General features: G+C 71.4%; 52 protein-coding genes and 2 pseudogenes (2 of these 54 running past the window's edge). 28 read left to right on the top strand and 26 right to left on the bottom strand.

Features of this window, described 5'->3' with window-relative positions; translation table 11 throughout:
- From panB to GFH48_RS28285, 3 genes are all read left to right on the top strand, one after another.
- On the top strand, positions 1-596 hold the 3' portion of the coding sequence (gene panB / locus GFH48_RS28295) for a 3-methyl-2-oxobutanoate hydroxymethyltransferase (protein WP_153290933.1). The gene continues 292 nt to the left of window position 1, outside the view; the window shows 596 of its 888 coding nt (coding positions 293-888); the start codon falls outside the window, past its left edge; its stop codon occupies positions 594-596.
- A gap of 195 nt (positions 597-791) precedes the next feature.
- Positions 792-1820 (top strand): ATP-binding cassette domain-containing protein, encoded by a 1029-nt coding sequence (locus GFH48_RS28290; protein WP_153290932.1) that lies wholly within the window; start codon positions 792-794, stop codon positions 1818-1820.
- Complete coding sequence (locus GFH48_RS28285; protein WP_153290931.1) at positions 1817-2641, top strand: ABC transporter permease; 825 nt, start codon at positions 1817-1819, stop codon at positions 2639-2641. Before GFH48_RS28290 ends, GFH48_RS28285 begins: the two co-directional genes overlap by 4 nt.
- A 36-nt stretch (positions 2642-2677) precedes the next feature.
- Here the strand turns inward: GFH48_RS28285 and GFH48_RS28280 are convergent, their stop codons facing one another.
- Positions 2678-6100 carry an AfsR/SARP family transcriptional regulator gene (locus tag GFH48_RS28280; RefSeq protein WP_153290930.1) on the bottom strand — a complete coding sequence of 1141 codons (3423 nt, stop codon included), beginning with the start codon at positions 6098-6100 and terminating at the stop codon, positions 2678-2680.
- Between the two features lie 371 nt (positions 6101-6471).
- Between GFH48_RS28280 and GFH48_RS28275 the strand changes: the two genes are divergently transcribed.
- Positions 6472-7272 carry a site-2 protease family protein gene (locus GFH48_RS28275; protein ID WP_153290929.1) on the top strand — a complete coding sequence of 267 codons (801 nt, stop codon included), beginning with the start codon at positions 6472-6474 and terminating at the stop codon, positions 7270-7272.
- On the opposite strand, the gene GFH48_RS28270 is transcribed toward GFH48_RS28275, so the two are convergent.
- The 3 genes from GFH48_RS28270 to GFH48_RS28260 all read right to left on the bottom strand — a co-directional run bounded on the left by GFH48_RS28270 (position 7262) and on the right by GFH48_RS28260 (position 9449).
- A complete protein-coding gene (locus GFH48_RS28270) occupies positions 7262-7477 on the bottom strand; it encodes a hypothetical protein (RefSeq protein ID WP_153290928.1) in 216 nt (71 codons plus the stop codon). The genes GFH48_RS28275 and GFH48_RS28270 overlap by 11 nt on opposite strands.
- A 135-nt stretch (positions 7478-7612) precedes the next feature.
- Positions 7613-8317 carry an NADPH-dependent F420 reductase gene (npdG, locus tag GFH48_RS28265; RefSeq protein WP_153290927.1) on the bottom strand — a complete coding sequence of 235 codons (705 nt, stop codon included), beginning with the start codon at positions 8315-8317 and terminating at the stop codon, positions 7613-7615.
- Between the two features lie 46 nt (positions 8318-8363).
- A complete protein-coding gene (locus GFH48_RS28260) occupies positions 8364-9449 on the bottom strand; it encodes a sialidase family protein (RefSeq protein WP_153290926.1) in 1086 nt (361 codons plus the stop codon).
- 79 nt (positions 9450-9528) lie between these two features.
- Here GFH48_RS28260 and GFH48_RS28255 point away from each other — a divergent pair, with 79 nt between their 5' ends.
- The gene (locus GFH48_RS28255; protein WP_153290925.1) at positions 9529-10131 is read left to right on the top strand and encodes a hypothetical protein; all 603 of its coding nucleotides are present in this window, start codon (positions 9529-9531) and stop codon (positions 10129-10131) included.
- 409 nt (positions 10132-10540) lie between these two features.
- Entirely contained in the window at positions 10541-11812 is a 1272-nt protein-coding gene (locus GFH48_RS28250; RefSeq protein ID WP_153293155.1) for an MFS transporter, read from the top strand.
- A gap of 213 nt (positions 11813-12025) precedes the next feature.
- Here GFH48_RS28250 and GFH48_RS28245 read toward each other — a convergent pair whose 3' ends face one another.
- Positions 12026-12256 (bottom strand): hypothetical protein, encoded by a 231-nt coding sequence (locus GFH48_RS28245; protein WP_153290924.1) that lies wholly within the window; start codon positions 12254-12256, stop codon positions 12026-12028.
- Between the two features lie 59 nt (positions 12257-12315).
- On the opposite strand from GFH48_RS28245, the gene map reads away from it, so the two are divergent.
- Together map and GFH48_RS28235 are read left to right on the top strand one after the other, a co-directional pair.
- Positions 12316-13173: a type I methionyl aminopeptidase gene (gene map, locus GFH48_RS28240; protein ID WP_153290923.1), complete on the top strand. Its 858-nt coding sequence runs from the start codon at positions 12316-12318 to the stop codon at positions 13171-13173.
- Between the two features lie 239 nt (positions 13174-13412).
- The gene (locus GFH48_RS28235; protein WP_153290922.1) at positions 13413-14060 is read left to right on the top strand and encodes a biliverdin-producing heme oxygenase; all 648 of its coding nucleotides are present in this window, start codon (positions 13413-13415) and stop codon (positions 14058-14060) included.
- A 108-nt stretch (positions 14061-14168) separates the two neighbouring features.
- On the opposite strand, the gene GFH48_RS28230 is transcribed toward GFH48_RS28235, so the two are convergent.
- On the bottom strand, positions 14169-14813 hold the full coding sequence (locus GFH48_RS28230; RefSeq protein WP_153290921.1) for a PhzF family phenazine biosynthesis protein: 645 nt from the start codon (positions 14811-14813) through the stop codon (positions 14169-14171).
- Positions 14806-15648, bottom strand: a complete 843-nt coding sequence (locus GFH48_RS28225; RefSeq protein ID WP_153290920.1) for an HtaA domain-containing protein — start codon at positions 15646-15648, stop codon at positions 14806-14808. Before GFH48_RS28225 ends, GFH48_RS28230 begins: the two co-directional genes overlap by 8 nt.
- 289 nt (positions 15649-15937) lie before the next feature.
- On the opposite strand from GFH48_RS28225, the gene efeO reads away from it, so the two are divergent.
- Genes efeO through GFH48_RS28205 form a run of 4 tightly spaced genes read left to right on the top strand, consistent with a single transcriptional unit; the run spans position 15938 to position 20251 of the window.
- A complete protein-coding gene (gene efeO, locus GFH48_RS28220; RefSeq protein ID WP_153290919.1) occupies positions 15938-17086 on the top strand; it encodes an iron uptake system protein EfeO in 1149 nt (382 codons plus the stop codon).
- Positions 17087-17097: 11 nt separating this feature from the next.
- On the top strand, positions 17098-18363 hold the full coding sequence (gene efeB / locus GFH48_RS28215) for an iron uptake transporter deferrochelatase/peroxidase subunit (RefSeq protein WP_228121005.1): 1266 nt from the start codon (positions 17098-17100) through the stop codon (positions 18361-18363).
- Between the two features lie 3 nt (positions 18364-18366).
- On the top strand, positions 18367-19242 hold the full coding sequence (gene efeU / locus GFH48_RS28210) for an iron uptake transporter permease EfeU (RefSeq protein ID WP_153290918.1): 876 nt from the start codon (positions 18367-18369) through the stop codon (positions 19240-19242).
- On the top strand, positions 19199-20251 hold the full coding sequence (locus GFH48_RS28205; protein WP_194280701.1) for a hypothetical protein: 1053 nt from the start codon (positions 19199-19201) through the stop codon (positions 20249-20251). The genes efeU and GFH48_RS28205 overlap by 44 nt, the downstream gene beginning before the upstream one ends.
- A 133-nt stretch (positions 20252-20384) precedes the next feature.
- On the opposite strand, the gene GFH48_RS28200 is transcribed toward GFH48_RS28205, so the two are convergent.
- Together GFH48_RS28200 and GFH48_RS28195 are read right to left on the bottom strand one after the other, a co-directional pair.
- Positions 20385-21113: a bifunctional DNA primase/polymerase gene (locus tag GFH48_RS28200; protein WP_153290917.1), complete on the bottom strand. Its 729-nt coding sequence runs from the start codon at positions 21111-21113 to the stop codon at positions 20385-20387.
- A gap of 198 nt (positions 21114-21311) precedes the next feature.
- Positions 21312-22013 (bottom strand): TetR/AcrR family transcriptional regulator, encoded by a 702-nt coding sequence (locus GFH48_RS28195; protein WP_153290916.1) that lies wholly within the window; start codon positions 22011-22013, stop codon positions 21312-21314.
- Between the two features lie 322 nt (positions 22014-22335).
- On the opposite strand from GFH48_RS28195, the gene ddaH reads away from it, so the two are divergent.
- Positions 22336-23196 (top strand): dimethylargininase, encoded by an 861-nt coding sequence (gene ddaH / locus GFH48_RS28190; RefSeq protein WP_407698671.1) that lies wholly within the window; start codon positions 22336-22338, stop codon positions 23194-23196.
- 214 nt (positions 23197-23410) lie between these two features.
- On the opposite strand, the gene GFH48_RS28185 is transcribed toward ddaH, so the two are convergent.
- From GFH48_RS28185 to GFH48_RS28175, 3 genes are all read right to left on the bottom strand, one after another.
- Positions 23411-24406, bottom strand: a complete 996-nt coding sequence (locus GFH48_RS28185; RefSeq protein WP_153290915.1) for a small ribosomal subunit Rsm22 family protein — start codon at positions 24404-24406, stop codon at positions 23411-23413.
- A 322-nt stretch (positions 24407-24728) separates the two neighbouring features.
- Complete coding sequence (locus tag GFH48_RS28180) at positions 24729-25901, bottom strand: serine hydrolase domain-containing protein (protein WP_153293151.1); 1173 nt, start codon at positions 25899-25901, stop codon at positions 24729-24731.
- Complete coding sequence (locus GFH48_RS28175) at positions 25856-27280, bottom strand: multidrug effflux MFS transporter (RefSeq protein ID WP_228121004.1); 1425 nt, start codon at positions 27278-27280, stop codon at positions 25856-25858. Before GFH48_RS28175 ends, GFH48_RS28180 begins: the two co-directional genes overlap by 46 nt.
- A gap of 99 nt (positions 27281-27379) precedes the next feature.
- Between GFH48_RS28175 and GFH48_RS28170 the strand changes: the two genes are divergently transcribed.
- Together GFH48_RS28170 and GFH48_RS28165 are read left to right on the top strand one after the other, a co-directional pair.
- Complete coding sequence (locus tag GFH48_RS28170; protein WP_153290914.1) at positions 27380-28387, top strand: Gfo/Idh/MocA family protein; 1008 nt, start codon at positions 27380-27382, stop codon at positions 28385-28387.
- A gap of 146 nt (positions 28388-28533) precedes the next feature.
- Positions 28534-29292: an SDR family oxidoreductase gene (locus GFH48_RS28165; protein WP_153290913.1), complete on the top strand. Its 759-nt coding sequence runs from the start codon at positions 28534-28536 to the stop codon at positions 29290-29292.
- Positions 29293-29567: 275 nt separating this feature from the next.
- On the opposite strand, the gene GFH48_RS28160 is transcribed toward GFH48_RS28165, so the two are convergent.
- Entirely contained in the window at positions 29568-30872 is a 1305-nt protein-coding gene (locus tag GFH48_RS28160) for a D-alanyl-D-alanine carboxypeptidase family protein (protein ID WP_153290912.1), read from the bottom strand.
- Positions 30873-31212: 340 nt separating this feature from the next.
- Between GFH48_RS28160 and GFH48_RS28155 the strand changes: the two genes are divergently transcribed.
- Both GFH48_RS28155 and GFH48_RS28150 read left to right on the top strand, forming a co-directional pair.
- On the top strand, positions 31213-32673 hold the full coding sequence (locus GFH48_RS28155; RefSeq protein ID WP_153290911.1) for an ABC transporter permease: 1461 nt from the start codon (positions 31213-31215) through the stop codon (positions 32671-32673).
- 101 nt (positions 32674-32774) lie between these two features.
- On the top strand, positions 32775-33494 hold the full coding sequence (locus GFH48_RS28150; RefSeq protein WP_153290910.1) for an ABC transporter ATP-binding protein: 720 nt from the start codon (positions 32775-32777) through the stop codon (positions 33492-33494).
- A 16-nt stretch (positions 33495-33510) separates the two neighbouring features.
- On the opposite strand, the gene GFH48_RS28145 is transcribed toward GFH48_RS28150, so the two are convergent.
- Entirely contained in the window at positions 33511-33834 is a 324-nt protein-coding gene (locus GFH48_RS28145) for a nuclear transport factor 2 family protein (protein ID WP_153290909.1), read from the bottom strand.
- Between the two features lie 214 nt (positions 33835-34048).
- Between GFH48_RS28145 and GFH48_RS28140 the strand changes: the two genes are divergently transcribed.
- From GFH48_RS28140 to GFH48_RS28130, 3 genes are all read left to right on the top strand, one after another.
- On the top strand, positions 34049-34594 hold the full coding sequence (locus tag GFH48_RS28140; RefSeq protein ID WP_153290908.1) for a DoxX family protein: 546 nt from the start codon (positions 34049-34051) through the stop codon (positions 34592-34594).
- A gap of 245 nt (positions 34595-34839) precedes the next feature.
- Positions 34840-35184 carry a MazG-like family protein gene (locus tag GFH48_RS28135; RefSeq protein ID WP_153290907.1) on the top strand — a complete coding sequence of 115 codons (345 nt, stop codon included), beginning with the start codon at positions 34840-34842 and terminating at the stop codon, positions 35182-35184.
- A 77-nt stretch (positions 35185-35261) separates the two neighbouring features.
- A complete protein-coding gene (locus GFH48_RS28130; RefSeq protein WP_153290906.1) occupies positions 35262-35948 on the top strand; it encodes a histidine phosphatase family protein in 687 nt (228 codons plus the stop codon).
- Between the two features lie 269 nt (positions 35949-36217).
- On the opposite strand, the gene GFH48_RS28125 is transcribed toward GFH48_RS28130, so the two are convergent.
- Positions 36218-37240: a LacI family DNA-binding transcriptional regulator gene (locus GFH48_RS28125; protein WP_153290905.1), complete on the bottom strand. Its 1023-nt coding sequence runs from the start codon at positions 37238-37240 to the stop codon at positions 36218-36220.
- Between the two features lie 109 nt (positions 37241-37349).
- Here GFH48_RS28125 and GFH48_RS28120 point away from each other — a divergent pair, with 109 nt between their 5' ends.
- The 3 genes from GFH48_RS28120 to GFH48_RS28110 all read left to right on the top strand — a co-directional run bounded on the left by GFH48_RS28120 (position 37350) and on the right by GFH48_RS28110 (position 40402).
- Entirely contained in the window at positions 37350-38519 is a 1170-nt protein-coding gene (locus tag GFH48_RS28120; protein ID WP_153290904.1) for a phytanoyl-CoA dioxygenase family protein, read from the top strand.
- A 42-nt stretch (positions 38520-38561) separates the two neighbouring features.
- Complete coding sequence (locus GFH48_RS28115; RefSeq protein WP_153290903.1) at positions 38562-39326, top strand: SDR family oxidoreductase; 765 nt, start codon at positions 38562-38564, stop codon at positions 39324-39326.
- 71 nt (positions 39327-39397) lie between these two features.
- Positions 39398-40402, top strand: coding sequence for a Gfo/Idh/MocA family protein (locus tag GFH48_RS28110; protein WP_153290902.1), 1005 nt, complete (start codon positions 39398-39400; stop codon positions 40400-40402).
- A gap of 224 nt (positions 40403-40626) precedes the next feature.
- Here the strand turns inward: GFH48_RS28110 and GFH48_RS38675 are convergent, their stop codons facing one another.
- The 7 genes and pseudogenes from GFH48_RS38675 to GFH48_RS28075 form a co-directional block, all read right to left on the bottom strand.
- Positions 40627-41250, bottom strand: a complete 624-nt coding sequence (locus tag GFH48_RS38675) for a hypothetical protein (RefSeq protein WP_194280700.1) — start codon at positions 41248-41250, stop codon at positions 40627-40629.
- A gap of 190 nt (positions 41251-41440) precedes the next feature.
- A complete protein-coding gene (locus GFH48_RS28100) occupies positions 41441-42793 on the bottom strand; it encodes a hypothetical protein (RefSeq protein ID WP_153290901.1) in 1353 nt (450 codons plus the stop codon).
- The gene (locus GFH48_RS28095; RefSeq protein ID WP_153290900.1) at positions 42793-43212 is read right to left on the bottom strand and encodes a hypothetical protein; all 420 of its coding nucleotides are present in this window, start codon (positions 43210-43212) and stop codon (positions 42793-42795) included. The genes GFH48_RS28100 and GFH48_RS28095 overlap by 1 nt, the downstream gene beginning before the upstream one ends.
- Before the next feature lie 382 nt (positions 43213-43594).
- Positions 43595-45127, bottom strand: a complete 1533-nt coding sequence (locus tag GFH48_RS28090) for a hypothetical protein (RefSeq protein WP_153290899.1) — start codon at positions 45125-45127, stop codon at positions 43595-43597.
- 234 nt (positions 45128-45361) lie between these two features.
- Positions 45362-46408, bottom strand: coding sequence for a beta family protein (locus GFH48_RS28085; RefSeq protein WP_153290898.1), 1047 nt, complete (start codon positions 46406-46408; stop codon positions 45362-45364).
- A gap of 640 nt (positions 46409-47048) precedes the next feature.
- Positions 47049-48035: pseudogene (locus GFH48_RS28080) on the bottom strand (DEAD/DEAH box helicase); the annotation flags it as partial.
- Positions 48031-48825, bottom strand: a pseudogene (locus GFH48_RS28075) (DUF6079 family protein); the annotation flags it as partial. The pseudogenes GFH48_RS28080 and GFH48_RS28075, both read right to left, overlap by 5 nt.
- Before the next feature lie 346 nt (positions 48826-49171).
- Here GFH48_RS28075 and GFH48_RS28070 point away from each other — a divergent pair.
- A complete protein-coding gene (locus tag GFH48_RS28070) occupies positions 49172-49444 on the top strand; it encodes a type II toxin-antitoxin system Phd/YefM family antitoxin (RefSeq protein WP_153290897.1) in 273 nt (90 codons plus the stop codon).
- A complete protein-coding gene (locus GFH48_RS28065; protein WP_055511941.1) occupies positions 49441-49698 on the top strand; it encodes a Txe/YoeB family addiction module toxin in 258 nt (85 codons plus the stop codon). Before GFH48_RS28070 ends, GFH48_RS28065 begins: the two co-directional genes overlap by 4 nt.
- Positions 49699-49737: 39 nt before the next feature.
- Here the strand turns inward: GFH48_RS28065 and GFH48_RS28060 are convergent, their stop codons facing one another.
- Positions 49738-51864 (bottom strand): tetratricopeptide repeat protein, encoded by a 2127-nt coding sequence (locus GFH48_RS28060; protein WP_153290896.1) that lies wholly within the window; start codon positions 51862-51864, stop codon positions 49738-49740.
- Complete coding sequence (locus GFH48_RS28055; RefSeq protein WP_153290895.1) at positions 51861-52271, bottom strand: hypothetical protein; 411 nt, start codon at positions 52269-52271, stop codon at positions 51861-51863. Before GFH48_RS28055 ends, GFH48_RS28060 begins: the two co-directional genes overlap by 4 nt.
- Positions 52272-52499: 228 nt before the next feature.
- Between GFH48_RS28055 and GFH48_RS28050 the strand changes: the two genes are divergently transcribed.
- Complete coding sequence (locus GFH48_RS28050) at positions 52500-52769, top strand: hypothetical protein (RefSeq protein WP_153290894.1); 270 nt, start codon at positions 52500-52502, stop codon at positions 52767-52769.
- On the top strand, positions 52762-53400 hold the full coding sequence (locus GFH48_RS28045; protein WP_153290893.1) for a DUF6879 family protein: 639 nt from the start codon (positions 52762-52764) through the stop codon (positions 53398-53400). Before GFH48_RS28050 ends, GFH48_RS28045 begins: the two co-directional genes overlap by 8 nt.
- Positions 53401-53447: 47 nt before the next feature.
- Here GFH48_RS28045 and GFH48_RS28040 read toward each other — a convergent pair whose 3' ends face one another.
- Both GFH48_RS28040 and GFH48_RS28035 read right to left on the bottom strand, forming a co-directional pair.
- Complete coding sequence (locus GFH48_RS28040) at positions 53448-54323, bottom strand: hypothetical protein (protein WP_153290892.1); 876 nt, start codon at positions 54321-54323, stop codon at positions 53448-53450.
- Positions 54324-54628: 305 nt separating this feature from the next.
- Positions 54629-54832, bottom strand: a complete 204-nt coding sequence (locus GFH48_RS28035; protein WP_153290891.1) for a DUF397 domain-containing protein — start codon at positions 54830-54832, stop codon at positions 54629-54631.
- Positions 54833-54878: 46 nt separating this feature from the next.
- Between GFH48_RS28035 and GFH48_RS39410 the strand changes: the two genes are divergently transcribed.
- Positions 54879-55182 carry the start of an HNH endonuclease gene (locus GFH48_RS39410; RefSeq protein ID WP_228121003.1) on the top strand. It continues 1502 nt past the right edge of the window, so only the first 304 of its 1806 coding nucleotides appear in the window; it begins with the start codon at positions 54879-54881; its stop codon lies beyond the right edge, outside the window.

Here is a 55182-nt window from a genome sequence, read left to right as displayed (position 1 = left end):
TGTCCGCCGCGGTCGTCCGTGGCACCAGCCGCGCCCTGATCGTCGGCGACCTGCCCTTCGGCTCGTACCAGGAAGGTCCGGTCCAGGCCCTGCGCTCGGCCACCCGGCTGGTCAAGGAGGCCGGGGTCGGCGCCGTGAAGCTGGAGGGCGGCGAGCGCTCGCACCGCCAGATCGAGCTGCTCGTGGAGTCCGGCATCCCCGTCATGGCGCACATCGGCCTGACCCCGCAGTCCGTGAACGCCATGGGCTACCGCGTCCAGGGCCGCGGCGAGGAAGCCGCCCAGCAGCTGCTGCGTGACGCCAAGGCGGTCCAGGACGCGGGCGCGTTCGCCGTCGTCCTGGAGCTGGTCCCGGCGGAACTCGCCGCCGAGGTGACCCGCACCCTGCACATCCCGACCGTCGGCATCGGCGCGGGCCCGGAGACCGACGCGCAGGTCCTGGTGTGGACCGACATGCTCGGCCTCACCGGGGGCAAGGTGCCGAAGTTCGTGAAGCAGTACGCCGATCTGCGCGCGGTCATGGGCGACGCCGCCCGCGCGTTCGCCGACGACGTCGTCGGCGGGACGTTCCCCCTCGACGAGCACTCCGTCCACTAGCGTCACGCGCTCCCACCGAGCCATCGCGGCACGAAGACAGCCCGCCGAACTTCCCCCGTCGGCGGGCTGTCGCCGTTCCCGGACCGCGGTGCGCGCGGGCCCGCCGGCACCCGCTGTCGGCGGCCTGTCGGTGACCGCGGAACGCTGTAGGCACCCTGTAGGCGGTTTGTCGGTGGGCACTGACATCTTGTGGCCATGACGCGAATCGACAAGAACCCCGGCAGCGGCGCCCGCAGCGCCGTCACCGTGCGGGGACTGGTCAAGCACTACGGCGAGACCAAGGCACTGGACGGCGTGGACCTGGACGTCCACGAAGGCACCGTCCTCGGCGTGCTCGGTCCCAACGGCGCCGGCAAGACCACCCTCGTCCGCATCCTGTCCACCCTGGTCACCCCGGACGCCGGCCGGGCGACCGTGGCCGGCTACGACGTACTCAGCCAGCCCCGCCAGCTCCGCCGCGTGATAGGACTCACCGGCCAGTACGCCTCGGTCGACGAGAAGCTCCCCGGCTGGGAGAACCTCTACATGATCGGGCGGCTGCTCGACCTGCCCCGCAAGGAGGCCCGCCGGCGCGCCGACGAGCTCCTGGAGCGCTTCTCCCTCACCGACGCCGCCAAGCGCCCCGCGTCGACGTACTCCGGCGGTATGCGCCGCCGTCTCGACCTCGCCGCCTCCATGATCGGCGCCCCGTCCGTCCTCTATCTGGACGAGCCGACCACCGGGCTCGACCCGCGCACCCGCAACGAGGTGTGGAAGGAGGTCAAGCGGATGGTGGCGGACGGCGCCACCGTGCTGCTCACCACCCAGTACATGGAGGAGGCCGAGCAACTGGCCTCCGAACTCACGGTCATCGACCGCGGCAAGGTCATCGCGAACGGCCGGATCGACGAGCTCAAGGCGCGGGTCGGCGGCCGTACGCTGCGCATCCGCCCGCTGGACCCGCTGGAGCTGCGTCCGCTGGCCGCCCTCTTCGACGAGCTGGGCCTCACCGGGCTCGCCTCCTCGGCCGTGGACATCGAGACCGGCACCGTGGTGGTGCCCATCCTCAGCGACGAACAGCTCACCGCCGTGGTCGGCGCGGTCAGCGCCCGCGGCATCACGATCGCCTCCATCTCCACCGAACTGCCCAGTCTGGACGAGGTCTTCCTGTCCCTCACCGGCCACAAGGCCAGCGCACCGCAGGACCCGGCCCCCACCCGCGCCTACGAGGAGGTCTCCGCATGACCACCGCCGTCGCCGAAGCCCCCCTCGCCACCGAGGGCGACCCGCGCATCTCACCCCGGGCGCACGCGCGCCACATCGGCGCGCTCGTCCGCCGCAACCTGCTGTGGATCCGCCAGGACCCGGAGTCGATGTTCGACGCCGTCCTGATGCCGATCGTCTTCACCCTGCTGTTCGTGTACGTCTTCGGCGGCTCCATCGGGCAGTCGCTGGGCGGCGGCCAGGACGCGTACGTGCAGTACGTGGTGCCCGGCCTGATGGCGATGACGGCCATGAACATCGCGACGGCCGTCGGCACCGGCTTCAACCAGGACTTCCAGACCGGTGTGATGGACCGCTTCCGCACCCTGCCGATCGGCCAGGGTTCCGTGCTCTTCGCCAAGATCGTGGTGGAGCTGATGCGGATGCTCGTCGCCACCACGATCCTGCTGGTCGTCGGCGTACTGGTCGGCTTCGACATCACCAACTGGTCGGGACTGTTCGCCTCCGTGGGACTGTCCGTGCTCTTCGGCTCGTCCCTGATGTGGATCTTCCTGGTCCTCGGTGTGACGATGAAGAACGCGCAGTCCGTGCAGGCGATGGGCTTCCTGGTCCTGATGCCCCTGCAGTTCGGTTCGTCGATCTTCTCGCCGACCGGGACCATGCCGGGCTGGCTGCGCGCCTTCACCGACTACAACCCGCTGTCCGCGCTCGCGGACACCGCGCGCGGCCTCATGGTGGGCGGCCCGGTGACGCACGACCTGTGGGTCACCCTCGCCTGGACGGCGGGACTCACCGTGACCATGGCACCGATCGCGATCCACAAGTTCCGTACCAAGACCTGACGTCCGCCCGGTCCAGGACCGGGACCCCGGCTCGCGTCACACGAGGGCGGCGGCCTCCTCCAGGGAGAGCGCGCCGCCCTCGGCGTACGCGGTCTCGTACGCCGCGTGGTCCAGCAGCGCCCGTACACCGGCCTCGGCCCGGAGCCGCACCTCGTCCTCCATCGGGCCGACGAAATGCCCCGGCGGCAGCAGCCGGTCCGCCACGCCGAGCAGCACGGCCGCGTCACGCACCCTGCGTCCGCCGTCCAGGCCGGTGAGGGCGACGGCGGCGGTGGTCAGATGCGCGGAGGTCATGTGCGGCGCGATGACCTGCGACAGCGGATCGCCCGCCCGTTCCAGCGCTCTGCGCACCTTCACCAGAGCGGCCTCGTGCATCCCCTCCAGCGCGTCCAGCCAGGCCTCGATGCCCAGCACGAAGCCGTCGAAGACCACGAAGGTGACGGCCTCGAAGTCCGCGCGCAGCAGCCGCATCTGCTCCCGCGCCTCAGGGACCCGGTCGCTGCGGGCCAGCCACATCGACAGGAAGAGCCGCGAGGCGGGCATGGCCTCGTTCAGCGTGCCCTCGCCCCGGGCCAGCACGTCCCTCAGCATCCGTTCGCCGCGCTCGCTCTCGCCCGACTCGATGAGGACGCCGCCGAGCCGGGTGCTGAGCACCGCCGTCTGCGCGTGCGCGCCGAGTCCTTCGGCGTACGTCATCGCCTCGGCGTAGTCGTCGGCCGCGAGCCGGTAAGCGCCCCGGCGTTCGTGGGCCTCGCCGCGCGCCGAGAGCGCCTCGGCGGCCCCCCAGGCGTCTCCGATCCCGGTGAAGATCTCCAGCGCCTCCTCCGCGTCACGCACCGCGTCGCCCGCCCAGGTGGCCCGGTTGGCGAGGACGTTGGCACGCATCTGGAGCGCGACGCCGAGCTCCCACGCGTCGCCGAGCTCGCGGCAGGTGCGGACGGTCTCGTCGATGACGGAGCGCATCCGGTCCATGTCACCCGTCATGATCACGGCGTAGAACCAGAGGTTGCCCGGGCTGCGGCAGGTCTGCGGCAGCCCCGGACTGTAGGCCCGGCTGATGGAGCGCAGCTTCTCCTGGGCCTCCGGGGTCTCCCAGGCCCCCATGTCCATGTCCATACAGGCGAGGTGGACGAGATGCAGGCCGCGACGGGCCTCGTCGAGGATCTCGGGGCGCATCGGCGGCGGGGCGTCCGTGCAGCTCTCGGTCAGCGGGGGGACCGGCCGCAGGGGCTCGGCGAAGGGGTCCGGGCCGAGCGCCATGACCTCACTCGACCAGTGCCGGGCCATCAGCCGCAGGTCGCGCATCTGCCAGTACCAGGCCAGCGAGAGGACGAGGCACAGCGCCTCCTGCTCGTCGCCGACGGCGACGGCACGCTGCAGGGCCGCCCTGAGGTTCTCCGACTCCCGTTCCATCCGCTCGATCGCGGCGCGCTGGCCGGCGCCGCGCAACTGCGGGTCGGTGGTGCGGGCGAGCTCCCGGTAGTACGTGAGGTGGTCGCGCTCGGCGGCGGCGCGCCGCCCGGACTCGTCGAGCCGTTCACCGGCGTACTCGGCGACGGTCTCCAGGAGCCGGTAGCGCATCGCGCCGTCGCCGGCGGGCGCCGCGACGACCAGGGACTTGTCGACGAGCGAGCCGAGCGCCTCCAGGGCCACCGGGCCGCAGACGGCCTCGGCGGCGGCCAGGTCGCAGCCGCCCGCGAACACCGACAGCCGCCGCAGGACGTCCCGCTCGTCCCCGTCGAGCAGGTCCCAGGACCAGTCGACGACGGCGCGCAGGGTCTGCTGGCGCGGCAGCACCGTACGGCTGCCGGAGGTCAGCAGCCGGAACCGGTCGTCGAGCCGGTCGGCGATCTGCCGGGGGGTGAGCATCCGCAGCCGGGCCGCGGCGAGTTCGATGGCGAGCGGCAGGCCGTCCAGCCGGCGGCAGATCTCCGCCGCGGCCTCGGCGGTCCCGGCGTCGGCGTCGATCCGGAAGCCCGGCCGGGCGGAGGCCCCGCGGTCCGCGAACAGCCTGAGCGCGAACGGCTCCGGCAGCGGCTCCACGGGCCGCAGCAACTCCCCCGGTACGCCGAGGGGTTCACGGCTGGTGGCCAGTACGGTCAGCCCCGGGCACCGCTCCAGAAGCTCCTCGGCCAGCTGCGCCGCGGCGTCCACGACGTGCTCGCAGTTGTCGAGGATGAGCAGCATGCTGCGCTTGGAGCAGTACTCGGCGAGCCGGTGCAGGGGGTCGTCGTGCCGCTCGGAGGCGGCCCGCATCTCCTCGGCGCCGGCGCCTCGCAGCACCGTCTCGCGGGCCCCGACGGCGGTGAGAACGGCGTCGGGCACGGCCTGCGGGTCGTCGACCGGCGCGAGCTCGGCCAGCCACACCCCGTCGCGGGCCCCGGACGCGACGGCCTCCGCCGCCTCCTGCGACAGCCGGGTCTTCCCGGCGCCGCCGGGGCCGAGCAGTGTCACCAGCCGTGCCGAGGCGAGATCGCCCCGGATGGTGTCGATGTCGGCCTCCCGCCCGACGAACGAGGTGAGCCGGGCGCGGAGGTTGCCGAGGGGCGCGGACGCGGCGGGGACACCGGGGCCGCCCCGGGCCCCGTGGCCGTGCGACGCGGACGCGGACGCGGGAGTGTGCCCGGCCGCCGGGGTGTGGTGTGCGGACGCCGGGGTGTGGTGTGCGGGCGCGGTACGGATCTCGGTGCCGCCCTCGTGCGCCGGGCGCTGTACGGACGGTGCCGGGCCGGCCGGTCGGAGCAGCTCGCCGTGCAGCGCGCGGAGTTCCGGGCCGGGATCGGAGCCCAGCCGGTCGGCCAGCAGCGCGCGTACCGACTCGTAGGCGGCCAGGGCCTCGGCGGGGCGGCCCGCGTCGCGCAGGGCGCGCAGCCGCAGGGCGTGCAGGGGTTCGTCGAGGGGGTGGAGGTCGCACAGGGCGGTGAGCTCGGGCAGGGACTGTTCGGCGTGGCCGAGGGCCAGGGCCGCGCCGAGACGGGCGCGGCGCACGTCGAGGTGCCGGGTCTCCCAGCGGGCCGACTCGGCGGCGCGGTCCGGGAGGTCGGCCAGGGCCGGCCCGTGCCACAGCGCGAGGGCGTCGTCGAGGATCACGGCCGCCTTCGCCGGGTCGCCGTCGGCGAGCGCGCGTGCGCCCTCCCCCGCGAGCCGCCCGAAACGGTGCAGGTCGATGTCGTCGACGCCCGCGACGAGCCGGTAGCCCCCGTCCGCCGAGTCCACCGCGCCCGCGCCGAGTGCCCGGCGCAGCCTTCCGACCAGCGCCTGCAGTGCCGCGGGCGCGTCGGCGGGCGGGTCGTCGCCCCACACCTCGTCGACCAGGACGGCGGCGGGCACGGTCCGGGCCGGCCGCAGCGCGAGCACGGTCAGCAGGGCACGCAGGCGCGCCCCGCCGACCGGGACGGGCGTGCCGTCGGTACGAAGTGCCTGAGTGGTTCCGAGGATGCGGTAGCGCACGGGGTCCATTGTCTCCGGTGACATCGGGTACGGACGCCGGGTGGGGCAAGCCGGCCCGGACTCGGGATCCTGGGTCCGGCCCGAGGGGGGACCTGGGTCCGGTCCCGGCGGGACCCGGGCAGGCCCGAGGGAGGACCTGCGTCCGTCCCGACAGGGCCTGGGCGCGGAAACCGGGGCCGGACACCGGTCCCGGCCGGGCAGGGTCACGGGCCGGGTCCCGTCTCCGGCCCGGTCGGGGGTCAGGGCGACGCCCTCCCCGTACCGACATGGCCCTACCCTCTCCGGAACCGACACCGGTCGCGAGACGTTTTCCGTCCGAGCCCGGTACGGTCGGGCAGGCCCAGCACACGCGTACCAGTCCAGCCAGTCCAGGGAGTCCCATGACCACCGCCGCGTTCCGCCGCAGCGACCGGAGGATCAGCCCCGTCTTCGTCGGGATCGTGGCCGTGATGGCGGTGACCGGGTGGGCGACCTGGACCGGGTTCGCCGAGCAGCCCGGTCTGGCCGTGTTCCTGTTCGTGACGGCCGCCTGGATCGTCTCGCTCTGCCTGCACGAGTACGCGCACGCGCGCACCGCCCTGCACAGCGGCGACATCTCGATCGGCGCGAAGGGCTATCTGACGCTCAACCCGCTGAAGTACACGCACGCGCTGCTGAGCATCGTGCTGCCGGTGATCTTCGTGATCATGGGCGGGATCGGTCTGCCGGGCGGCGCGGTCTTCATCGAGCGGGGCCGCATCCAGGGCCGCTGGAAGCACAGCCTGATCTCGGCGGCGGGACCGCTGACGAACGTGCTGTTCGCGGTGGTGTGCACGGCGCCGTTCTGGCTGCACGCGCTGGACGGCGTGCCGCTCGCCTTCCAGTACGCGCTGGCGTTCCTCGCGCTGCTCCAGGTCACGGCCGCGATCCTCAACTTCCTGCCGGTCCCGGGCCTGGACGGCTACGGCGTGATCGAGCCCTGGCTGTCGTACGGCGTCCGCCGCCAGGTGGAGCCCTTCGCGCCCTTCGGCCTGCTCGCCGTGTTCGCGGTGCTGTGGATCCCGTCGGTGAACACCGTGTTCTTCGACCTGATCGACTCCGTCCTCGGCGGACTGGGCATCGACGATTTGCAGCGCTACTGCGGTCAGAACCTCTACCGCTTCTGGCAGAGCACCGACCAGTTCTGCACCGTCAGCCGGTGACGGACCCGGCGCGGTCGCGTACCCGGCCGCGCCGCGCGTAGTACCAGGTCATGTTGGACGACAGACCGGCCAGCAGCACCCAGACGACCCCCAGCCAGCTGCCCTGGACGAAGGAGACCACGGCAGCGGCGACGGACAGGACGCAGACCGCGAGGGCGTAGAGGGCGAGGCGCCGGGTCGGGCCGGACGAGGGCGAGGCGGACATGAGGGACGGCTCCTGACAGACGGACGGATCGCTGGTGCTGCGGCGTCCAGTGTCCCTCATGTCCGTGTCCCCCAGGTCCGCTCCCCTGTGCCCGTGCCCGTGCCCCTGCCCACCCGCGTCAGGCCCGTACGACCGCTATACGTCCGTGACCCGCAGGCCCGCGTGGGCCTTGTAGCGCCGGTTCACCGAGATCAGGTTGGCCACCAGCGACTCGACCTGGTGGGCGTTGCGCAGCCGGCCCGCGAAGACCCCGCGCATGCCGGGGATGCGCCCGGCGAGCGCCTGCACGAGTTCGACGTCCGCGCGCTCCTCGCCGAGGACCATCACGTCGGTGTCGATCTCCTCGATCTCCGGGTCCTGGAGGAGCACCGCGGAGAGGTGGTGGAAGGCGGCCGTGACCCGCGAGTCGGGCAGCAGGGCCGCGGCCTGCTCGGCGGCGCTGCCCTCCTCCGGCTTCAGGGCGTACGCGCCCTTCTTGTCGAAGCCGAGCGGGTTGACGCAGTCGACGACGAGCTTGCCCGTCAGTTCCTCGCGCAGGGCTTCCAGGGTCTTGCCGTGCCCGTCCCACGGCACGGCGACGATCACGAGGTCGCTGCGCCGGGCGCACTCGGCGTTGTCGGCACCCTCGACACCGTGCCCCAGCTCCCCGGCGGCGGCCTCGGCCCGCTCCGCGGCACGCGAACCGATGATCACCTTCTGGCCGGCCCTGGCGAGCCGGTAGGCCAGGCCCTTGCCCTGCGGACCGGTGCCGCCGAGCACGCCCACGACGAGCCCGGACACGTCGGGCAGGTCCCAGGGGTCCTTGGCGGGGGCCTTCTGTGCACTGTCAGTAGAGGTCATGGGCCGACCTTACGTGCGCGGATCCCGCCCCGGGCGCTTCGGGGGTTCAGGTGAGGGCGGTCACCGGGACGCGCCGGAAGGTGATCGTCTCGTACGGGCCGAAGTCGCCGGTCTCGTACAGGATTCCCACGGTCTCGGGGTCGACGCGGACCAGATCGCAGTAGGCGGCGGGCAGTCCGTCGACCGTGTGCACGGGCCGCCAGGTGGTGCCGTCGTCGGCGGAGGCGCGGACCGTCATCAGGGCGCGGGCGGCGGGGTCGGCGGGGCCCGCGTACAGGAGCAGGTCGGGATCGCGGAGTTGGAGGACGCTGCCCTGGACCACGGGGGTGACGAGCCCCGCCTGCGGGCGGAAGGGCTTCAGGAGGGTGCGCCCGCCGTCCGCCGAGTGGGCGTCGGCCCGGCAGCCCGGTGACGGGGAGTCGTTGCGGGTGTTGAAGTAGACGCGCCCGTCGGGGAGTTCGGCGGCCGTCGTCTCGTTCGCGTTGACGTATCCGTCGGTGTTCTCGTCGAGGTAGCCGAGGTACCAGGTCGCGCCGCGGTCGTCGCTGAGGAGGCAGTGACCGCTGTTGTACCTGGCCTCCGTGCCGTTGTCGGTGCCGACGGGCGGCAGGGTGTGGTTGCCGGGCACGACCACGCGGCCGGTGGTCAGCTGGATCGCGTGCCCCGGCGTGGTCGCGTACCACCGCCACTCCGTCCTCTTCACCTGCGGGGTGATCTCGCGCGGCGCGGACCAGGTGAGGCCGTCGTCGTCGCTGTGCTGCACCCACACACGACGGCCGTCGGCGGCGCTCACCCCGCCCCGCAGGATGGCGTCCTCGGTGGCGGTGGCCGCGGCGCGGACGTGCACGAGCAGGACGCGGCCGGTGTCGAGGACGACGGGGGCGGGATTGCCCGCGAGGTCGTGCCCGTTCTCGGCCACGGCCTGCAGCGCGCCCCAGGTGCGGCCGCCGTCCGTCGAGCGTTTCAGGACGATGGCGATGCGGCCGTGGTCCTGGGCGGAGTCGGCCCTGCCCTCGCAGAAGGCGAGCAGGGTGCCCGCGCGGGTGACGACGAGGGCGGGGATCCGGAAACTCGCCCGGCCCTCACCCCCCGCGCGGAAGGGGACGCTGGTCGCTGCGTTCGGTCCGGTCATGGGCGGGCTCTGCCCCACTTGGGCGAATTCATGGTGAACTCCGCCTGACGAGTCGTCGGTTGCGGCAGGATGCGTGCGCATGGATGCCGTACGGGTCGCGTTGCTGCGCGAGGTCCTGGCCGGGACGGAGTGGCCGGGAGCCACCCGGCGGTTCGCGGGGACCCTGCGCGGGTCCGTGGTGTCGTACGGGGGTGGGCTGCTGCTCGTGGGCACGGCGGAGTACGAGCCGTGGCACCTGGCCGCGCACCTGGTGGACGAGGCCGCCTGGTCAGGCACGCCCGAGCTGTCACCGACGCTGGTGCGGCACGGGGCGCGGGCCTCGGACCCGGCCCACCTCGCCGTGGGCCTCGGCCGCGTCGAGGCCGCGCGCCGCGGGGAGACGCTGCTCGTGGTGGCGCCGTCCGCTCCCGGGGCGCCGCTCCTGGAGCGGGTCCACGACGCCCGGCGGGCCGGCGCGACCGTGCTCGCGCTCGACTCCGGCGACCGTGAACTGGGGGCGATGGCCCACGAGGCCCTGACCGTGCCGCCCGAGCACGAGCTCGACCTCGACACCGTCCAGCACCTCGTCAGCGCGGCGGCCGGGGAGAACACCCTGCCCGCGCAGCGGGGGCGCCGCCGGCTGCGCGACCGCCTCTCCCGGCTCGCCGACCAGCTGACGGCCCCGCCCGCGGCACGGTGGTAGGGGCTCTACCTGTGCCCCGATGGCGGGTGATGAGGGGTGAGGGGTGGGTGGAGGACGGTGGCGGAGAGCGGTGGTGCAGGGCGGGTGACGGTTGGGCGGGGGTGGCAGGCGGTCGGGGCTGATCGGCTCGGGCCGGTACCGGGCGCCGGACACGGCGGAACATCGCGGGCCGGTACGCGGTCGGGGCGCGGCGGATCGGCGCGGGCGCGGAAAAGCGGTTGCCGCTCGGGGAGGGCGCCGTTCAGCATGAGCCCACGTGACCGAAGAAGCCCCCGTGCCCCCGGCCCCGCCGACCCGGGTCGAACCACCCCCGGACGACACCCCCCTCGACTCCCTCTACTCCCCCGACACGCGCGACGCGCGGGACACGCACGTCCCACCCGACGCGCGGACCTCGCGTACGCGGTCGCTGCTCCCCGATCTCGCGCCCTGGCGGGCCTCCGCCGACTTCCGGCGGCTGTGGCTGTCCGGGCTGATCACCCACTTCGGCAGCTCGCTGACCTTCGTCGCGCTGCCGGTGCAGATGAAGGCGCTGACCGGTTCCGTGGTCGCCGTGGGGGCGATTGGTGCCGTGGAACTCGTCCCGCTGATCGTGTTCGGGCTGTACGGCGGGGCGCTGGCCGACGCCCTGGACAAGCGGAAGCTGATCGTCCGCACGGAGGCCGGGCAGGGGCTGCTGTGCGCGGCACTGCTGGTCAACGCGCTGGTGCCGACTCCCGCGGTGTGGCCGCTGTACGCGGTCGCCGCGCTCTCCTCGGCTCTCGCGGCGGTACAGCGGCCCGCGCTCGACTCGCTCGTGCCGCGGATCGTCGCGCACGAGCACCTGCCGGCGGCGGCCTCGCTCAACTCGCTGCGCTGGTCGGTCGGCGGAGTCGCGGGCCCCGCGCTCGCGGGGGTCGTGGTGGCGTACGCCGGACTCGGCTGGGCGTACGCCGTGGACCTGACGACCTTCGTGGTCTCGGTGGCCCTGGTCCTCGGGCTCGGGGCGTCACCGGCCGCGCACGAGGCCGCGAAGCCTTCGCTGAAGTCGATCGCGGAGGGCGCGCGGTACGCGTGGAGCCGCAAGGAACTCCTGGGCACGTACGCGATCGACCTGGCGGCGATGTTCTTCGCGATGCCGCTCGCCGTGCTGCCGTTCCTGGCGGACGAGCTCGACGCCGAGTGGTCGCTGGGACTGATGTACGCGGCGCTGCCCGCCGGGGCGCTGCTGGTGACGCTGACCAGCGGGTGGACCTCCCGTGTCCACCGGCACGGGAGGATGGTGGCCCTCGCGGCGGCCTGCTGGGGGCTGGCCATGGTGGGGGCCGGCGCCGTCCACGACGTGGGGCCGGTGCTGTTGTTCCTCGTCCTGGCCGGGAGCTTCGACATGGTCAGCGGGATCTTCAGGGGCGCGATGTGGGACCAGACGATCCCGGACGAGCTGCGCGGCCGGCTGGCCGGGATCGAGCTGCTGTCGTACTCCGTCGGACCGCAGCTCGGCCAGGTCCGGGCCGGCGGGATGGCCGCGTGGACGAGTGTGCGCACGTCGATCTGGGCGGGGGGCGTGATCTGCGTGGGAGCGGTGGGGCTGCTGGGGCTGTGCCTGCCGGGGCTGATGCGCTACGACGTACGGACGAACGAGCACGCCGTACGGATGCGCTCCGCTCGGGCTCGCGCGGTGCCCTCTCTCCCGCACCCCTGACGGCCGCCCGCCCCGGTTCGGCCCCCGCGCGGGCCGCTCACCCCCGGCGGGCCGCCGCCCGCGGCCTCCGACACCGCGGCACGGCCCGCCCCGGGACGGCACCCCGGGCGGTCACCCCGCCAAGGCGCCACGCCCGGCGACGAGGCCGGGCCGGGGTCGGGCCGAGGCCGGGCCGAGGCCGGGTCGGGGTCGGGCCGAGGCCGGGCCAGGGGGTCAGTCGCCGTCCGGGTTCTGGGCCTGGGCGTCGTGCCACTTGGGGTCCGTCTCCCACTCCAGGTTGCGTTCCTGGGCGGTCTCCATGGCGTGTTCGGCCTCCGCACGGGTGGTGTAGGGGCCGAAACGGTCCTTGGCGGGGCAGTCCGGCCCCTCCTCGACCTTCTGATGGACGAGGCAGTAGTACCACTCGCCGGGCTTCCCGACGGTCCGCTTCTTGAAGAGGGCCATGACCTGCTCCTTTCGCCACGGACATAGTGCCCCCATGCCCGCTGGTTAGACTCGCTGGCATGTCTGGCCAGTCGCTGCTCGTACCAGGAGAGCTCTCTCCCACCCGTCCCGTCCCGGGAAACATCAGGCGTCCCGAGTATGTGGGCAAGCCCGCCCCGACGCCGTACAACGGTCCGGAGGTGCAGAACGCCGAGACGATCGAGGCGATGCGGATCGCCGGCCGGATCGCCGCGCAGGCGATGGCCGAGGCCGCCAAGCTGATCGCTCCCGGCGTCACCACGGACGAGCTGGACCGCGTCGCGCACGCCTACATGTGCGATCACGGCGCCTACCCCTCCACCCTCGGCTACCGCGGTTTCCCCAAGTCGCTGTGCACCTCCCTCAACGAGGTCATCTGTCACGGCATCCCCGACTCCACGGTCCTGCGGGACGGCGACATCATCAACCTCGACGTGACGGCGTACATCGGCGGCGTGCACGGCGACAACAACGCGACGTACCTGGTCGGCGACGTGGACGAGGAGTCGCGGCTGCTGGTCGAGCGGACCCGGGAGTCCCTCGACCGCGCGATCAGGGCGGTCAGGCCCGGCCGCCAGATCAATGTCATCGGCCGTGTCATCGAGTCGTACGCCAAGCGCTTCGGGTACGGGGTCGTGCGGGACTTCACGGGGCACGGGATCAACTCCTCGTTCCACTCCGGACTGATCGTCCCGCACTACGACAGCCCGCACGCCACGACCGTCATCCAGCCCGGGATGACCTTCACGATCGAGCCGATGCTCACGCTCGGCACCCATGAGTACGACCTGTGGGACGACGGCTGGACGGTCGTGACGAAGGACCGCAGGCGGACGGCCCAGTTCGAGCACACCCTGGTGGTGACGGAGACCGGCGCGGAGATCCTCACGCTGCCGTAGCCCCCGCGCGCCCACCTCACGTCCCGCCGAAAGCCCGCCCCGTCCGCCGGACGGGGCGGGCTTTCGTGCGCGCACGGGCCCCAGGGGCCTCACCGGTGGCCCCGGCCAGGATCCGGGGTACGGTTTTACCGACAGCCTGTCGGAAACTTTACCGACAGGGAGTCGACAACCCTTTGACTTAGGTAAGCCTAACCATACAAAATCTGAGTGGCTCTCGTTCCCCCGGCCCCGGAGATCCCATGGACCCTTTCTCGACGCTCATCCGCACCGCCTCGCACGAGCAGCACATGGAGGCGGAGACCTCGACGTTCATGAGTGACCTGCTCGGCGGCAGGCTCGGCGTCGACGCGTACGCGCGCTACACCGAGCAGCTGTGGTTCGTGTACGAGGCCCTGGAGGCGGACGCCGGGACCCTGGCCGCCGATCCGGTCGCCGGGCCCTTCATCCAGCCGGGGCTGCTGCGCCGCGCCGCGCTGGAGCGGGACCTGACGCATCTGCGGGGCGCCTGGTGGCGCTCGACGCTCACGGCGCTCCCGGCCACCGAGGAGTACGCGGCCCGTGTGGCGCGGTGCGCCCGCGAGTGGCCGGGCGGCTACGTCGCCCACCACTACACCCGTTACCTCGGCGACCTCTCCGGCGGCCAGATCATCCGCGACAAGGCCGAGCGCACCTGGGGCTTCGCCCGGAAGGGCGACGGGGTCCGCTTCTACGTCTTCGAGGACATCGCCAACCCGGCCGCGTTCAAGCGTGGTTACCGCGAGCTCCTGGACGCGGTCCCGGTGGACGACCTGGAGCGGCAGCGGATCATCGCGGAGTGCAAGCGGGCGTTCGCGCTGAACACGGCGGTGTTCGGTGCACTGGACGAGGAGTTCCGGCTGAGCGCCTGACGCGTGCGCGCGGCCCGCCCGCCGGGTCAGCGGGCGGGTCCGCAGCGGGTCTCCCCGGGTCACCGGGCGGGTCCGCCGAGCGGTCCCCCCGGGTCGCCCGGGGCCGTTTCAGTGTTCCAGGAACACCCGGCCGCCGACCTCCACCCATCCCTCCGGCTGCGGCGCCGTGAGGATCTGGGAGCCCCTGCCCTGGACGATGTTGAGCGCGCGGCCGAGCCGGGCCGTCAGCAGGAGGGCCGCCGCCCCGGTCGCCTCGTCCTCCTGGATGCCGTCGTCGCGGCCGGGGAAGGCGCGGGCGCGTACCCGTCCCGCGGATTCGTCCTCCCACGCCCAGGCGTAGATCCAGTCGCCCCGCGGCGGGACGGGAAGGGCGTCCACCTCGGCCGCCGACGCGTACTGACGCAGGGTGCGGGGCGGGGCCCACTCGGGCCGTGCCTCGATCCAGCTGAACTCGCCGTCCAGCCGGACCCCCACCACTCCGGCGGGCGTGACCAGTTCGGGCACGTCGAGCAGCCATCCCGCCCCGACGCACGGATGCCCGGCGAAGGGCAGACGCAGGGTCGGGGTGTAGATGTCGATGACACCGCGTTCGGGGTCGTCGACGAAGACGGTCTCGCTGAAACCGAGTTTGGCCGCGAGGGCCTGACGGTCGTCGGGGTCCGGCAGTACCGAGCCCTCACGCACGACACCGAGTTCGTTGCCGTATCCACCATCGGGTCCGCAGAACACTCGCAGCACGTCGTAATCAGTCACGCGGGCATTGAACATCATACGAACGACGATCGCCCGCGGACCGGACCGCGAGGCCGGTCGAGACCCAGGCGTGCAGTGGACGACGGTCCCGTAGTCCACCGCGCGCCTCGGTCCAGGCTTCGGCTTCGGTCTCGGCTCCCGCTCCGGCGGGAGCCGTCAGCCCAGCGCGCGCCGCCTGCGCACCGCGACGACGACTCCCGCGCCCGCCGCCGCCGACACCGCCGGTCGTGGGGCCGGTGGTCCCCGCGCCGCCGGTGGTGCCCGTGCTGCCCGACCCGCCCGCGGAACCCGAGCCGCCGGAGCCGCCCGTGCCCGACCCGCCGTTCCCGCCCGGCAGTTGGCGGTCCTCGCTCACCGCGACCGACAGGTCCACCGGGTCCAGCTCCGTGCCGGCCGTGTAGAACCCGCCGAACGCCTCCGCGCCCGCCTCGGTCAGGGTCGCCGTGACATCGTCGAGCGTGATCACGTCGTCCTTCACGCTCAGCACGCCGGACGCGGCCTTGAGCTCGGCGAGGACCACGTCGTCGGACTTCTCGCCGAGAGTGTCGACGTCGGCGGTCAGTTCACCGGAGCCGTCGTCCAGCTTCGCCCTGAGGTCGCTGAGGGTGAGGTCGAGACCGTAGGTGCCGTCGCTCTCGTGGCCCTTGAAGTTCACCGCGCCCTCGAAGGCGGCGGAGAGGGCCCCGGCGTCGGAGTCGTACGTACCGGTGCCGTCCGCGAACGTGAACGCGCCGTTGCCGTCCGCCTGTGTCGCGCCGTCCGTGGGCGTGAAGCTGCCCGCGGTGCTGAGCGCCGGCCGTGTCGCGGCCGGCGGGCCGCCGGCCGCGGTGTTCACCGGCGAGTCGCTGAGTGACGTCTACCGCCGGCCGGTCGAGGTGCTCGCGCACCCGCGGACCGGCGCCGTCCTGGTGACCCCCGGCCGACCCTTGACCGTCCGTTGACCCAGCCGTGGCGTCCACTTTGAGCCACCGTGATCAGGCCGAGTCCGTGTACCGACCGTGAGAGCTGAATCACTGGACGGGCGGGTATCACTCAGGTATGCCTCAGGTAAGTTAGGCCAGCCTCACCTATACGGGCACGGTCCCTTCGCCGTGCCGTTCCTCCATCGTTCTCCTGGAGCCTGAATGCGAGCCGTCCGACTCTCAGTTGTCACCGCCGCCGCCACCGCGGCGGCCCTGGCCGCCGTCACGGGCTGCACCGAGAAGAGTGAAGCCGGGGCCGGCGACGCGATCCAGGTGACCGCCGCCGACTCGAAGTGCACCACGTCGACGAAGTCGGTCCCGGCGGGCCAGGTCACGCTGAAGATAGAGAACAAGGGCTCGCAGGCCACCGAGGTCGAGATCCTCTTCCCGGACGACCGGATCGTCTCCGAGAAGGAGAACATCGGCCCGGGCACCAAGTACACGCTGACCGCCGAGGTCAAGGCCGGTTCGTACGAGATCGCCTGCCGCCCCGGCATGAAGGGCCTCGGCGTCCGTCAGAAGCTCGCGGTCACCGGCGGCAACGTCGCCAAGCGCGACCCGCGCCTGGACAAGGCCGTCGCCGCCTACCGCGAGTACGCGCAGGAGCAGGCCGACGCGACCATCCCGAAGGTGCAGACGTTCGCCGACGCCGTCAAGGCCGGCGACATCGAGGCCGCCAAGCAGGCCTTCGCCCCCTCGCGCGTGGGCTGGGAGAGCACCGAGCCGATCGCCGAGTCCTTCGGTGACATCGACCCCAAGACCGACACGCGCGCCGACGGCCTGGAGAAGGGCCAGAAGTGGACCGGTTGGCACGCGCTGGAGAAGTCCCTCTGGGCGGACAAGAAGATCGGCGCCGAGCAGAAGACCCTCGCCGACCAGCTGGTCACCGACCTGAAGGACTGGCAGAAGCGGGTCGGCAAGGCCGAGATCACCCCGACCTCCATGGCCAACGGCGCGAAGGAACTCCTCGACGAGGTCGCCACCGGCAAGGTCACCGGTGAGGAGGACCGCTACTCGCACACCGACCTCAGTGACTTCAAGGGCAACGTGGACGGCGCGCAGAAGTCGTACGAACTGCTCAAGCCGGTCGCGCAGGAGAACGACAAGGCGCTGACCACCGAGCTCGACAAGCAGTTCGCGGCGCTGAACACGGTGCTCGACAAGTACCGCTCGACCGACGCGCAGGACAAGGCGATGAACGGCTTCGTGTCGTACGACAAGGTCACCAAGGGCCAGCGCAAGGAGCTCTCGGACGCGGTCAACGCGCTCGCCGAGCCCCTCTCCAAGCTCGCCGCGGCCGTAGTCAAGTAAGCGAGGCGATCGTGACCACAGACAGCATCGAATCCCACGACGGGCCCACACCTTCGCGGCGTTCGCTGATCGGCTGGGGCGGTGCCGGGCTCGCGCTCGGGGCCGCCGCGGCCGGTGGGGCGGTGGCGATGACCCGTACCGGAAACGACGTGGACCCGGCGGGCGCCGAGACCGGCGCCGCGGTCACCTTCCACGGCACGCACCAGTCGGGCATCGCCACGCCGGTGCAGGACCGGCTGCACTTCGCCGCGTTCGACGTGAAGACCGAGAACCGTGCCGAGTTCGTCCAGATGCTGAAGGAGTGGACGGCTGCCGCCCGGCGCATGACCGGCGGCCACACGGTCGGCGAGGGCGCCTACGGCGGGCTGGCCGAGGCACCGCCGGACGACACCGGTGAGGCGCTGGGCCTCAAGCCGTCCCGGCTCACACTGACCATCGGCTTCGGGCCGTCGCTCTTCGAGAAGTTCGGCCTGGCGCAGCAGCGCCCGGAGGCACTCGTCGACCTGCCGAAGTTCCCGGGCGACAACCTGGAGCCGGCGCGCAGCAACGGCGACCTCTGCATCCAGGCGTGCGCGGACGACCCGCAGGTCGCGGTGCACGCGATCCGCAACCTGGCCCGGATCGGATTCGGCAAGGTCGCGATCCGCTGGTCGCAGCTCGGCTTCGGCAAGACCTCGTCGACGACGCCCGACGCGCAGACCCCCCGCAACCTGATGGGCTTCAAGGACGGCACCCGCAACATCGCGGGCACCGAGCCGGAGCGCCTGAAGAAGTTCGTGTGGGTGGGCGACGGCGACGGGCCGGCCTGGATCACCGGTGGCTCGTACCTCGTGGCGCGCCGTATCCGGATGAACGTCGAGACCTGGGACCGCACTTCGCTGCAGGAGCAGGAGGACGTGTTCGGCCGGGACAAGGGCGAGGGCGCGCCGGCCGGCAAGGCCAAGGAGCGCGACGAGCCGTTCCTCAAGGCGATGAAGCCGGACGCGCACGTCCGGCTCGCGCATCCCGAGTCCAACGACGGGATCACGCTGCTGCGCCGCGGCTACTCCTTCACGGACGGCACCGACGGTCTGGGCCGGCTGGAGGCGGGGCTGTTCTTCCTCGCCTACCAGCGTGACGTGCGCAAGGGGTTCATCCCCGTGCAGCGCAGCCTCTCGCGCTCCGACGCGCTCAACGAGTACATCCAGCACGTGAGTTCGGCGGTCTTCGCCGTCCCGCCCGGCGTCCGCGACAAGGACGACTGGTGGGGGCGCACGCTGTTCTCCAAGGAGGCCTAGCCCGTGTTCGGCAACTATCTGATCGGCCTGCGCGAGGGGCTGGAGGCCAGCCTCGTCGTCTGCATCCTCATCGCCTACCTGGTGAAGACGGGCCGCAGGGACGCCCTGCGGCCCATCTGGACCGGGATCGCCGTCGCGATCCTGCTGGCGCTCGGCTTCGGCTGCGCGCTCGAATTCGGTTCCCAGGAGATGACGTTCGAGGCCCAGGAGGCGCTCGGCGGTTCGCTGTCGATCGTCGCGGTCGGTCTGGTGACCTGGATGGTCTTCTGGATGCGGCGCACCGCCCGGCATCTGAAGTCCGAACTGCACGGCAAGCTGGACGCCGCGCTGGCGATGGGGACCGGCGCGCTGGTCGCGACCGCGTTCCTGGCGGTCGGCCGGGAGGGCCTGGAGACCGCGCTGTTCGTGTGGGCGTCGGTGCACGCCGCGAGTGACGGCACGCCACGCCCGCTGATCGGTGTCGCCCTGGGTCTCCTGACCGCGGTGCTCCTCGGCTGGCTCTTCTACCGGGGCGCCCTGCGGATCAACCTCGCCAAGTTCTTCACCTGGACCGGCGGCATGCTGGTCGTGGTCGCCGCCGGCGTGATCGCGTACGGCGTGCACGACCTGCAGGAAGCCGACTGGATCCCCGGGCTGCGGAACCTGGCCTTCGACATCAGCGGCACGATCCCGCCGGACAGCTGGTACGGCACCCTCCTCAAGGGCGTCTTCAACTTCCAGCCCGATCCGACCGTCGTTCAGATCACGGTGTGGGCGCTCTACTTGGTACCGACACTCGCGATCTTCCTCGCCCCGGTAGGGTTCGCCTCCGGGAAGGGGAAGGTGAAGGTACCTGATGAGCAGGGATCGCGCGGGTCACAGCCCTCGAAGACTTCTTAGCCTCGCACGAACGGCTCTGCGCCGTCTCGGACCTGGTGGTCACCACCGTTTCGCCCTGGCGACGGGCGCGGTGACCGTCCTGTCCGTGGCGGCGAGCGGCTGTGTGGTGGTGCACGGGGAGCGGGAGGTCGTCCCGGCGGCCACGCGGGGCGAGGCCGCCCGCGCCCTCGACGACTTCACCACCGCGTACAACAAGGCGGACCGGGCCAACGACCGTTCACTGGACGCGGACCGTGTCACCGGCGCCCTCGGCGCCATCGACGGCGCGAAGCTGAGAGCGGGCCGGCGGAACAATCCGGGGGGCAACCCGGGGTATTCGCCGCTGGAGCTGGGCGACGCGAGGTTCGCCATCCCCGCGAAGGCGGGCTGGCCGCGCTGGTTCGTGGCGGACACCTCGGCCAACAAGGGCCTGGCGGGGAGCCGTTGGCTGCTCGTCTTCACGCGCGGCAGTGCGAACGACGTGTGGCGGGTCTCTTACCTGACCGTGCTGGCGGGCGCCGACGTCCCGAAGTTCCAGCAGGACAAGGACGGTTGGGCGCTGCCCGTCACGGCGGACGACGCGGCCCTCGCCGTCGGCCCGGCGAAGCTGAGCCAGGCCTACGCGACGTATCTGAAGAGCGGCGGCGAGGGCTTCGCCCCAGGCATCCACACCTCGCAATGGCGGGCCCTGCGCGGCAAGAACGCCAGCAAGCCCGGTCTGGCCCGGCAGTACGTCGACGAACCGCTGACTTCCGGCGACTACGCCCCGGTGGGGCTGCGCACCGCGGACGGCGGGGCGCTGGTCTTCTTCGCCACGCAGCGCTACGAGAAGCAGACCGCCGCGCAGGGCACCGGTCTTCCCGCGCAGAGCGCGGACGTCAAGGCGCTGACGACCGGTGACGTCAAGCAGTCCCTCACCCTCGGGTTCGTCTCCAACCAGGCGGCCCTGGACCCGGCGAAGGGTGGTCAGGACCAGCGGGTGACGGTGCTGGGCCGGGTCGAAGGGCTGACGGCGGCGAAGGGCGGCTGACCGCCCGCACGGTGACGCCCACCGGGACGGGCCCGGTGGGACCCGCCACCCGCCGTACTGGATCCGGGTGCGAGGGGTCCGGCTGTGCCGGCGGCTCTCCCGGGTCCCGCCTCGGCGGGTCCGGTCCCGGTGTCTAGCCCCGGTGGGGCCAGGCGGCCAGCTGGTCGGACTCGTTCTCCCCCGCGTAGCGGGCGCAGGCGTCCGTCAGGGCCTCGAGCAGGCTCAGGGGGTCGGGGAGCGGGTGCTCGGGACCGCGCAGCCAGTCGACGCTGAGATCACCGGGGAGCTGGGCGGGCGGGACGAGGACGTAGGAACCGCGGCAGTGCCAGCGCAGGCCGGGGTGTTCGTCCGTCGTCTCGGGGTGCGAGTCGAGCTCGCAGGGCCACCACTCGTCCTCGTCCTCGGGCGTACCGCGGGTGAGTGTGAAGAAGAACATGCGTCCGTCGCCGCTCTCGGCGACGGGTCCGACCTCGACGCCGGAGGCCAGCAGCCGCTCCAGGGCCTCGCGGCCCGCGTCGACGGGCACGTCGAGCACGTCGTGCACCATGCCGGTGGCGGTGATGAAGTTGGCCTGCGGCTGGTGGCGTACCCAGCGCTCGATCTGGGCGCGGTCGGTCGTGGACTGGGTCTGCCAGGCGAAGGACACGGGATGGCGCGCGGGGGTGGGACAACCGACGCGGTCACAGGAACACCGGTAGCCGGAGGGATACGCGGCCTGCGCGAGCGGCAGCCCGGCGGCGGCAGCGGCGAGCAGCAGGCCCTCACGCCCGCCGTCGTCGGCGATCTCCTTGGGACGGCGACCACGCAGCCACTGGGAGATCCTGCCCTGCGCGCCGGAGCGGCGGCCGAACTCTGCGCTCATCAATCTCCTCGCCTAGCAGTGGTGCCGACAGCGGTCGTGTCGATGCGGTCGTACCGGTGGAGGCCTTCGCGACCGGCATCCGACAAGCCCTATGGTCCCACCATCCTGCGCCCCGGGTGGACAGAGCTCGCATCCGGGGTGGGTGGGACCAGGACGGCGCGGGCCGGAATCAGGCGTGATCTCCCCCTCTGACACGGTTCATCCCCGGGGAGCGAGCCCGTACAGGGCGTAGTCGACCAAGGTGTCCGTGTACGCGTACGAGATCGGGCCGGTGCGCTGGAGCCAGCGCTGGGCCAGCGGGGAGACGAAGAGCTCCAGAGCGATCCGCGGGTCGAGGTCGGGCCGCAGTTCGCCCCCGTCCTGGGCGGACCTGAGCCGCTTCACGTACAGCTGGAGCTGGGGTTCGAGGAGTTTCGTGACGAATTCGGCGCCGAGCGGTTCGTTCACCAGGCCCTCGGCGGCCAGGGCGCGCGAGGGGATCTCGAACGCGGGGTTCAGCAGTTCGTCGACGGTGGCGCGCAGGACCTGTTTGAGGTCGGCGGCCAGGTCGCCGGTGTCCGGGATCTCGTACGACTCCTGTCCCGCCTCCCGGGCGGCCCGTTCCGCGAGGTCCATGAAGGCGTCCAGGAGGACCGCGGCCTTCGAGGGCCACCACCGGTAGATCGTCTGCTTGCCGACCCCGGCGCGGGCGGCGACACCCTCGATCGTGGTCCGGGGGTAGCCGACCTCGCCGACGAGGGCGAGGGCCGCGTCGAAGATCGCGCGCCGGGACTTCTCGCTGCGGCGGGAGGAGTCGGGGGCGGACTTGGCGGCGGGCGGGGCGGCTTGTGGGGCGGGCGGAGGGGACGGTCGGGGGGAGGGCCGGGAAGGCTCGGGAGGCGGGGGCGACGTCGGGGCCATGGGGCGAACCTAACAGGTCGGCAAGACGGGGCGTCTCGCCGCCGTTCGGCCTGATGGGTGGGGTACGGAGGGGCGCGGAGGGGTGCCGGGGCGGATGCTGACGCCGGGTGCGGGGGTGCTCTTTTCGTCGGGGAGGTGGCGGCTCGTGGGCACGGCCCGCGGGCGCCTCGCGGGCGCCTTTTGAATGCCTCGTCGGTGCCTCGCGGGTGCCTCGTCGGTGCCTCGCGGGCGCCTTTCGGGTGCCTCGTGGGTGCCTCGGTGGCGGGGCTCGTGGGAGGACCACCCGTTCGCCGCCGAGCCGGACGGAGCCTCTCGGCGCACCATGGGCATCATCTGCCCCGCGGCACGTGAGGAGCCCTCCTTGCACCCTCTGCGCAGCGCCACACCCCGGCGCTATCTGATGTGCCCGCCCGAGCACTTCGGTGTCACCTACACCATCAACCCCTGGATGGACCCGGCCAAACCGGTCGACGTGGCGCTCGCCGTCGCCCAGTGGGAGGATCTGCGGGACCGCTACCGCTCGCTGGGCCACACGGTCGAGGTGCTCGTCCCGCGCCCCGGCCTGCCGGACATGGTGTTCGCCGCGAACGGGGCGACGGTCGTGGACGGTCGCGTGCTCGGCGCGCGGTTCGCGCACCGGGAGCGCGAGGCGGAGGCGGCGGTCCACCTGGAGTGGTTCCGCGCCCACGGGTTCCCCTACGTCCGCGAGCCGGTGCACATCAACGAGGGCGAGGGCGACTTCGCGGTCACCGCCTCGTACCTGCTCGCCGGGCGCGGTTTCCGGGCGAGCCCGCTCTCGCACGGCGAGGCCCAGGAGTACTTCGGCCGCCCGGTGCTCGGGCTCGACCTGGTCGATCCCCGCTACTACCACCTGGACACGGCCCTCACCGTCCTCGACGACACGACGGACGAGATCATGTACTACCCGCCCGCGTTCTCCCCCGGCAGCCGCGAGGTGCTGCGCCGGCTGTTCCCCGACGCGTTGACCGCCACCGGCGAGGCCGCCGCCGCGTTCGGCCTGAACGGGGTCTCGGACGGCCTGCACGTGCTGCTGCCGCAGGCCGCGGCCGGGCTCTTCGAGCCGCTCCGCGACCGGGGGTTCGAGCCCATCGGCATCGATCTGAGCGAACTGCTCAAGGGCGGCGGCAGCGTGAAGTGCTGCACGCAGGAACTGAGGTGCTGAACGGGGACCCGGAAGACGGCCGCCCGGTCGGCCTTCGTCGGCCGGGCGGCGGGTCGGTACTCCTGGGAGGTGGGCGTCCCATCAGCCTTCCCCGGCCGGGGGCAGGGGGCAGGCTTCCTCCGCCGGGGGCGGGAGGCAGCCTTCCTCGGCCGGGGCGGGGGCAGCCTTCCTCCGCCGGGGCGGGGGGTCAGTCCTCCTCGGCCGGGGCGGGGGGTCAGTCCTCCTCGGCCGGAGGCGGCCAGGCGTCGCCCCAGTCCGCGTCGCGGGCCGCCCGGTAGAGCGGTCCGTGGCGCTTGGTCACGGTCTCGCGGTGCAGGGACTCGTCCGGACCGCACAGGTCGAGCAGTACCTGTCCCTTGCGGATCTGCGGTCTGCGCACCACGCGGGAGGCGGCCGGGTCCGCCGGGAGGCGGGTGGCGGCGACGTAGCTGAACTTCTCGTCCTCGTACGCCAGGGAGCCGCCCTTGACCTGCCGGTGGAGGGAGGAGCGGCTGACCCGGGCGGAGAAGTGGCACCAGTCCTCGCCGGGCACGATGGGGCAGGCCGCGCTGTGCGGACAGGGCGCGGCGACGTGGAACCCGGCGCCGACCAGACGGTCGCGGGCCTCGATCACCCGGGCGTACCCGTCGGGCGTGCCCGGCTCGATGATCACTACGGCCTGCGCGGCGACGGCCGCGGCCGACACGACCCAGGCGCGGTCGGCGGCGGTGAGTTCGCCGAGGACGTAGGACACGGTCACGAGATCGGTGCTCTCCAGGGTGAGCGCCGCTCCGATGCGTGCGCGCTGCCACTCCGCGGGCGTCAGCTCCGGGTTCGTGGCGGCGATCTCGCGGCCGAGGGCGAGCGCGGGTTCGGCCCAGTCGAGCACGGTCACGGGGCGGGCGCCCGGCCAGGTCGCGTTCACCGCCCAGGTCGCGGCGCCCGTGCCACCGCCGACGTCCACATGGCTCGCCGGCGTCCACTCCGGCACCGCGTCGGCGAACGCCTCCAGCGCGCCGCGCACCGCCTCGAACGTCGCCGGCATCCGGTAGGCGGCGTACGCGACGACGTCCGAGCGGTCGCGGAGGATCGGTGCGTGGGTCGGGGTGGTGCCCCGGTAGTTCGCGATCAGCCGCTCGACGGCCTGGGCGGCTGTCTTCGGGGGCAGCCCGTCGAGCAGGCCCGCGAGGGCGGTGCGCAGGGTGTCGGCGGGGGGTGCGGGGGCGTTCACGCGGTGATTCTACGGGGGTGGGGTGACCCGCCCGGGTTCTCGCCCCCGCCGCCCCTACCCGACGCATCTGTTCCTGGGGGCTCCGCGCCCAGACCCCCGTATCGGCCTGAACGGCCTCGTCCTCAAGCGCCGGACGGGCTGGTGGTGCGGGCCCGCGCTGCGAGACCGGCGGCGGGGTCGTTTTCAGCCCGTCCGGCGTTTGAGGACGAGCCCTTCGGGCGACGGCGGGGGTCCAGGGGGCGGCAGCCCCTTGGCGGGGGTCCGGGGGCGGAGCCCCGGGGGATGGGACGGGTAGGGGCGGCGGGGGCGAGAGGAACCCGCGTCAAGCGTCCCGTACCGCCCGAGCCATCCGCGTAGCCACCTCCACCCGCGGCGCGTTCCGCACCGGCCGCCGCCGAGGATGCACCGTGTTCCCCAGCAGCACGACAAACGTGTCCGTCGCCGGATCCAGCACCAGCGACGTCCCCGTGAAACCCGTGTGTCCCGCCGCGCCGGCCTCCGCCAGGGTTCCCATGAACCACGACTGGCCGATGGCGAAGCCGAGACCGGGCGGGGTGAGCATCAGTTCGACGAAGTCGGGACCCAGGATGCGCGCGGGCCCGTAGGAACCGCCCGCGAGAAGCGTGCGGCAGAAGACGGCGAGGTCGCGGGCGGTGGAGAAGAGACCCGCGTGCCCCGCCACCCCGCCGAGCGCCCACGCGTTCTCGTCGTGCACCACGCCCCGCAGCATCCCGCGGTCCGCCTTGGCCCACGGCCGCCGCTGGTCCTCGGTCGCCGCCGCGTCCGGGCACGGCCCGAAGCGGGTGGCCGTCATCCCCAGCGGCCGGGTGATCCCGTCCCGGACGAGGACGTCGAGGGAGCGGCCGGTGATGCGTTCCAGGACGTGCTGGAGGAGGAGCAGGTTCAGGTCCGAGTACAGGTACTCCCCCGGCTCGGACGAGGGCTCCTCCGCCCTGAGCAGCGCGAGCCGCGCCTCGTCGTCCGGGCATGCGTACAGCGGGAGTTCGGGCCGCAGTCCGGAGGTGTGCGTGAGCAGTTGCCGCACGGTGATGTCGTGCGCGCCGGCCGCGCGGAACTCCGGAAGATACGCCCCCACGCGCGCGTCGATGCCGAGCGTGCCGCGCTCCAGCTGCTGCACCGCGGCGACCGCCGTGAACAGTTTGGTGAGGGAGGCCAGATCGAAGGGGGTGCGCACGGTCATCGGAAGCCGCTGGGTGGGCGGCAGTTCGACCCCGGTGTCGGTCTTCTCGTCGTACGACGCGTAGCGCACCGCCCAGCCCGCCGCCTCCTCGACGGCGATGACCGGGCCGCGCCCGGCGACCACGACGACGCCGGCCGCCCAGGGGTGCGGTCCGCGGGTGAGGGCGCGGACGTCGCGGACGAGGTGGCGCAGTTCGGCCGGATCGAGCCCGGCCCGCTCCGGTGTGTCGACGCGCAGTCTCGGTGCGCTCAGCTCTCCGCCGCCTTTCCGTCCGCGGTGCGTCCCGCCCGCCAGGGACGGCACAGTGCCATGAAGCAGGCGACGGCCACCAGTACCGCCGCCAGTTGGACGACGGCCATCGGAACGGCGGTGTGCTCCCCCGCCATGCCGACCAGCGGCGAGGCGATCGCCCCGATGAGGAAGGAGGAGGTGCCCAGCAGCGCGGAGGCGGAGCCGGCCGCGTGCCGTACGCGCATCAGGGCGAGCGCCTGGGTGTTGGGCAGCGCGAGGCCCATCGCGGACATCAGGACGAACAGGGCGGCGGCCACCGGCGCCAGCCCGACCTCGCCGAGGGCGCCGGAGGACATCAGGAGCAGCGCGCCGGCGCCGAGGGCGATGAGGGTGAGGCCCAGGGCGAGGACCTTGTCGAGGCTGACCCGCCCGACGAGGAGCTTCCCGTTGATCTGGCCGACGACCACCAGGCCGACCGAGTTGACGCCGAAGAGCAGGCTGAACGTCTGCGGGGACGCGCCGTAGATCTCCTGGATCACGAACGGCGAGGCCGAGATGTACGCGAAGAGCGCGGCGAAGGCGAAGCCGCCCGCCAGCATGTAGCCGGTGAAGATCCGGTCGGCGAGCAAGGCGCGCATGGAGCGGAGGGCTTCGCCGACGCCGCCGGCGTGCCGGTCGGCGGGCGCGAGGGTCTCGGGGAGCCTCGTCCAGACGAGCGCGGTGAGTCCGATGCCGACGGCGGTGAGGACGACGAAGACGCCGCGCCAGTCGGTGGCGCGCAGGATCTGCCCGCCGATGAGGGGTGCGACGACCGGGGCGACGCCGGAGACCAGCATCAGGGTGGAGAAGAAGCGGGCCATCGCCACGCCGTCGTACAGATCACGGACAACAGCTCTGGCGATCACGATGCCGGCCGCTCCCGCGAGGCCCTGCGCCAGCCGGAAGGCGACGAGGAGTTCGACGTCGGGCGCGACGGCGCACAGGGCGGTGGCGAGGACGTAGACGAGCAGTCCGGCGAGCAGCGGCCTTCGCCGCCCCCACTTGTCGCTCATCGGTCCCACGACGAGCTGGCCGAACGCCATTCCCGCGAGGCACGCGGTCAGCGTGAGCTGGACGGTCGCGGCCGGGGCGTGCAGGGAGCGGGTGACCTCCGGCAGCGACGGGAGGTACATGTCCATCGCCAGCGGGGGTGTCGCGGTGAGCCCGCCGAGGATCAGGGTGACGAGCACTCCCGTACGGCGGAGCGCTCCGGTGTCGCGCGGTTCGGCGTCCTTCGGACCGGCGTCCCGGGGGCCGGGGTTCTCCGCCGCGGGCGTGGCCCTGGGGTGTACGACGGCGGGCGCCGGTTCGGCGAAGGCCGCCGAGGTGCCGGCGACGACGGTGTTCGGTATCCGCCCCTGCGGACCTTCCTCGTCCCTCGTGGTGCGCCCGCGCTCGGGCATGTGCCCCTCCCTCTCCGAGTGATCCGCCACCTATGCTCTCAGTTCGAACGGAGTGTTCGGGGTCACAGCGCATCAGGGTGACAGAGCGAAGGGCCGGGAATGACGGGCGAGCACGAGCGGGTGCGGTGGGGGATTCTGGCGACCGGTGGGATCGCCGCGGCGTTCACGGCGGATCTGGTGGACATGCCGGACGCGGAGGTGGTGGCCGTGGCCTCGCGGACCGACGCCTCGGCGAAGGCGTTCGCCGAGCGGTTCGGGATCCCCCGGGCCTACGGGGACTGGGCGTCGCTCGCCGCCGACGAGGACGTCGACGTCGTGTACGTGGCGACTCCGCACTCGGCGCACCGGCAGGCGGCCGGGATGTGTCTGGAGGCCGGGCGTCATGTGCTGTGCGAGAAGGCGCTGACGCTGAACGTGCGGGAGGCAGAGGAACTGGTCGAGCTCGCCCGCCGGCACGACCGCTTCCTGATGGAAGCCATGTGGATGTACTGCAACCCGCTGATCCGCCGGCTCAAGGGGCTCGTGGACGACGGTGTGATCGGTGAGATCCGCAGCGTGCAGGCCGACTTCGGGATCAACGGCCCGTTCCCGCCCTCGCACCGGCTGCGCGACCCCGCGCAGGGCGGCGGCGCGCTGCTCGACCTCGGTGTCTACCCGGTGTCGTTCGCGCATCTGCTGCTCGGGGAGCCCGCGGGCATCACGGCGAGAGCGGTGCTCTCCGACGAGGGCGTCGATCTCCAGACCGGAGCGGTGCTCACCTGGGAGAGCGGTGCTCTCGCTTCGGTGCACTGCTCCATCAACGGCAGCACCCCCGTCATGGCCTCCGTCACCGGCTCACAGGGCCGCATCGAGATCCCCGGCGGTTTCTTCTTCCCGGAACGGTTCGTGCTGCACCGCGACGGGCGCGACGCGGAGGAGTTCCCGGCCGACCCGGCGCACGGCCCGCGCAACAGCCTCAAGCACGAGGCCGCCGAGGTGATGCGCGCGCTGCGGGCCGGCGAGAAGGAGTCCCCGCTCGTCCCCCTCGACGGCAGCCTCGCCGTGATGCGCACGCTCGACGCGGTACGCGAGCAGATCGGCGTCCGCTACCCCGACGAGACGGACTGACCGGCCCGGCAACCGACCGGGCTGACGGCTGACGGCTGACGGCTGACGGCTGACGGCTGACGGCTGACGGCTGAGCGTTGCGGAACGGGGGCGTGGGACGCGAGGCGCCCCGCGTCCCCGCCTCGCCGTCGATACGCTGCGGCCCCATGAATGCCAAGCAGACGAAGATCGCGGTAGTGACCGGGGCGGGCTCCGGCATCGGCCGCGCGGTGGCCGTCGAACTGCTGCGCGCCGGCTGGTCGGTGGCGCTGGCCGGACGCCGGACCGGGCCCCTGGAGGAGACGGCGGCCCTCGTCCCCCGGGCACCTTCCGCGGCCGTACGGGCGGACGTCGCCCGCCCCGAGGACGTGACCGCCCTCTTCGCCTCCGTGCGCGAGCGCTTCGGACGGCTCGACCTGCTCTTCAACAACGCCGGAACGTTCGGCCCGGGGGGCGTACCCGTCGAGGAACTTCCCTACGAGGCGTGGCGGCACGTCGTGGACACCAACCTCAACGGGGCGTTCCTGTGCGCGCAGGCCGCGTTCCGGCAGATGAAGGAACAGGACCCGCAGGGCGGCCGGATCATCAACAACGGCTCGATCTCGGCGCACGCGCCGCGTCCGCGGTCGATCGCGTACACCGCGACCAAGCACGCGGTGACGGGCCTGACCAAGTCGCTGTCCCTGGACGGGCGCGCGTACCGGATCGCGTGCGGCCAGATCGACATCGGCAACGCGGAGACCGACATGACCTCCGGAATGCGCACGGGAACGCCGCAGGCGAACGGGGACCTCGCGGTCGAGCCGGTGATGGACGCGGCGGACGTGGCCCGCACCGTGCGGCACATGGCGGAGCTGCCGCTGGAGGCGAACGTGCAGTTCGCGACGGTGATGGCCACCGCGATGCCCTACGTGGGGCGCGGTTAGGGCACTCCCGCCCTCTTCGTCAACGTCTCAACTTGCACAAACGGAAGCTGAACCTCCGCACTATAAGACCCGGTAGCGGGCTTATGCTCGTGTCGCCTCCACGAGAGCTTCACACTCGGAGTGGAGGACTTCGGTACGACCACGGTCCACACCGAGGGGGGAGGCGGCAGCCGTTCCGCGGCCCGGCCGGGGGGCGGACCTCGCGCGGGACGCGAGGTGGGTTCCGGGCCGAGGGACGGCTGCCTCCGCATATCCGACGGCTGTCCGCCGCACCGTCACCGCCGGTGACGCGCCTCCGGGTCTCCCGGCTCCGAAGCCTCCGGGTCCGAAACCCCCGGATCGACGGTTCCCGGGCCGGACGCCCCCGGGCCGGACGTCGCGGCCTCGCCCGCCGCGACCACGCGCCGTCGCCGTCGCCTGCGCCACGCGACCGCACCGCCCGCGAGCAGCGCGACCGCTCCCCCGGCCCCGCCGACCAGCCCCCACGACGAATCGCTCGTCTCCGCCCGTGCGGGTGCGCCGGCGGCGGCCCTCGGCGGCTTCCTGCCGGGTGCCGCCTTGGCGCCGCCCTCGCTGAGCGGGGCGACCAGCGTGCCCACCGGACGCGCGCCGGCGCCCTGCCGGAACCCCCAGTCGAGCAGCGCCGCCGTCTCCTCGTAGACGCCGCTGCCACCGCTCTTCGGATGCATCACCGTGACCAGGAGGGTCCGCCCGCCGCGGGTCGCGGCGCCGGTGAAGGTGTTGCCGGCGTTGCTGGTGTAGCCGTTCTTGACGCCGATGAGACCGTTGTACGTCGGTACGCCCCACGCGCCGGTCAGCAGGCGGTCGGTGTTCTGGATCTGGAAGGTCTTCTTGCCGCCCGCCGGGAAGTCCGCGGTCCGCGTCGAGCAGTAGGCGCGGAAGTCGGCGTCGGCGAGGCCGTGCCGGGCGAAGAGCGTCAGGTCGTACGCGGAGGAGACCTGGCCCTTGTGGTCGAACCCGTCGGGGCTGACCACATGTGTGTCCAGGGCCTGCAGGTCCTGGGCCTTGGCCTGCATCTGCGCGACCGTGCTGTCCACGCCGCCGTTCATGTGGCTGAGCACGTGCACCGCGTCGTTCCCGGAGCGCAGGAAGACGCCGAGCCACAACTGCTCGACGGTGTAGGTGATTCCGGGTTTGACACCGACGAGGCTGGAGCCCGCGGGAATCCCGGCGAGGTCGGCGTCGGTCACCCGGTGCCGCTCGGTGCGTTCGAACTTCTTCAGCACGGTGTCCGCGAAGAGCATCTTCAGCGTGGAGGCGGGCGCCAGCAGCCGGTGCGCGTTGTACGAGGCGAGCACCTCGCCGCTGACGTGGTCGGCGACCATCCAGGACCGGGCGGTGAGGTGCTTGGGCAGTCCCGAGGCTCCGCGCACCTGGACGCCCCCGCGGCCCAGCATTTCACCGCCGATCGCCGCGGCGCGGGCCGTCGACGGAGCGGCGGAGGGGGTGGCGGCGGCCGCCGGGGACGCGGCGGCCAGCGGGACGGCCGCGGCGAGGCCGAGCGCCGCACGGCGGGACAGCACGGCGGCACGCGGGGGAAGCGGAGAGGAATCGCGCATCTCGGGACCGTACAAAGCCGGTCCGCGCCGCCGTACGGCGGGGTGGCGAAAGAGCCGCCGTGCGCCGGTGCCACAGAGGAAGGGCACAGCGCTGCCACAGACACGGCACAGCGGCGGGCCGCACGCCGCACCCGGCCGTCGCGCGCCAACGGGACCCCACCCAACAGGGGTTTCCTGGCAATGGCCCCTCCGGACCCTGGGAATCAGCTGTCTTACCCGATATTGATGTCCGGCCCGGCTTTCTCAGCTCTCGCACACCTCGCACTCAGCCCCGCTCAAAGGTTTCTCCATAGCTTGTGGCCGCGCCCACAGCGGGCGCCGAGAACCTTTGGGGAACGGGATGTTTGGCATCTATCTCAAGCGTGAGCTGAGCCGGCGCAAGAAGGCGACCCTGGTGATCGCCATGGGTCTGGCCCTCGGAATCGCGCTGGTCATCACCGTCAACTCGGTGTCGGCCGGCATGCAGCAGGCCCAGGGCAAGGTCCTGAAGTCGCTGTACGGGCTCGGCACCGACATGACCGTCACGAAGGCCCGTCCGGCATCCACGGGCAGTTCGTCCGGGCGTCCGAAGTTCGATTTCGACGCCAAGTCCGACAGCGGCACGACCCAGAGCTCGGACCGGGTGATGACGCAGGGCGGGCAGTCCCTGAAGTCCTCGCTCGTCACCCGGGTCGCCGCGCAGAAGGGCGTGTCGGGCGCGGTGGGCGCGCTCAGCCTGAACGTCACCAAGGTCGACGGCTCCTTCACCCGGGGCACGGCGAAGTCCTCCACCTCCTCGGGATCGGGGTCCTCCGGTGCCCAGCAGGGCGGTCCGGGCGGCGGGTCCGGGCAGCCGCAGGTGCAGGGCGGCGGCGCGTCCTTCGACGTGAACTCGTACTCCGTCGCGGGCGTCGACGTCACCCACCAGGATCTCGGCCCGCTCGCCACCTCGAAGATCACCACGGGCCGGACGTTCACCGCGGCCCAGACGGACGCGAAGGTCGCGGTCCTCAGCGCGTCGTACGCCAAGGAGAACAAGAAGACGGTCGGCGGGACCCTCACGATCTCCGGCACCAAGTACACGGTCATCGGGATCGCGACACCGGACAGCAGCGAGTCGACGACCGACGTCTACCTGCCGCTGAAGCAGGCGCAGACGTTGGGCGACGCGAAGGACGAGGTCACCACGATCTACGTCGAGGCGGCCGACTCGAAGCGGATCGACACCGTCAAGGCGGCCATCCAGAAGAACATCTCGGGGACCACGGTCACCACCTCCGCGGACCTCGCGGACACCGTCTCCGGTTCCCTGTCGACCGCCTCCGACCTGGCGGCCAGCGTCGGCAAGTGGCTGTCCGTCGCGGTGCTCGTGGCCGCGTTCCTGGTGGCGGCGCTGCTGACCTCCTCGGCCGTGTCCCGCCGGGTGCGTGAGTTCGGCACCCTCAAGGCGCTCGGCTGGCCGTCCCGCAGGGTCACCCGCCAGGTCGTCGGCGAGTCCGTCGTGAACGGTCTGCTCGGCGGCGCGCTCGGGATCGCCCTGGGCCTCGGCGCGGCGTACGCGGTGACGGCGATCAGCCCGAAGCTGACCGCGGAGCTCGGCTCCACCGGCGGGGGCGGCATGGGCGGGGGGCCCGGTGGCGGCGGGCCCGGCCGGCAGGCGGTCAAGAACACCATGGAGATCGCGCTCTCCGCGCCGGTCTCGGTGACCACCATCGCGCTCGCGGCGGGTCTGGCCATCGCGGGCGGTCTCGTCGCCGGCGCGATGGGCGGCTGGCGAGCCTCCCGGATGCGCCCCGCGGACGCGCTGCGCAGCGTGGCGTAACGCCCCTCCCCGGGCGAAGAACACCCCGAGCCGGGGCGCCGCGTCCCCTTCGCCCCCGACCGCGGCGCCCCACCCCTTCCCCTTCATCTTCGGAGAACCTCATGTACAAGCTCACCGGCGTCACCAAGCGCTACTCGCGGGGCAAGGAGACGGTGGAGGCGCTGCGCGGCGTCGACCTCACCATCGAGGACGGCGACCAGCTCGTCATCCAGGGTCCCACCGGCGGCGGCAAGTCGACCCTGCTCCAGATGATCGGCGGTCTGGACCGCCCGTCCTCCGGCAGCGTCGAGCTGGACGGCGTCGACCTCGCCTCCGTCGGCGAGGCCCGGCTGACCCGGCTGCGCGCCGAGAAGATCGGCATCATCTTCCAGTCGTTCAACCTCATCCCGACGCTGACCGCGCAGGAGAACGTCGAGACCGCGCTCGTACCGCTCGGCGTCAAGCCCGCGGAGCGACGCGAACGCGCCGCCGAGGCACTGCGCTCGGTCGGTCTGGGCGAGCGCCTCACGCACGCGCCGTCCGAACTCTCCGGCGGCCAGCAGCAGCGGGTCGCCATCGCGCGTGCCCTGGTCAAGAAGCCGAAGGTGCTCCTCGCGGACGAGCCGACCGGCAACCTGGACGAGGGCACCCGGGACGACATCATGCGGCTGCTGGAGGGGCTGTGGCACGAGTACGGGCTGACCTTCGTCCTGGTCACCCACGACTCGTCGATCGCCCGCCGCGCGCCGCGTCTCGCCACCATCAGGGCGGGGCGGATCACGCTGACCGAGCAGGGCGGCGGTGCCCGGCACACAGAGCCCCGCCACGCCGTCCAGCGGTGAGCGGGGCGGACCGGGCCTAGGCCTGGCCGGTCTCGAAGCGGGTGACCTTGCCGCCGTCGACGGTGAAGCTCCACCTCGTCTTCATCTCGCCCCAGGTGTCGTTGCTGTAGCGGACGACGAGGGCGTGGCCGCCCCGGGACTCGTTGTCGACGTCCATGTGGCCGTGGGAGGAGAAGATCTCCCGCTCGGTCCAGTCGGCGAGGTCATGGTCGGAGCCGTCGTCGGCCATGGTCGCACCGGGCGCGAGGACGGCCTCGAACGCCTCGCGGTCGTGCGCGTTCACAGCGGTGACGAAGGCCCGCACGGCCGGGTCGCTGAGTCTGGCTACCTGAATCGTCATGGCAGTCAGCGTCACACCCCTCCCGCCGGCCCGCCACCCGTCCCACGCGTCGACCGGCCCCGGTCGACCACCCGGACAGCCACCGGGCCGGCACCCGAACAGCCGCGCGCGCCGGGTGCGGGGCGGTGGCGCGGGCGACGGTGGGGGAAGGCCGGCGGAGGACGGCCGTCGAAGGACGCATGCCGTCATCCCTCGAGCCCGGTTGGGAGCCACCGTGACCTGTTTCGACCGCAGAGACCTCGGACTGCTGCTGCTCCGTCTGGGCACGGGCGGCGTGCTGGCCGCGCACGGGGCGCAGAAGCTGTTCGGCTGGTTCGGCGGGGGCGGGATCTCCGGGACGGCGATGGCCATGGCCGCGATGGGGTACGTGCCCGGGAAGCAGAGCGCGCTCGCGGCGGGCCTCGCCGAGGCCGGCGGCGGCACACTGCTGGCGCTGGGCCTCGCGACACCCGCGGCCGGCGCCTCCGCGGCGGGGGCGATGGCGGGCGCGACCGCGGTGAACCTCCCGCACGGGTTCTTCGCCCAGGAGGGCGGGTTCGAGTACGCGGCGTCGCTGGGCCTGACCGCCGCGGGGCTCGCCGTGACGGGCCCCGGCCGGATCTCGCTGGACCATCTGCTCGGTCACACCGTGAACCGGGGCTGGATGGTCCCCGCCGCGCTGGGTGTGACGGCGGCGGCGACACTGGCCGTGCTGGGCGCGCGCAACAACCGGATGCGCCGGGCCACCGAGGGCGAACAGGCGACGCTGTTCGACGAGTAGGAGCGGCGCCGGGCGCCGGCGGGGCCGGGCGCTCCGGTGTACGGGCGTCACCCGTGCAAGGACACCAGCGGGTGTACGGACACCACCGACGTGCGGGCGTCACCGACGTGCGGGCGTCACCGACGTGCGGGCGTCACCGACGTGCGGGCGTCACCGACGTGCGGGCGTCACCGATGTACGGGCGTCACCGACGAACGGGTCCATGGGCGGGCGTCGGGTGGCTCGCCCCTGGGGAGGCTGGTGCCATGGCTGATGAAGACGTCTGGGACTCGATCGACCGCCTGCACGACTGGCTCGACGCCGACCGGACACGAGAGGGCGGCGCGCACGACGGCCGTGAGGAACTGCTCCTGCGCATCCTGAAGTTGTCGGAGGAGGTCGGCGAGGTCGCCCAGGCGGTGATCGGCGCGACCGGGCAGAACCCGCGCAAGGGCACCACGCACACCTGGGACGACGTACGGTCCGAGCTCTGCGACGTCGTGATCACGGGCCTGGTCGCGCTGCGCACCCTGGCGCCGGACGCGCGCGAGGTGTTCACGGCCCACCTGGCGGGCGTCACGGAGCGGTCCCTCGGGACGGGCCGGGGCTGAGCCGTACCGCGCGGGGTGGGCCCCGTACCGCGGGGTGGGCCCCGTACCGCCGTACCGCCGTCTGAGAGGGTGACCGTATGCGCCTGATTCTCGTCCGCCACGGACAGACACCGTCCAATGTGGAGTTCCTGCTGGACACCGCCGCGCCGGGACCGGGGCTCACGGCCCTCGGGGAGAAACAGGCCGCCGCGCTGCCCCAGGCGCTGGCGGACGAGGAGATCGACGCGCTGTACGCCTCCACGCTGACCCGTGCCCGGCTGACCGCCGCCCCACTGGCGGCCGCGCGCGGCCTGGACGTACGGGTCCGGGAGGGCATCCGCGAACTGTCCGCCGGGGACCTGGAGATGCTGCGCGGTGACACCGAGGAGGCGCGGGCGTATCTCACGACGGCGTTCGCCTGGGCGGCCGGGGAGACCGCGCTGCGGATGCCTGGCGGGGAGAGCGGCGCGGAGGCGCTGAGCCGGTTCGACGCGGTGGTCGCGGAGGCCGCGGCGAGCGGGGCCGGCTCCGTCGCGATGGTCAGTCACGGCGCCGCGATCCGGGTGTGGACCGCGGCACGCGCGCGCAACGTGGCGGTGTCCTTCGCCACCGGCCACCGGCTGGACAACACCGACGTGGTGGTCCTGGAGGGTTCCCCGGCGGACGGCTGGACGGCCGTGTCCTGGGCGGGCACACCGCTGGACGACGCGGCTTCCGGCCGGGAGAGCGGGCCCACGGGACAGCCGCTGGGTCCCGCCGGGGAACCGCCCGTACCGAACGAGTAGACCGCCGTACCGAACGAGTAGACCGCAGGCCCGAACGGGTGGGCCGCCGGCGCCCGCGTACGGCCGCGGCGCGGAGGCGGTGCCGGCCCCGGCGGGGCACTCCGGCGCCGGCGAGGGGCCCGCGAGGCAACGGCGCCGCGCAGGCATGTCCCTCGCGCCCGCCCCGGCGGGGCCCCGCCCCTAGCCCGTTCGGCCCCCGCCCGAATCCTTCGGGCCCCAGCGGAAACCGTCCGGTCCCGACCCCCTCGGCCCCCGTTCCCGCGGACACCTCACGTCGGCGGCATGTTGTACGGCGTGACCACCTGGATCGCCGACGGGAGGAACGGGCCCTCGTCCGGGAGGGCCCGGTGGGCCCGCATGATGGTCTGGCAGGCGCGGCGCATGTCCTGGCGCAGGTCGTGATGGAGCACCGCGGACAGCCTCCGCTCCCCGAGGAGCCGGGTGTTGTCGTGGTCCAGGTCGTGGGCGACGAAGGCCAGCAGGTCCCGGCCGAGCGCGTCGAAGGCCTCGATGGTCGCGGTGTTCCCGCCGCCGATGGAGTAGACGGCGTTGATCTCCGGGTCCCGCTCCAGGGCCGCGCGGACGAGCTCCCGCTGGGTGGAGTCGAGCCCGTCGCTGTCGGTGACCTCGACCAGCCGGCGTTCCGGCCGCGCGGCGCGCATCTCGCTGCGGAAGCCCATCTCGCGCTCCTCCTCGTTGCGGAAGGAGCCCCGGCTGATGGTGACGAGCACATGGCCGGGGCCGTCGCCGAGCCACTGCCGGATCAGGTAGGCGGCCGTCGCTCCGGCTGCCCGGTTGTCGATACCGACGTACGCCTTGCGCGGGCTGCTGGGCAGATCCGTCACGAGCGTGACCACGGGGATGCCGGCCGCCACCAGCCGTCCGACCGCGGTGGTGACCTCGGGCACGTCGGGCGCCTTGAGGATCACGCCCTGCGAGCCGCGCGCGGCGATCCGGTCCAGGTCCCTCACCAGCTCCGCCGCGGGGTCCGTCTCACGGAAGTGGAAGCGCGAGCGCACGATCGCCGGGTGCAGCGACGGCAGTTCGGCCTCCAGGGCGTCGCGCACCGCGGAGGAGAACCGCTCCGGTGTCTGCATCACGATGTCGATCATGAAGGTACGTCCGCCGATACGGACCTGGGTGCGCTGGCGGTCCAGGTCGTCGATGGCCCGCCGTACCTCCCGGGCCGTGCTCTCGCGGACGCCGCCCCGGTGGTTGAGGACCCGGTCGACCGTCGCCTCGCTCAGCCCGGCCTGACGGGCGATCTCACGGATCGTATAGGGGTGTCCCATGCCTCTTCCTGGAGGTCGGTGATGGGTTTTTGATGGGTTTCTGCTCATTGAATGATGGGCTCGGGTTCATAAGACTGACGGAAACGGCCGCGCGGCGAAAGGACCCTGCATGGCTTCCCAGGACGCGGGACCACACGTGTGGCTGAGCGGGGAGGCGGACTGCGACCTCGACGCCTTCCGCGCGCTGGTCGCCGAGCGCACCGATCCCCGCGACTACCCGTACGCCGCGGAGGTCGCGCACGACGTCCCGCTCTACGACAGCGACCGCGTCCGGGCGGCGGCCGACCCGACCGCGGTGCGCACCGAATGGGTCCGCGCGCTGCTGGACGGCCCCGGAATCGTCGTACTGAGAGGCGCGTTCGCCGACCCGGACGTGGTGGACCGGGCCTCCGGCGTCTTCGGCGCGCTGATCGAGCGGGAGCGGGCGGAGGGCACCGCCCGCGGTGACCACTTCGCGAAGCCCGGCGCCAACGACCGGCTGTGGAGCGCCCTGGACAAAACGGCCCTGCACGCCCCCGAGGTCTTCGCCGACTACTACGCCAACGACATGCTGGCCCTGGTCTGCGAGGCCTGGCTCGGCCCCGGCTACCAGGTCACCTCCCAGATCAACGTCGTCAACCCGGGCGGCGCGGCGCAGAGCGTGCACCGGGACTACCACCTCGGTTTCCTCTCCGACGAGCGGGCGGCCCGCTATCCGGCGCACGTCCACCGGCTCTCCCCCGTTCTCACCCTGCAGGGCGCGGTGGCGCACTGCGACATGCCCGTGGAGTCCGGACCGACGCTGTACCTGCCGCACTCGCAGAAGTACGAGCCGGGCTATCTCGCCTGGCGACGCCCGGAGTTCGCCGCCTACTTCGAGGAGCATCACGTACAGCTCCCGCTGGCCAAGGGGGACGCGGTCTTCTTCAACCCCGCGCTCTTCCACGCGGCGGGCCACAACCGCACGACGGACGTCCGGCGGATGGCGAACCTGCTGCAGATCTCCTCGGCCTTCGGCCGCGCGATGGAGACGGTGGACCGGGAGGCGATGGTGAACGCGCTGTTCCCGGTGCTGCTGCGGCGCCGGAGCGAGGGCGTCGGCGAGGCGTGGCTGCGCCGGGTGGTGGCGGCCTGCGCGGAGGGCTACCCGTTCCCCACCGATCTCGATCTGGACCCGCCCCTGGCGGGGCTCGCCCCGCCGTCGCAGGCCGACACCGTGTGGCGGGCCCTGACGGAGGAGTGGAGCCCTGGGCGGCTGCGCCGGGAACTGCGGGCCGGCGCCGAACGCCGCCGCGCTTGAGCCCTCGGGTCACGCATGATCACTCAGGTCAGGGGAGAACCGATGGGACCACTTCTCGGGGACAGGGTCGTCCTCGTCAACGGCGGCAGTCAGGGCGTCGGCGCGGGCGTCGTGCGGGCCGCCGTCCGGGAGGGCGCGACGGTCGCGTTCACCGGGCGCCGCGCCGAACTCGGCGAGCGGTTCGCCGCGGAGACCGGCGCCACCTACGTACGGGCCGATCTGGCCGATCCCGCGCAGGCGCGCGCCGGCGTCGAGCGGGTCGTGGCCGCGCACGGACGGCTCGACTGTCTGGTGAACGCGGCCGGACTGACCTCGCGCGGCACCCTCCTCGACACCACGCCCGAACTCTTCGACGCGCACATCGCGGTCAACCTGCGGGGGCCGTTCTTCGCGATGCAGGCGGCGGTCCGGCACCTGGTGGACCGCGGGGCGCCAGGCACCGTCGTCAACATCATCACCTCCTCCGCGCACGGCGGACAGCCCTTCCTCGCCCCGTACGTGGCCGCCAAGGCCGGCCTCACGGGTCTCACCCGCAACGCCGCGCACGCCCATCGCTGGGACCGGATCCGGATCAACGGCCTGAACATCGGCTGGACGGACACCGAGGGCGAGGAGGAGATCCAGCGCACCTTCCACGGGGCGGGCGACGACTGGCGGGAGAAGGCGGCCGGGAGCCTCCCGATGGGCAGGCTCGGCCAGGTCGACGAGATCGCCGACTTCGTCGTCTTCCTGCTCTCCGACCGCAGCGGTGTGGTGACGGGCTCGGTCGTCGACTGGGACCAGACCGTCTTCGGCGGACTCGACTGAACACGCCCCGGCTTCGGCCCCGCGGGGCCGTACGAAGGGCTGAGGACATTGGCAACTAGGAGCAACTTCTCATGCGTATAGGCATCTTGGGACTGGGCCGGATCGGCGCCTTCCACACCGCGACGCTCGCCGGACTCGACGCGGTGGAATCACTGGTGGTCACCGACCCGGTGGCCGCGGCGGCCGACGCCGCGGTCGAGCGCTTCGGCGCGACGGCGGTGGACTCCCCCGAGGCGGTGCTCGCCGCCGGGGTCGACGGCATCGTGGTGGCCGCCGCCACCGACGCGCACCCCGCGCTCATCCTGGCCGCGGTCGAGGCGGGCATCCCCGTCTTCTGCGAGAAGCCGGTGGCCCGGACGGTCGAGGAGAGCGTCGCCGTGCTCCGCGCGGTCCAGGACAGCGGAGTCGAGGTGCACATCGGCTACAACCGGCGCTTCGACGCGGGCTGCATGGCCGCGCGCAAGGCCGTGGTGAGCGGCGAACTCGGCAAGCTGCACACCGTACGCTCCACGACCCTGGACCCGGCGCCGCCACCGGCCGCCTACGTGGCGGTGTCCGGCGGCATCTTCCGCGACTGCGCCGTGCACGACTTCGACATCGTGCGCTGGGTCACCGGCCGCGAGGTGACCGAGGTGTACGCGGCGGGCGGCAACCGGGGTGCCGAGTACATCGCCGAGGCGGGCGACGTCGACACCGCGTCCGCGATCCTCACCCTCGACGACGGCACCCTCGCCCTGGTCTCCAACTCGCGCCACAACGCACGTGGTTACGACGTCCGCCTGGAACTGCACGGCATGCGCGACAGCATCGCCGTGGGCCTGGAGGACAAGCTCCCCCTGCGCTCCGTGGAACCCGGCGCGACGTTCCCGGCCGGCACCCCGCACGACTTCTTCATGGACCGCTTCGCCCCCGCCTACCGAGCCGAACTCACCGCCTTCACCGAGGTCGTCGCGGGCCGCGCCACGTCCCCCTGCACGGTCGCCGACGCGATCGAGGCGAGCTGGATCGCGGAGGCGTGCGCGCTGTCGCTGGCGGAGCGGCGGGTGGTTCGGGTGGAGGAGGTGCGGCGGGGGTGAGGCTGCAGGTCCTTCGTGACCTGCTTGCCGAACTTCCGCGCCCGATGTCCTTGACCGGGCCGTACCGCACCACCAGGTCGTACGTCCCGGTCACGGAGGTGTTCAGGAGCAGGTGAGTTCCGAGTGCAGAGGCACGCCGGGACGGGGGCGCCTTTCCTGTCGAGGAACGTGAGGGCATACGGAGCGCTGTCAGCCTCGTCCCGGCAATCGCAAGCTTTACCGCTTCACTTGTTCGCCTTGTGATCGACCACGACTCCTCCGAGTTCCTGGGCCGCTTGCTGTCCGGTGGCAGCGTCGCAGAACTGGACGGTCCAGTTCCCGGCCGTGGCGATGTGGTACGGAACGTGACCATCGCTGAGGAGCAGTCGGATGTAGTCGTTCCGGGCGGCGGTACTGTCATGCAACCTGAGGTGGGCATCGCGCCCGTCGCGGGACTCGGCGCAGGGGTGCGCCTTCGCCGGCCGCGTCTCGCAGAGCACCTGGCCGGCCGACGGCGTCTTCCGCCGCCCGCAGCCGACGGACTTGCCCACCGCGTCGGCGAGGGCGTCGACGCTCTTGTACCGGGGGCCCCCGGGAATGGCGGGCAGGTGATAAAGGGGAGGAAGGGCGACGGCGTCCACGGCTTCGGCGATCGTCGTGGAGTAGCTCGGGGAACTGTTGGGCAGGACGCGGATGAACCAGTTGCCGGCGGCCACGATGGTGTTGCCGCTCCTGCGCCAGTCCGCGATGGAGTCCCCGATCTCGTTCCGGCTGTTCTTCTCGGGATTCAGCACCTGGATCTGATTTTCCACCTCCGTCCCGTCGATCGCGGTCGTGCAGTCGAGGCCGCCGGCCTTGCGCCGGAGCACGTCACAGGTGAAGCCTCCTCGCTTGAGCGCAGCTACCACGTCATCCGCCGTCCGGTACCGCGGTGTCGTCGGGACGTTACTGGGCATGGGGACGAGCTGATCGGAACTGGGGGCCTCGAAGGCGTCACATGCAGTGAGCAGTACCGCCAGGAGACATGCGATCAGCGCCGGTGGGGTCCTCTTCATGGGGTCAGTGCGCTCCTGGCGGTGTGGGGCTCGGGCCGGGGCTCGGCGACGGTGTTCCCGGCTCGGGCTCGCCTGATCCGGTGCCCGTGGTCTGTCCGGTGCTGTAGAGCGGGTCGAGGGAAATGTGGTGTCCCGCGGGAGTCTGCGACTCCAACTGTGCGACAGCCCTGGCGCGTTCATCGTCACTGAGGCCGTTCCAGGCCATCGCGTCGTCCAGGTGCGGTTCCACCTTGTCCCAGTTCCTGCCCCGGACCTTGATGTCGGCGCCGCGGTGGTCCGAGTCGTCACCGTACTGCTCGTTCTTCTCCCGCACGTCCGGGGTGTCGGCGGCGTAGAGGGTGAACAACTGCTTGTCCGTGTCGGAGCCGTAGGGGTCGTCGCGCAGACCCGAAAGGTGGTACGCGCTGAGCCGGACGTCCAGGTCGGGGTGTCCCTCGATGTTCGCGGCGAGTTCGGCGTCGCTCAGGTCGCTGAGGTATCTGCCGTCTTCGAGCTGGAAGGCCTCGCGGTGTTGATCGACTACCGATCGGGCCGTCTCCAGTTTCATGTGCGTGATGCCCAGCGACTTGTCGGGCTTCGCTCCAAGGGTGAGGCTCCAGTCGAAGAACCGGCCGAACTCGGTCAGCGGGCCGCTCAGGGTCGGGTTGGAGTTCTGGTACCACTGTTGCTCCTGCCACAAGACGGCCAGCAGCAGTTTCTGGCTGACCCCGGTCTCGGCGGAGGCCAGTCTCACCTCATTGAGGACGTTCGGCGGGACGTTTATGGGGTGGAGGCCGTTCAGGCCGCCGGACAGACGGAGCGCGATGGCCAGCGGGCTGTCGCCGGCCAGGGCCTCTCTGGCCAGCTCGGGATCGCCGATCTCGGTCAGTCCCTCGATGGTGCGCAGCGTGCGGGCCGCCTCGGCGTCTGCCTTGCCTGCCTTCGTCAAGGCTTCCACGATGACCTGGCGGGCGTGAGTGACCTTCTGATGTTCATCGTCGTCCGGTGACGTGGCGACCGGGCGGGCGAAGTCGACACGACCGCTGTCGTCGACCTTCAGGTCGTGTCGCGCGGCGTAGTCGAGGCCGCTGTGCAGGTCGCGTTGGGCGTCGGCGATGTCGTCGGCGAGATCGTCGTACACCCGGGCCAGCGCGCGAAGGGAGACTGACGCTGCTTCGTAGTCGTCGGCGTGCTTGACGAACCTCTCCCGTGCCGCGCGTCCGGCGTCACCCACCCAGCACTGCCGCAAGGTGGCGGCCATCTCGTCGCGGGCGATGGAGGCGATGCCGTCGCACTGCTTGGCGGCCTGGACCGCGTCACTCGCCGCGTCCCGCCACTGCTGGGGCTTCGCTGTGCCGAGGTCGCTCACCGAGACCATCAGGCGTCCTCCAGCCAGTCGGCCGACTTCCTGAGCCGTGCCGCGATCGACCCGTCGTCGCTGATCTGCCGGTCCATCGCCTCGGTGAGGGCGTCGGTGGCGTCCTCGACCAGATCGCTGAGCTCGCGGAGACGTTTCTGCCAAGCCGTCGCGCAGTCGTTGCTGGCGGCTCCCGCGTCCCAGCCGGCGTGCGTCCTTCCCACGGCCCCGGCGTCGTCGAGCTTCGACTTCCTCCGCGCATCGCCGTGCGCGGTCCGCAGGTTCGACGCCTTGGCCCGGATCGGCGCGTCGGTAAGCCCGAGGTCCACACCCTGCGCTCCCGGCGCGGTCACGGCAACGCCTGCGGAGATTTCCGTACGCGCGTTGCCCTTGCGAAGGGCATCAGCCTTGAGTCGGCCCCACTCTTCCTCGAACGACATGCTTCCCCCATTGCACATGCATCTTGGATAACACCGCTTTGAACACTACCTGTTGGGCACGGAGACCCCTCTGGAGGCCCCGAAGCGCGCCGCCCTGCGAGCGGATCGCGGTCGTAGGGCCGACGCGGGTTCGTGAAACCCCGCCACACGTAGGGCTTGCTCTCGTCCACCTGGACGCCGCTCGTCATGCGGCGAAAGCCGCTGAACAGGAGCGCCTGACACGTGCGCGCGCGAACGCCAGGTGAGCAGAACCGCCGTACCGACGATCGACGGGACGTCGAGTTCGGCCAGGACTTCTGCTCGTCGCCGCAGTCGTGGGCGTCCTCTGTGGCCCTGTGCCGCGAATGGACAGACCAGAAGGCGGCGTGGGCGGGCATTCGTGTCACGAGTCGCCGGCCGCAGCCGCCGTGCACCGGCTCGTCCCGGACGCGGCGGGCGTCAGCCGGACCTGGGATGCCCGGAGCTTGAGCGGCTCGCGGGTCGTCCGGTCCCACAGCATCGCGGTTCCGTCGACCACCCCGAAGGACAGGTAAGGACGTTCGGGTGAGAGGTGCGGCCCCTCGCCGGACAAGCGGGCCATGCGTACGGCGGGCTCGACACACGTCCACTCCGGTCCGATACCGAAGTAGGACGGCGGATCGTCACCGCGCTCGGTGGCCTGGGTCGTCCTGTCCACCGCCGTCCGGGCCGAATCGAGCGCCTGCAAAGTGACCACACCGAGCATCAACAGGAAGAAACACGCGTTCAGGGCGACATTCAACCGCTCGCCGGGCGCCGCGTAGAGGTGGTGCCGGTGCCGCGCGAATCCCCACCACGCTGGAACCACGAGCACGGGACTGAGAAGTGAGAGCACCTTCACCGCGGCCAGCACCCGCCAGACCGCCGGGACCTCGATGTCTTCGGGCGAGAAGGACAAACCATCCGCGTACAGGGCGTGGAGCACCGATCCTGCCGCCAGAAACGAAGACAGTGCCAGGGTCACCACCAATGGCACGACCCAGGCGGCCCACTCGCCCCAGCTCCACTGCCGTACGAGAAGCCACAGTCCCGCCAGCACACCGATCACGAGTGCCGTCATGAGGATCTGGCGTCGCGTCCAGCCCCGCTCATCACCGCCGAACGGCTCGAACACGGAAGCGACGAAAAACACCATCAACAGCACAACAGCCAGCGCACCGAACCTTCGGCCCCCACGGGAGAGCCGTGTTCCGGCACGCAAGCCACCGGCCATGCCTAGGCCTGCCACTGTCACCCAGAACCACCAGGCGAAACCGGATCGGCCGACTGCGAAGAGCAGCGCCGCAGCGGTCAGCAGCGACCAGGACACCGCATGGAAAAGACGGCGTTCGGTCTCCTCCTCCGGCCAGTACCTCACCGGGCCTCGCCAGCGACCGTCGAGAGGCCGGACTCCCACCCCGGCGATCTGAAGGGTGTGTGTCCGTGCCAGCCGAAGGGCCTGCCGCGGCTTTCCCGATACGATGCCGCCCACGTCGTACCGCCCGCAGAGCAGGGCCACGCGCGCGACAGCACGACGCCAGGAGTGCGGTGGATGGGCGCGACGCCACGCGCTGTCGACGACCCTCCATTGGGAGAGCATCTCGCGGTCGCGTCGGATGGGCTCTGCGAAGCGCACGTACGCTTCGAGTCCGGCGCTGCGCATGACTTTCCGCAACCGGTTCGCCGCCCCTCGGTCGCATGCCTTGGCGGCACCGAACAAGCGAACCTCGATCTCGAACACCCGGGCTGCGGGATCAGGATCCAGCGCCGATCCTCGGGGCTGTTCCCCGCCCGGTGAAGAGCCCCTCACCGGCCACCCCTGGTCATCGAAACGCCGCTGCGCTTCGTCCCAGTCGTCCGGGCCGCCCCGGATTTCGACGAGAGCACGGACCCTTTGGTCATAACGCGCCTGCGGCATGCGGGGCGGACTCCTCCTGTGCGGCCTGGTTCTGCGCGTCGGCCCGTGCCACGGGAAGGACAGGATGGCCATGCGTTTTTAAGTGCGCGGGTCGAGACCGCCCACGCGTGCTCCCCTCGCACCAAGGCTGTCGCGGACGGCCCGATTCCCGTCCGGTGGAGCCTACGTCAGCGTTTCGACTCCTGGACTCATTCTCGCCACAGGACCAAGTGCGTTGGCCAGAAGAACAGTTGGCTAACGATCGGCAGCCGGACTGATGCTCCGTGCCACGTAAGTCATGTGCTGCACCTGTGACTTCTCGTCCCAGACTGCATGGTTGCCCACGGTCCCCTCTCCTTCGGCTCGGAGGCACAACCAGCGCTCGCCGGCGCTCGCGTCCCGCCCCCGAAAGTCCGAAAGCGTGGTGAGAAGTCGGGCCGCGGCGCGGTTGGCGGTGTCGTGCCTCTTACCGAAGGGGATCTTCACCAAGTGGTACGAGCGCTCCGTCGTGTATCGCAGGAGCCCCCAGGGGGCGGCGCCTCCGGTCACGGGAACGGACACGTAGGCGGCCGGATGGGTCCCGTAGTCGCCGTATCCCAGCCGCGGCAGGTAGGGGCGTTCACCGTGGTGGATCTCGTGCCAGACGTCCCAGTCCGATCGTGGTTCCTCGCGCACCCTCCCCTGCCAGAGGTCGGTGTCCGGCGGCGGAAAACCACCGGCCAGGATCGAGATCGTGCGCCACGAGGTGAGAACGACCAGCGCGTCCAGGGCTCGTAGCGCCTCCTTCGCGGCGTCCGTCCGATCGGGCAGCACGGTCGCGAGGTCCAGGAACAAGTGGACCGGCACATGAGTGGGGAGGCGGTCCAGCAGTGCCGCGACGTCGGCAGCGGCCGGGTCATGCCATTCGCCGGGAAGCGGGACGCGAACTCCCAGACCCGCTTCTGATTGGCGGGCCACGGCGAGGGCGAGCGATTGCTGTGCTTCGGGCCGCCCCGGACCTGTGACCGGGCGCACATTGCGGCAGTCCCACCACTCGGGAGGCAGAGCCGTGGCAAGGACCTCGGCCTCCTCACGGTCCACGTAGGGCGCGTCCAGCCAGCCCGAGCCGTGTCCTTGCACGGCCGTGACGTATCTCGTATCGCGATCGATCCGGTCGGCCAGCGGTTTTGGCAGCATTCCGGGATGCGGATGCAGCGTCCACAGCGGTGCGACCCGGGTACGCAGTTCAGGATGCAGCGTGCGGTAGGCCGCCGCTGCGTGCTGTCTCGCCGGCAGGACGGGAACGTACAGCGGTACGGACATGGCGGCCCCCTCAGCACTGCCCCACTCATTGCCCTCCTTTCAGGGTGAAAGCCATCAAGGCCGCCGCAAAGGGCGCCAATCAGCCAACGCTCGTGCGCAGAAGATCCGTAGAGCGGCAGACCAGTCTGGCTGTACGCGGGAGAACGCCACCACAGCGCTATGACCTGCGCAAACTTTTTCGAGAAAGCTCTCGTGTGGCTACCTTGTTGGCTACGTAGGAAGACGTCCCGCCCTCGAACTGTCCGGGCGGCCTTCGTCCCTATTGGGGCCAGGCCGTCTACTCAATGCGCTCGAAGACCTCCGAGTGTCTCCATTCGACTGCCGGCGCATACTGCAGGCAGCCCCGACGGTGATCGCGTAGACCGCGAGCCCATCGAGAGCTGAGCGGCGCGGTACCTGTGCGATGTCGGCAGTCGGACACGATCCGATCCCGACTCGCCCCACGGCTTCGAGGCCACCACAGCGGAAACCGCCAACTGCTCCCAGGGCCGCGGATTCGATGCAACCCTCGCTTGACGCTCCTTCTCCGGCCACCAGCACACCTCCGCCTGGGTGACGCGCTCATCGAGTGGATACCCGGCAGTCGAGGCGCACGCAACAACTGGGATCCGTCCCAAACGGTCTTGGCTGTCTTTCCGAATCAGCCGTCGTACTGAAAGCGCGCCGACTCACCCAGCACCGAGCGGGCACTCTCGAAGTCGGCCAACCGCGCCGCCATCGTGGCCACGGCGAGGCGTTCCGGGAGGGCGGCGGAGAACTTCAGGCCGCGTACGGCCCGGCGGTCCACGTCGGGCAGCACGAGGTTCTCGCCGACGTTCTCACGAGCCACACGCCAGTCGGCCGGTGTGAGGTTCTCTCGCAGCCGCAGCCAGCTGTCCGTGGGCCGTTGGAGGGGATCGGTGACCGACTGGAGGGTGGCCGCCAGAGTGGCGTTGGCGCGGTAACCGGCCCAGGTCCACCAACGGGTGTCGGAGCCGACGCGCGTGATCAACGTGCCGCCCGGGTGGACGGTGTCAGGTGCGTCGGTTTCACGCTGTTCGTCCAGGCATGCCTCCGCACGCCGAGTGAGGAAGACAGCCGGGGTCGTGCCCAGCAGCACCTCGCGCATGGCACGCGTCAGGGCATACGAGAGTCCGGCGACGCCACCATTCATCCACTTGGCGATTCCGCCGCCGTCGGCCGGCTCGACGAAGACACGTTTACGCAGCCAGTCGATATATGTGACCTGCCAACTGCGCCCGCCGAGCAGCAACCGCCTAGGGCCGGGGCGCTCCTCCGTGAGCACGCTCGGGTCGGTACGGCCGATCTCCGTGCGTCCGGACAGGACGGTGAACTGCGGAGGCGCGGTAAAGGAGGCGGTGAGTTCGATGAAGTGCCTTTTGCCGAAGCGGCGTTCCGCTTCGGGGCCGACGAACAGCATCCCACCGTCACTGTCGAGGAAGCCCTCCTCTGCGAGGAAGCGCAGGATGGGCGCGGCCGACTTGTCGAAGGGTGCGAGGCCGTTCCACTGTCGGTCCCACAACTGGTCGCCGAGCTTGTGCTGTTGAAGGGTGACGGCGAGCAGTTGCTGGGCCACCAGGTGGCGTGGCTCCGGCGGAGGGACAACCGGCTCCACCCAGCCTCGCGATGAAGCCGTGCTCGTTCTCGGCGGCGTTCCTGGCGAAGCCGGGGAAGAGGTTGGTGCCGGCGTCGTTGACCAGCTTGGCCCGCAGCTCGGCCGGGGTGGAGGGATTGCGGAGGTTGAGCGGGGTGCCCCCCTCGTGGTTCTCCTCTGCGGCGAGCGCGGTGTCGAGGAGCTGCGGGGTCCAGGCGAAGCCCTCACCCCACGCGTCCGTCTCACCGTCGCCCGCGTCGCTGCCGCCCAGGCCGCGAATGACTGCCTCGTCACCGTAGGCAGCACGGTTGGCCCGGATGTCCGCGAAGAGGGAGTCGGTCCGGTACACCTGCGGGGTCGGGGCGTCCGGGTGCAGCTTCTTGACGTGCGTGACGTACCCGCCGAGCACCCGTTGTTCGAGGGCCTTCGCACCGAGCATGTGGTAGGGCACGAGCAGGAACCTCTTGCCGTCCGTGGTCAGCCACTCATGCTTGGCCAGCACCGGATCGAACTCGGTACGGGCACGGGCGGCCGGGTCGCCGCTGAGCAGCGCGTACAGCACGGCCACGAGGTGCGACTTTCCGGAACCGAACGAGCCGTGGAGGTAGGCGGCCTTGGAGCGGTGCCCGTCGAGCGAGGACTTGATGAGGGCCAACGCCTCGTCGAAGTTCTCCAGCAGTCGCTCGGTGACGACGTAGTCCTTGAGCGCGTTCTGGGCACCCTCGGGTGTCGTCGCCTCGGCGAGAGACAGCACGAAGTCCGAGGTGGAGATCTTCTCCTTGATGTCGATGACATCGCGGAGGAGGGGCGGCTGCTGGGCCATTACCGGTCACGCTCTCCATCTGGTGGTCGCCGCCACCGCTCGTCCTCGATCGTGCGGGATGTCCGCTGCCTGTTCGGCCGACCAACGGGGACAGCGAAGGCGACCGACCACAGCGAAGGCGGGCCGCTGCCCACCCACACCGGAAGCGTCCGGCCGCCAGGCAGGCGCTTGCTCCCCCTTGCGCCGTATACCCGCCTTCATACCGATCGATCAACCGGCAGCCCTCTCACCACTGGCCACGGGAATCAGATCGGGACTACTGAAGACATCTCGCTCCGCAACTCGTACCAGATCGTCGTACCATTCCAGTACCATTTTCCAGTACCACTAGAAGAGGATGCCGCAGATGACCATAAGCGCCAGCGAGGCCCGCAAGGATCTCTTCCCGCTCATCAAACGCGTCAACGATGACCACACTCCCGTCCGCATCAGCTCCAAGAGCGGCGACGCCGTGCTGATGTCCGCCGAGGACTACGACTCCTGGCAGGAGACCGTCTACCTGCTGCGCTCGCCCGCCAACGCGCGCAGCCTCATGGAAGCCGTCGCACGGGACAGGGCCGGCGAGGCCGTGGTCACCAAGACCATGGCCGAGCTGGAAGAGCTGGCGGGTGACGGGTGAGGAGCGTCCACTTCGACCCGGCCGGTTGGGAGGACTTCCTTTTCTGGCTCGGCTCGGACCGCGCCATGGCCCGCAGGATCACCCGGCTGATCGCCGAGATCCAGCGCACCCCCTTCACCGGCATCGGAAAGCCGGAACCCCTGAAGGGCGACCTGTCCGGCTACTGGTCACGCCGGATCGACGACGAGCACCGGCTCGTCTACCGGGTGGACGAGAAGGAGGTCAAGATCCTCAAGGCCCGCTACCACTACTGAGTCCGCCGTTCCCCGTAGCGGCACACGCAGGCCGTCACGTCATCGGCTCGACCGGTACGTGTCCAGAAGCTGCCGGCCCGCGACCGTGAAGGGGTGCTCGGGTCCCAGGCCGCGTTCCCGTCGTGCGACGACCTCGGTCATCAGCTCGATCGCCTCGTCGACCTGGCCGAGGGCGGCCCGGGTCCGGGAGAACAACTGCCGGGCCGCGAGCACGATCGGGTACTCCGGCCCGAAGCGCCGCACATACGCTTCGGTGACCCCTCGGATCTCGCTGTCGGCCTCGGCGAACCGGTTCAGGAGGTACAGCGCCCAAGCGTGGTTGTGCCGGGCGCCCAGAGTCACGGTGTGGTCGGGGCCGAGGCTCCGATCGCATTCCGACGGCAGCGTGAGCAGGGTGCCGCCCTCCTCGGTCACCACGTCGGCGGCCGGCAGCATCTCCAGCAGGCTGGCGCGGGCCCGCAGGGTCAGCGGATGCGTGGGGCCCAGCGTCGAGCGCCGCCCGGCGACGGTGGCGCGCAGCAGCGCGACAGACTCCTCGCGTCTGCCGAGGTTCGCCAGCACGAGCTGGAGGCCGTAGCCGCTGTCCGTGGTGTCGGGGTCGTCGGCGCCGAACAGTCGCTCCTGTGCGTCCCGGACCGCGCGGAGCGCCGCTTCCGCCTCGGCGTACCTGCCCAGCCGGAAGAGTGACCGCCCTGCCCTGGAGCGGGCCGCGAGGACCGTACGGTGGTCCGCGCCGAGGAGGCGCTGTGCGAGGTCCGCCGCGCTTCGGGCGGTCTCCCAGGCGGAGAGGTAGTCACCGGTCCGGTGCAGGGCGACGGACAGCCGCGTCGCGACGGCCAGGGCGTCGGCGGCGGACGGCCCACCGATGTGCCGCAGCAGGGCCAGCGCGTGAGGTACCAGCAGGCGCAGCGGCGGATCGTACGGACCCGCGTCGGGTACGCCGGGCACGGCCGCGTCGAGCAGCCGGACGGCTGTCGTGTCGAGGGCGGGCGCCAGGTCCACGGGGGTCGCGGCCGAGACGCTGTCGAGCAGGATGCCGTGACTCTGTACGCAGCGCACGCCGGCGGCGTCAACCAGTTCGGACAGCGACTGGTCGAGGAGCGCTCTGAGGGCCGTCTCCGTTCGGGCACGAGGCAGTACGGCGCCGATGTCGGCGTGGTTGAGCAGAGCCAGCGGCAGCGGCTCCGCGGCGAACCGGGCCAGCAGTCCGAGCAGGGTCGCCGCTTCGGGCAGCCCGCGCGCTTCGAACGCGTCGAGGGTCAACTGCCAGGTTAGGCCGACCAGCTGTCGGGGGTCCGCTTCGGACAACGCGTCGGCTCCCCGGTCGATCAGCAGGACCCGTTCATCTCCGTCGAGCTGGTCCCCGTAGGCGTCCATCGTCCAGGGGTCGATGACCTGGTGGGAGAGGAAGCCGCCCGCCAGGGTGAGGGCGAGGGGCAGCCGCCCGAGCCGGTCCGCGACCCGCGCCGCCTGCTCCGCGGTACCGCTGTGCGGTGCGAGATCGCGCAGCACGAGCGCGGCGTCCTCTCGGGGCAGTACGCCGATGTATTGCAGTTCGGCGCCCGGCCACCATCGGGCCGACGCTCGCCGTGTGGTCACCAGGACGGTGCCGCGCGGGCTGGTACGCAGCCAGTCGCCGTCCCGCAGGATCTCGGGCTCGTCGGTGTTGTCCAGGACCAGTAACCAGGGTTCGGCGGAACGGTCGAGATACGTCCAGACGAGATCAGCGGCGGGTCTGAGGCCGTTGCGCGCGGCGAGCAATTCGCCGTCGCTCGCCCCTCGGTCGGCGGCGACGGCGAGCATGCCGGCGCGCAGGCTCGCACGGTCAGAGGCGTTGACCCAAAGGCCCACCCGGCCCTGTTCACCGGTGACCTCCTGGAAGAGGGCGCAGGCGACCGCTGTCTTGCCCGAGCCACCCATGCCGTACAACACGTAGACCTGGCCACCGCGCTCCGCCTCGACGCTCGCCCGCAGGCGTTCCATCACCTCGCTGCGGTCGCGCAACGCGACGGGGCTCCGGCCCACTGCCGGGCGCCGCACCGAGTCCGGTCCGCCGTGCTCCGGCCCGTCACCGCCGTAGTGGTGGTGTTCGCTGATGTGCTGGTCGCCCCGTGACTGGTAGACACGCCCGTGGTCCTCGGCGTGGCCGTCCGTCCCGCCCGTCATCGCTCGGCGATGTGCTGGTCACGTCCGGCTTGGTAGACACGGGCCTGACCGGACGCGGTGGCGTGCTGGGTGATCTGCCGGGCGGCCGAGCCACCAGGATCGAGTTGGTCCAGCAGTGCGCGCAGTTCCTCGACGGCGGCGGGCCGGGCCACGAGCAGCCGCCGCACCGACCCCTGCCACTGAAGGCGCAGTTCGTCCAGGGTCTCCTGGTCGTCCGCCGCCGCGGCGGCCAGCACATCCTCACGACAGACCGTCAACTCGGCGGCGACGGTCTCGGCGCGCTCGGGTTGCGTCCGACGCCAGAGCTGCGTGATCCCGTCACGCACACGGTGCCAGGCATCGGTCGCCATCAACGTGACCAAGGTGGCCCCCGCGCTCTGTGCGAGCAAGGTCACTTCTGAGTCCACAGCAGTCCCTCCGTTCACCCGATTTTCCGACAGCACGGCCGGAAAGTGTCACCTTTTGGGCGTTGACCTGATTTTCTTTCCGATCAATATCATTCCAGCCTTGAGCGGCACGAGACAAGCATGAATCAATCGTCCCCGTTACCCTCACGGGCCGGTTCCCACACATGGCCAGACAGGCAAGTCAGACGCTACAGTGAGGCATCCCGACACATCGAGGGGGCGATGGAAATGGCCAGGCCATGGGAAGCGGATCCGGACACGAGTTTCAAACGGCGACTGGGAAAAACACCCCAGGAGCTCGGAAACACGACTGGAACTCCCGACTGCCCCGACATCTGGGAACTCGCCAACGGCGATATCGCCGTCATCGGCCGGGACCTCACCCAGTCGCTCGGCAGGAACCTGCCCGACGGGGTCTCGATCGGGTCGGACGAACGCCTCGTGGTCATCCCCAGGAACATGCTCATCGCGGCGAAGCCGGACATCCCCGGTGTTTGACTCCTTCCCAGGCGGCGCCTCCGAACGCCTGGACCGCCCGACCTACCACGCGGACTTGGGCCGGGTCTACACCAGCGGGATCGGCTTCCTCAACAAGCTCGAGCGCGGCCAGCACTTCGCAGAGCGCGGCTTCCCGAGCTGGGAGGCCTTCGTCAGCGGCGACTGGGAGCGGGCTCTGTCCCTGGCCGAGGAGAGGCGCGAGGACTACGCCCAGGAACTCCGCCAGGCGTCGCGACTGGGCGTCACGCACCGCCGCCTTCGCGTCGTGGAATTCCCGGTCACACCGTATGTGCAATGGGAATTGCACGTCCTGCGCGTACGCGTGGACGTGGGCGATGACATCAAGGTTCTCGACGCTCGCGAAATTTCGAACATCGAGCGGACCCGTCCGGTTCCAGAAGTAGTTATTCTCGGTGACGTGGTGATGTATGAGGTCGTTTATGACAAGGACGGAAATGCGGACGGAGCCAACCGCTGCACCGACGGCTCACTGATCCGGGAAACGAACGCCGGATTCGATGCGCTTTATGAGCGCGGTGAGGGATTCTACGATTTCTTCGACCGGGAGATCGTCACCCTTGCCCCGCCCCAGGCGTCCGGCGCTCCGACGGGTCTTCGCGGTTCACGGTGATCAGCGAGGCGGGGTGACGAGCGAGCTCTCGTGGTGCGCTTGCGGTGTCAGGGCTGAGGTTCCTCCAGCTTGGCGGCAGGGGCGTCCGATCCGTGCTGTTCACCGTGTCCTGTCTCGAAAGGCTCGTGGTCTTCGACGACTTCCCCGTCCACGACTTCCCCATCCATCGCTTGGTGCGACGGCTTCGCCAGCGGCAAGCTGGAGAGGTGCTTCTTGAGCCTCTTGGCCATCGGGAGGTAGGTCGCAAAGGTGAGCCCGCCAGAGACGGCGGCCCCGATGAGCGGAATGGCCTTCGAAACGGTCTTCGCGAAGGTCTGCTTCGTCATCTGAACACCGATGTAGCCCGCGACCTTCTTCACTATGGGGTAGATGACGCCATGGGTAAGTGCCTTCTGGGGCAGCTTCTTGGCGACCTGCTCCGCCATCATCCCGGCGACCTTCCCCACGGCCGCGTTCGCCGACTGGGTACCGAACATCACGCCGAAGAACAGCGTGAGCACCCCCATGGTCGCGTCGTCGACGTCATCGCCGTCGTCGGAGAACAGATCGGGCCAGCTGTAGAGGTACGCGAGTTTCTGCGCGATACGCAGCATGTGGCCGAAGTACTGAGCCATGTCGGCCGGCACAGTGGCGGGAAGGGCGAAGACGCCGGGTATCCCCGCGGCCGCGGAGAGAGCGCTGACCTTGGCGGTTTCGAAGCGGATGGAGTCGTTGGCCACCTTGTCGAGAACGTCGTCAGCGATGCCCGCCGCAGCGGGGGTCTCTTCTATCGCTCTTCGGATGTCGTCCTCGGAGCAGTGGCGAGCCAGCGCACTGCGGAGGTACGCCTCCCTGTTGATACGCACACCCGGAAGCTTCGCTGCACTCACCAGCACCGCGGAGAAGCGTGACTCGGGGTTCTCGATGTCTTTGCCCTGTTTCATGGCAGGAACTTACAGTAGCTCTGCGCTCCAAGGGCCGGACTGCGTATGCCCAGTTGTGGCTTCTTGATGTAAGTGGTGTGGCGTGCGAGCTGGGTCCATCACGATACCGATCGTCACCCGGGAAGGCGACTCCCGTCGCGAACCGACCGTCTCTGGACGGACGTTGAACGTCGTGGCAGCCAGCGCCGGCGCGACTCCCGGGGAGCAGGGCCCGAGCGCTGCGAACGTTCGGCGGAGGCGGACATGCGCAGGGCCCTCGGCAAGCACATGCTCACCGGAAGGCCCTGCCATCGGTGCTACCCCTGTCAGAGTGCAGCGAACTCGACGAACGCGGCCCACGTCGTGGGTTCTACGGCCAGTGCGGCGCGGGTTGTGTCCTTTGAGTCGCGGACGTGGACCCTGACTGGGGCAGCGGCAACTTCGACACACTGACCGCCCTCAGCGCCGCTGTAGCTGCTCTTGACCCAGACAAGCGCAGGCGCGGGACCGCGCTTTGCTTCAGCGTTCATCTCTTCGCGGCAGCACTTGTCATACCTACCTACTAATGTCCTCGATATGGGACTTGGGGATATCACGCGCGCAGGCGTACTCGCTGCGGTCGCGGAGTGTCAGGGCTTGGGGCGCGAAACGTTTCGCCGCAGGTACGGCTTCGGGCGGGCATTGGCATACACCTTGGTCACAGACGGAGAGAGCTACGACTCGAAGGCCATAGCCGGCGTAGCCCATATGTACTCAGCCGGCGCCCTGCTGTCGGCCGACGACTTCAGTGGAGGTGCCCGCACAGTGGCACACCGCCTGCGGGCACTCGGCTTCACCGTGGAGGACGGAAGCACCGCCGCGGACCGCCCCCAGCGCGTGG

This window comes from Streptomyces fagopyri (assembly GCF_009498275.1).
GTDB lineage: Bacteria > Actinomycetota > Actinomycetes > Streptomycetales > Streptomycetaceae > Streptomyces > Streptomyces fagopyri.
Note: the sequence above shows the minus strand (reverse complement) of the source record. Positions and strands in the feature narration are given on the sequence as shown.

What these genes read in the sequence shown, in the direction of transcription:
- GFH48_RS28270 (WP_153290928.1), bottom strand. Translation starts at nt 7,477, where the DNA reads ATGTCCGCCTCGCCCTCGTCCGGCCCGACCCGGCGCCTCGCCCTCTAC.
- GFH48_RS28235 (WP_153290922.1), top strand. Translation starts at nt 13,413, where the DNA reads ATGGACCCTTTCTCGACGCTCATCCGCACCGCCTCGCACGAGCAGCAC.
- GFH48_RS28035 (WP_153290891.1), bottom strand. Translation starts at nt 54,832, where the DNA reads ATGAACGCTGAAGCAAAGCGCGGTCCCGCGCCTGCGCTTGTCTGGGTC.
- GFH48_RS28195 (WP_153290916.1), bottom strand. Translation starts at nt 22,013, where the DNA reads ATGGCCCCGACGTCGCCCCCGCCTCCCGAGCCTTCCCGGCCCTCCCCC.
- GFH48_RS28170 (WP_153290914.1), top strand. Translation starts at nt 27,380, where the DNA reads ATGACGGGCGAGCACGAGCGGGTGCGGTGGGGGATTCTGGCGACCGGT.
- GFH48_RS28155 (WP_153290911.1), top strand. Translation starts at nt 31,213, where the DNA reads ATGTTTGGCATCTATCTCAAGCGTGAGCTGAGCCGGCGCAAGAAGGCG.
- GFH48_RS28200 (WP_153290917.1), bottom strand. Translation starts at nt 21,113, where the DNA reads ATGAGCGCAGAGTTCGGCCGCCGCTCCGGCGCGCAGGGCAGGATCTCC.
- ddaH (WP_407698671.1), top strand. Translation starts at nt 22,336, where the DNA reads ATGGGCATCATCTGCCCCGCGGCACGTGAGGAGCCCTCCTTGCACCCT.
- GFH48_RS28085 (WP_153290898.1), bottom strand. Translation starts at nt 46,408, where the DNA reads ATGTCCGTACCGCTGTACGTTCCCGTCCTGCCGGCGAGACAGCACGCA.
- GFH48_RS28115 (WP_153290903.1), top strand. Translation starts at nt 38,562, where the DNA reads ATGGGACCACTTCTCGGGGACAGGGTCGTCCTCGTCAACGGCGGCAGT.
- GFH48_RS28205 (WP_194280701.1), top strand. Translation starts at nt 19,199, where the DNA reads ATGAGCAGGGATCGCGCGGGTCACAGCCCTCGAAGACTTCTTAGCCTC.
- GFH48_RS28280 (WP_153290930.1), bottom strand. Translation starts at nt 6,100, where the DNA reads ATGGACCCCGTGCGCTACCGCATCCTCGGAACCACTCAGGCACTTCGT.
- GFH48_RS28090 (WP_153290899.1), bottom strand. Translation starts at nt 45,127, where the DNA reads ATGCCGCAGGCGCGTTATGACCAAAGGGTCCGTGCTCTCGTCGAAATC.
- GFH48_RS28135 (WP_153290907.1), top strand. Translation starts at nt 34,840, where the DNA reads ATGGCTGATGAAGACGTCTGGGACTCGATCGACCGCCTGCACGACTGG.
- GFH48_RS28050 (WP_153290894.1), top strand. Translation starts at nt 52,500, where the DNA reads ATGGCCAGGCCATGGGAAGCGGATCCGGACACGAGTTTCAAACGGCGA.
- GFH48_RS28260 (WP_153290926.1), bottom strand. Translation starts at nt 9,449, where the DNA reads ATGACCGGACCGAACGCAGCGACCAGCGTCCCCTTCCGCGCGGGGGGT.
- GFH48_RS28145 (WP_153290909.1), bottom strand. Translation starts at nt 33,834, where the DNA reads ATGACGATTCAGGTAGCCAGACTCAGCGACCCGGCCGTGCGGGCCTTC.
- map (WP_153290923.1), top strand. Translation starts at nt 12,316, where the DNA reads ATGTCTGGCCAGTCGCTGCTCGTACCAGGAGAGCTCTCTCCCACCCGT.
- GFH48_RS28100 (WP_153290901.1), bottom strand. Translation starts at nt 42,793, where the DNA reads ATGGTCTCGGTGAGCGACCTCGGCACAGCGAAGCCCCAGCAGTGGCGG.
- npdG (WP_153290927.1), bottom strand. Translation starts at nt 8,317, where the DNA reads ATGACCTCTACTGACAGTGCACAGAAGGCCCCCGCCAAGGACCCCTGG.
- GFH48_RS28040 (WP_153290892.1), bottom strand. Translation starts at nt 54,323, where the DNA reads ATGAAACAGGGCAAAGACATCGAGAACCCCGAGTCACGCTTCTCCGCG.
- GFH48_RS28285 (WP_153290931.1), top strand. Translation starts at nt 1,817, where the DNA reads ATGACCACCGCCGTCGCCGAAGCCCCCCTCGCCACCGAGGGCGACCCG.
- GFH48_RS28130 (WP_153290906.1), top strand. Translation starts at nt 35,262, where the DNA reads ATGCGCCTGATTCTCGTCCGCCACGGACAGACACCGTCCAATGTGGAG.
- GFH48_RS28060 (WP_153290896.1), bottom strand. Translation starts at nt 51,864, where the DNA reads ATGACGGGCGGGACGGACGGCCACGCCGAGGACCACGGGCGTGTCTAC.
- GFH48_RS28255 (WP_153290925.1), top strand. Translation starts at nt 9,529, where the DNA reads ATGGATGCCGTACGGGTCGCGTTGCTGCGCGAGGTCCTGGCCGGGACG.
- GFH48_RS28290 (WP_153290932.1), top strand. Translation starts at nt 792, where the DNA reads ATGACGCGAATCGACAAGAACCCCGGCAGCGGCGCCCGCAGCGCCGTC.
- GFH48_RS28070 (WP_153290897.1), top strand. Translation starts at nt 49,172, where the DNA reads ATGACCATAAGCGCCAGCGAGGCCCGCAAGGATCTCTTCCCGCTCATC.
- GFH48_RS28275 (WP_153290929.1), top strand. Translation starts at nt 6,472, where the DNA reads ATGACCACCGCCGCGTTCCGCCGCAGCGACCGGAGGATCAGCCCCGTC.
- GFH48_RS28165 (WP_153290913.1), top strand. Translation starts at nt 28,534, where the DNA reads ATGAATGCCAAGCAGACGAAGATCGCGGTAGTGACCGGGGCGGGCTCC.
- GFH48_RS28120 (WP_153290904.1), top strand. Translation starts at nt 37,350, where the DNA reads ATGGCTTCCCAGGACGCGGGACCACACGTGTGGCTGAGCGGGGAGGCG.
- GFH48_RS28245 (WP_153290924.1), bottom strand. Translation starts at nt 12,256, where the DNA reads ATGGCCCTCTTCAAGAAGCGGACCGTCGGGAAGCCCGGCGAGTGGTAC.
- efeO (WP_153290919.1), top strand. Translation starts at nt 15,938, where the DNA reads ATGCGAGCCGTCCGACTCTCAGTTGTCACCGCCGCCGCCACCGCGGCG.
- GFH48_RS28095 (WP_153290900.1), bottom strand. Translation starts at nt 43,212, where the DNA reads ATGTCGTTCGAGGAAGAGTGGGGCCGACTCAAGGCTGATGCCCTTCGC.
- GFH48_RS28175 (WP_228121004.1), bottom strand. Translation starts at nt 27,280, where the DNA reads ATGCCCGAGCGCGGGCGCACCACGAGGGACGAGGAAGGTCCGCAGGGG.
- GFH48_RS28125 (WP_153290905.1), bottom strand. Translation starts at nt 37,240, where the DNA reads ATGGGACACCCCTATACGATCCGTGAGATCGCCCGTCAGGCCGGGCTG.
- GFH48_RS28150 (WP_153290910.1), top strand. Translation starts at nt 32,775, where the DNA reads ATGTACAAGCTCACCGGCGTCACCAAGCGCTACTCGCGGGGCAAGGAG.
- GFH48_RS28160 (WP_153290912.1), bottom strand. Translation starts at nt 30,872, where the DNA reads ATGCGCGATTCCTCTCCGCTTCCCCCGCGTGCCGCCGTGCTGTCCCGC.
- GFH48_RS28110 (WP_153290902.1), top strand. Translation starts at nt 39,398, where the DNA reads ATGCGTATAGGCATCTTGGGACTGGGCCGGATCGGCGCCTTCCACACC.